The sequence below is a fragment of the Loigolactobacillus jiayinensis genome (assembly GCF_003946445.1).
Classification (GTDB): domain Bacteria; phylum Bacillota; class Bacilli; order Lactobacillales; family Lactobacillaceae; genus Loigolactobacillus; species Loigolactobacillus jiayinensis.
On the sequence record NZ_RHOF01000022.1, the window covers coordinates 1 to 57,671 of the forward strand.

51 protein-coding genes (1 of these 51 running past the window's edge) are annotated in these 57,671 nt (G+C 42.1%); 5 read left to right on the plus strand and 46 right to left on the minus strand.

Annotated elements, in window-relative coordinates; genetic code table 11:
* Positions 1-130 precede the first annotated feature (130 nt).
* Entirely contained in the window at positions 131-1,846 is a 1,716-nt protein-coding gene (locus tag EKM80_RS06655) for a C40 family peptidase (protein ID WP_125552336.1), read from the minus strand.
* 413 nt (positions 1,847-2,259) lie between these two features.
* On the opposite strand from EKM80_RS06655, the gene EKM80_RS06660 reads away from it, so the two are divergent.
* Entirely contained in the window at positions 2,260-2,931 is a 672-nt protein-coding gene (locus EKM80_RS06660; RefSeq protein ID WP_125552337.1) for a metal-dependent transcriptional regulator, read from the plus strand.
* Between the two features lie 102 nt (positions 2,932-3,033).
* Here EKM80_RS06660 and EKM80_RS06665 read toward each other — a convergent pair whose 3' ends face one another.
* The 13 genes from EKM80_RS06665 to racE all read right to left on the minus strand — a co-directional run bounded on the left by EKM80_RS06665 (position 3,034) and on the right by racE (position 13,275).
* Entirely contained in the window at positions 3,034-3,519 is a 486-nt protein-coding gene (locus EKM80_RS06665; protein ID WP_125552338.1) for an S-ribosylhomocysteine lyase, read from the minus strand.
* Positions 3,520-3,599: 80 nt separating this feature from the next.
* Positions 3,600-4,169 (minus strand): LOG family protein, encoded by a 570-nt coding sequence (locus tag EKM80_RS06670; RefSeq protein WP_225418829.1) that lies wholly within the window; start codon positions 4,167-4,169, stop codon positions 3,600-3,602.
* A 10-nt stretch (positions 4,170-4,179) separates the two neighbouring features.
* Entirely contained in the window at positions 4,180-4,752 is a 573-nt protein-coding gene (locus EKM80_RS06675) for a non-canonical purine NTP pyrophosphatase (RefSeq protein ID WP_125552340.1), read from the minus strand.
* On the minus strand, positions 4,745-6,046 hold the full coding sequence (locus tag EKM80_RS06680; RefSeq protein ID WP_125552341.1) for a bifunctional folylpolyglutamate synthase/dihydrofolate synthase: 1,302 nt from the start codon (positions 6,044-6,046) through the stop codon (positions 4,745-4,747). The genes EKM80_RS06675 and EKM80_RS06680 overlap by 8 nt, the downstream gene beginning before the upstream one ends.
* Positions 6,046-6,606, minus strand: a complete 561-nt coding sequence (folE, locus tag EKM80_RS06685; RefSeq protein ID WP_125552342.1) for a GTP cyclohydrolase I FolE — start codon at positions 6,604-6,606, stop codon at positions 6,046-6,048. The genes EKM80_RS06680 and folE overlap by 1 nt, the downstream gene beginning before the upstream one ends.
* Positions 6,603-7,088 carry a 2-amino-4-hydroxy-6-hydroxymethyldihydropteridine diphosphokinase gene (folK, locus tag EKM80_RS06690; RefSeq protein WP_125552343.1) on the minus strand — a complete coding sequence of 162 codons (486 nt, stop codon included), beginning with the start codon at positions 7,086-7,088 and terminating at the stop codon, positions 6,603-6,605. Before folK ends, folE begins: the two co-directional genes overlap by 4 nt.
* Entirely contained in the window at positions 7,088-7,447 is a 360-nt protein-coding gene (gene folB, locus EKM80_RS06695) for a dihydroneopterin aldolase (protein WP_125552344.1), read from the minus strand. The genes folK and folB overlap by 1 nt, the downstream gene beginning before the upstream one ends.
* Before the next feature lie 14 nt (positions 7,448-7,461).
* Entirely contained in the window at positions 7,462-8,568 is a 1,107-nt protein-coding gene (gene folP / locus EKM80_RS06700) for a dihydropteroate synthase (protein WP_125552345.1), read from the minus strand.
* A gap of 125 nt (positions 8,569-8,693) precedes the next feature.
* The gene (locus EKM80_RS06705; RefSeq protein WP_125552346.1) at positions 8,694-9,833 is read right to left on the minus strand and encodes an N-acetyldiaminopimelate deacetylase; all 1,140 of its coding nucleotides are present in this window, start codon (positions 9,831-9,833) and stop codon (positions 8,694-8,696) included.
* A gap of 14 nt (positions 9,834-9,847) precedes the next feature.
* The gene (gene dapD / locus EKM80_RS06710; RefSeq protein ID WP_125552347.1) at positions 9,848-10,558 is read right to left on the minus strand and encodes a 2,3,4,5-tetrahydropyridine-2,6-dicarboxylate N-acetyltransferase; all 711 of its coding nucleotides are present in this window, start codon (positions 10,556-10,558) and stop codon (positions 9,848-9,850) included.
* A gap of 25 nt (positions 10,559-10,583) precedes the next feature.
* A complete protein-coding gene (gene cbpB, locus EKM80_RS06715) occupies positions 10,584-11,048 on the minus strand; it encodes a cyclic-di-AMP-binding protein CbpB (protein WP_125552384.1) in 465 nt (154 codons plus the stop codon).
* A gap of 39 nt (positions 11,049-11,087) precedes the next feature.
* Positions 11,088-12,446, minus strand: coding sequence for a ribonuclease PH (gene rph / locus EKM80_RS06720; protein WP_125552348.1), 1,359 nt, complete (start codon positions 12,444-12,446; stop codon positions 11,088-11,090).
* On the minus strand, positions 12,433-13,275 hold the full coding sequence (gene racE / locus EKM80_RS06725; RefSeq protein WP_125552349.1) for a glutamate racemase: 843 nt from the start codon (positions 13,273-13,275) through the stop codon (positions 12,433-12,435). The genes rph and racE overlap by 14 nt, the downstream gene beginning before the upstream one ends.
* Positions 13,276-13,526: 251 nt before the next feature.
* Between racE and EKM80_RS06730 the strand changes: the two genes are divergently transcribed.
* A complete protein-coding gene (locus EKM80_RS06730; protein ID WP_125552350.1) occupies positions 13,527-14,129 on the plus strand; it encodes a YslB family protein in 603 nt (200 codons plus the stop codon).
* A gap of 34 nt (positions 14,130-14,163) precedes the next feature.
* Here EKM80_RS06730 and EKM80_RS15015 read toward each other — a convergent pair whose 3' ends face one another.
* The 29 genes from EKM80_RS15015 to groES form a co-directional block, all read right to left on the minus strand.
* On the minus strand, positions 14,164-15,537 hold the full coding sequence (locus EKM80_RS15015; protein WP_225418830.1) for a polysaccharide deacetylase family protein: 1,374 nt from the start codon (positions 15,535-15,537) through the stop codon (positions 14,164-14,166).
* Between the two features lie 140 nt (positions 15,538-15,677).
* Positions 15,678-15,992: a thioredoxin gene (gene trxA / locus EKM80_RS06740; RefSeq protein ID WP_125552351.1), complete on the minus strand. Its 315-nt coding sequence runs from the start codon at positions 15,990-15,992 to the stop codon at positions 15,678-15,680.
* An 83-nt stretch (positions 15,993-16,075) separates the two neighbouring features.
* The gene (locus EKM80_RS06745) at positions 16,076-18,433 is read right to left on the minus strand and encodes an endonuclease MutS2 (RefSeq protein ID WP_125552352.1); all 2,358 of its coding nucleotides are present in this window, start codon (positions 18,431-18,433) and stop codon (positions 16,076-16,078) included.
* An 88-nt stretch (positions 18,434-18,521) separates the two neighbouring features.
* On the minus strand, positions 18,522-19,055 hold the full coding sequence (locus EKM80_RS06750) for a CvpA family protein (protein ID WP_125552353.1): 534 nt from the start codon (positions 19,053-19,055) through the stop codon (positions 18,522-18,524).
* A gap of 27 nt (positions 19,056-19,082) precedes the next feature.
* Entirely contained in the window at positions 19,083-19,358 is a 276-nt protein-coding gene (locus EKM80_RS06755) for a cell division protein ZapA (protein WP_125552354.1), read from the minus strand.
* Between the two features lie 274 nt (positions 19,359-19,632).
* Positions 19,633-19,941 (minus strand): DUF1292 domain-containing protein, encoded by a 309-nt coding sequence (locus EKM80_RS06760; RefSeq protein WP_125552355.1) that lies wholly within the window; start codon positions 19,939-19,941, stop codon positions 19,633-19,635.
* Between the two features lie 105 nt (positions 19,942-20,046).
* Positions 20,047-20,475, minus strand: a complete 429-nt coding sequence (gene ruvX, locus EKM80_RS06765) for a Holliday junction resolvase RuvX (RefSeq protein WP_125552356.1) — start codon at positions 20,473-20,475, stop codon at positions 20,047-20,049.
* Between the two features lie 2 nt (positions 20,476-20,477).
* On the minus strand, positions 20,478-20,735 hold the full coding sequence (locus EKM80_RS06770; protein WP_125552357.1) for an IreB family regulatory phosphoprotein: 258 nt from the start codon (positions 20,733-20,735) through the stop codon (positions 20,478-20,480).
* A gap of 117 nt (positions 20,736-20,852) precedes the next feature.
* The gene (gene alaS / locus EKM80_RS06775) at positions 20,853-23,495 is read right to left on the minus strand and encodes an alanine--tRNA ligase (RefSeq protein WP_125552358.1); all 2,643 of its coding nucleotides are present in this window, start codon (positions 23,493-23,495) and stop codon (positions 20,853-20,855) included.
* Between the two features lie 375 nt (positions 23,496-23,870).
* Positions 23,871-24,866: a hypothetical protein gene (locus EKM80_RS06780; protein ID WP_125552359.1), complete on the minus strand. Its 996-nt coding sequence runs from the start codon at positions 24,864-24,866 to the stop codon at positions 23,871-23,873.
* Positions 24,867-24,892: 26 nt separating this feature from the next.
* Positions 24,893-26,242 carry a DEAD/DEAH box helicase gene (locus EKM80_RS06785; RefSeq protein ID WP_125552360.1) on the minus strand — a complete coding sequence of 450 codons (1,350 nt, stop codon included), beginning with the start codon at positions 26,240-26,242 and terminating at the stop codon, positions 24,893-24,895.
* An 11-nt stretch (positions 26,243-26,253) separates the two neighbouring features.
* Positions 26,254-27,207 carry a DHH family phosphoesterase gene (locus EKM80_RS06790; protein WP_125552361.1) on the minus strand — a complete coding sequence of 318 codons (954 nt, stop codon included), beginning with the start codon at positions 27,205-27,207 and terminating at the stop codon, positions 26,254-26,256.
* Between the two features lie 2 nt (positions 27,208-27,209).
* Positions 27,210-28,523 carry a DRTGG domain-containing protein gene (locus EKM80_RS06795; RefSeq protein WP_125552362.1) on the minus strand — a complete coding sequence of 438 codons (1,314 nt, stop codon included), beginning with the start codon at positions 28,521-28,523 and terminating at the stop codon, positions 27,210-27,212.
* Positions 28,524-28,611: 88 nt separating this feature from the next.
* Complete coding sequence (dinB, locus tag EKM80_RS06800; RefSeq protein ID WP_125552386.1) at positions 28,612-29,748, minus strand: DNA polymerase IV; 1,137 nt, start codon at positions 29,746-29,748, stop codon at positions 28,612-28,614.
* 207 nt (positions 29,749-29,955) lie between these two features.
* Positions 29,956-31,458, minus strand: coding sequence for a glucose-6-phosphate dehydrogenase (gene zwf / locus EKM80_RS06805; protein WP_125552363.1), 1,503 nt, complete (start codon positions 31,456-31,458; stop codon positions 29,956-29,958).
* 194 nt (positions 31,459-31,652) lie between these two features.
* Positions 31,653-34,274, minus strand: a complete 2,622-nt coding sequence (gene adhE, locus EKM80_RS06810; RefSeq protein WP_125552387.1) for a bifunctional acetaldehyde-CoA/alcohol dehydrogenase — start codon at positions 34,272-34,274, stop codon at positions 31,653-31,655.
* Positions 34,275-34,681: 407 nt separating this feature from the next.
* Entirely contained in the window at positions 34,682-35,119 is a 438-nt protein-coding gene (yajC, locus tag EKM80_RS06815; RefSeq protein WP_125552364.1) for a preprotein translocase subunit YajC, read from the minus strand.
* 75 nt (positions 35,120-35,194) lie between these two features.
* A complete protein-coding gene (gene tgt / locus EKM80_RS06820; RefSeq protein WP_125552365.1) occupies positions 35,195-36,337 on the minus strand; it encodes a tRNA guanosine(34) transglycosylase Tgt in 1,143 nt (380 codons plus the stop codon).
* A 404-nt stretch (positions 36,338-36,741) separates the two neighbouring features.
* Positions 36,742-37,776 carry a tRNA preQ1(34) S-adenosylmethionine ribosyltransferase-isomerase QueA gene (gene queA / locus EKM80_RS06825; RefSeq protein WP_125552366.1) on the minus strand — a complete coding sequence of 345 codons (1,035 nt, stop codon included), beginning with the start codon at positions 37,774-37,776 and terminating at the stop codon, positions 36,742-36,744.
* 28 nt (positions 37,777-37,804) lie between these two features.
* Positions 37,805-38,818 carry a Holliday junction branch migration DNA helicase RuvB gene (gene ruvB / locus EKM80_RS06830; RefSeq protein ID WP_125552367.1) on the minus strand — a complete coding sequence of 338 codons (1,014 nt, stop codon included), beginning with the start codon at positions 38,816-38,818 and terminating at the stop codon, positions 37,805-37,807.
* A gap of 18 nt (positions 38,819-38,836) precedes the next feature.
* A complete protein-coding gene (gene ruvA, locus EKM80_RS06835; protein WP_125552368.1) occupies positions 38,837-39,448 on the minus strand; it encodes a Holliday junction branch migration protein RuvA in 612 nt (203 codons plus the stop codon).
* Positions 39,449-39,638: 190 nt separating this feature from the next.
* Positions 39,639-40,208, minus strand: a complete 570-nt coding sequence (locus EKM80_RS06840) for a Maf family protein (RefSeq protein ID WP_125552369.1) — start codon at positions 40,206-40,208, stop codon at positions 39,639-39,641.
* Positions 40,205-42,148 carry a DNA mismatch repair endonuclease MutL gene (mutL, locus tag EKM80_RS06845; protein ID WP_125552370.1) on the minus strand — a complete coding sequence of 648 codons (1,944 nt, stop codon included), beginning with the start codon at positions 42,146-42,148 and terminating at the stop codon, positions 40,205-40,207. The genes EKM80_RS06840 and mutL overlap by 4 nt, the downstream gene beginning before the upstream one ends.
* A gap of 11 nt (positions 42,149-42,159) precedes the next feature.
* Positions 42,160-44,799, minus strand: coding sequence for a DNA mismatch repair protein MutS (mutS, locus tag EKM80_RS06850; RefSeq protein ID WP_125552371.1), 2,640 nt, complete (start codon positions 44,797-44,799; stop codon positions 42,160-42,162).
* A 58-nt stretch (positions 44,800-44,857) separates the two neighbouring features.
* A complete protein-coding gene (locus tag EKM80_RS06855; RefSeq protein WP_125552372.1) occupies positions 44,858-45,232 on the minus strand; it encodes a YlbF family regulator in 375 nt (124 codons plus the stop codon).
* 9 nt (positions 45,233-45,241) lie between these two features.
* A complete protein-coding gene (locus tag EKM80_RS06860) occupies positions 45,242-46,045 on the minus strand; it encodes a TIGR00282 family metallophosphoesterase (RefSeq protein WP_125552373.1) in 804 nt (267 codons plus the stop codon).
* Between the two features lie 98 nt (positions 46,046-46,143).
* Entirely contained in the window at positions 46,144-47,970 is a 1,827-nt protein-coding gene (locus EKM80_RS06865) for an APC family permease (RefSeq protein WP_125552374.1), read from the minus strand.
* Between the two features lie 316 nt (positions 47,971-48,286).
* Entirely contained in the window at positions 48,287-49,930 is a 1,644-nt protein-coding gene (gene groL / locus EKM80_RS06870) for a chaperonin GroEL (RefSeq protein WP_125552375.1), read from the minus strand.
* A gap of 178 nt (positions 49,931-50,108) precedes the next feature.
* Positions 50,109-50,393, minus strand: a complete 285-nt coding sequence (gene groES / locus EKM80_RS06875) for a co-chaperone GroES (protein WP_125552376.1) — start codon at positions 50,391-50,393, stop codon at positions 50,109-50,111.
* A gap of 188 nt (positions 50,394-50,581) precedes the next feature.
* Here groES and EKM80_RS06880 point away from each other — a divergent pair, with 188 nt between their 5' ends.
* Complete coding sequence (locus tag EKM80_RS06880) at positions 50,582-51,217, plus strand: CPBP family intramembrane glutamic endopeptidase (protein ID WP_125552377.1); 636 nt, start codon at positions 50,582-50,584, stop codon at positions 51,215-51,217.
* A gap of 220 nt (positions 51,218-51,437) precedes the next feature.
* Here the strand turns inward: EKM80_RS06880 and EKM80_RS06885 are convergent, their stop codons facing one another.
* From EKM80_RS06885 to EKM80_RS06895, 3 genes are all read right to left on the minus strand, one after another.
* Positions 51,438-52,778: a glucose-6-phosphate isomerase gene (locus EKM80_RS06885; RefSeq protein ID WP_125552378.1), complete on the minus strand. Its 1,341-nt coding sequence runs from the start codon at positions 52,776-52,778 to the stop codon at positions 51,438-51,440.
* Between the two features lie 190 nt (positions 52,779-52,968).
* Positions 52,969-53,829: a GRP family sugar transporter gene (locus EKM80_RS06890; RefSeq protein WP_125552379.1), complete on the minus strand. Its 861-nt coding sequence runs from the start codon at positions 53,827-53,829 to the stop codon at positions 52,969-52,971.
* Positions 53,830-54,211: 382 nt separating this feature from the next.
* Positions 54,212-54,877, minus strand: coding sequence for a VanZ family protein (locus EKM80_RS06895; protein ID WP_125552380.1), 666 nt, complete (start codon positions 54,875-54,877; stop codon positions 54,212-54,214).
* 313 nt (positions 54,878-55,190) lie between these two features.
* On the opposite strand from EKM80_RS06895, the gene EKM80_RS06900 reads away from it, so the two are divergent.
* Entirely contained in the window at positions 55,191-57,377 is a 2,187-nt protein-coding gene (locus EKM80_RS06900) for an LTA synthase family protein (RefSeq protein WP_125552381.1), read from the plus strand.
* Between the two features lie 194 nt (positions 57,378-57,571).
* Positions 57,572-57,671, plus strand: partial view of an FtsX-like permease family protein gene (locus EKM80_RS06905; RefSeq protein WP_125552382.1) — the 5' end (the start) only. It continues 686 nt past the right edge of the window; 100 of the gene's 786 nt are visible here — the first part of the coding sequence; its start codon is at positions 57,572-57,574; its stop codon lies beyond the right edge, outside the window.

A 57,671-nucleotide genomic window follows, 5' to 3' on the forward strand; every position in this document is an offset into this window, starting at 1 on the left:
GCTTAATTTCCAATTCTGCCTAAAATTAGCTATCAACAGGATTTGACAAAGAGCCTCCAAAATTAGCTATCAACAGGATTTGACAAAGAGCCTTTAAAAATTCGCGTAAGACTTTTTAATTTACGTTAGCTTAATAATTAATGTGTACTGCAAATGAAGGCATGAAGTAGCTTGAAACTGAAGCAATCTTCACGTTTTCACCTGGTTGTGGTGCGTTAACATACTGATTACCACCGATATATAATGCAACATGATACGTTGCACCGGCGCTACCCCAGAATAATAAATCACCAGCTTGTGCTTGGCTAACAGAGATCTTAGTGCCAGCACTCTCCTGAGCAGTAGTCACACGACCAATTGAAACACCAGCTTTAGCCAATGCCCATTGTGTTAGGCCAGAGCAATCAAACCCTGAGCCTTCAGACTCGCCACCCCAAACATAAGGAACACCAATTTGTGATTCAGCCGCAGAGATAGCTGCTTGAGCACCTGTACCATAGCTGGTACTAGTGCTGGCTGAACTACTAGCGGATGAACTTGTGTTAGTTGTTTGTGATGCTTGAGACGAAGTTGATGTACTTTGTGAAGTTGACTGATTTGTACTCGTCTGTTGAACAGTTGCTTGTGATGCTGCAGCAGCTGAAGCGGCATTAGCGCTAGCTGTTGCTGCTGCTGACTGTGCTGCTGCTTGGCTAGCCGCATTGGCACTGGCTGTTGCTGCAGCTTGAGCCGAAGCTTGACTAGCAGCATTAGCACTAGCCGTTGCTGTTGATTGCGCTGCTGCACTGGCAGCATTAGCACTAGCTGTTGCTATTGATTGTGCTGCTGCACTAGCGGCGTTAGCACTAGCTGTCGCCGTTGATTGTGCTGCTGATTGGGTATTAGCCTGAGAAGTTGCTTGACTAGCAGCTTGTGCGGATGCAGCATTAGCACTGGCTGTTGCCGCTGACTTAGCCGCTGCTTGACTAGCCGCATTGGCACTAGCTGTCGCTGCTGATTGAACAGCAGTTTGTTGTGCTGCCTTAACAACAGCTAACGAAGCAGCATTAGCAGAAGCAGTAGCTTGGCTAGCCGCATTAGCGCTGGCAGTTGCTACTGATTGGGCAGTAGCCGTTGATGCAGCTGCGGCAGATTCTGCCGCGGCATTGGCACTGGCAGTTGCTACTGATTGGGCTTCACTAGCAGCATCAGCACTGGTTGTATCGCTAGCTACTGCAGTAGTACTTGCTGCGGCAGTGCTTGCTGTAGTACTGGTAGCAACAGCTGAAGTAGCCGTTAAACTTGTACTTGCAGCTGGTTTAACACCAGTTAATTTAGGATTGTTAAATTCTACATAGGCACTTGGTACCCATGCGTTATCACCGATCTGATACCAAGTAATACCGCCAACTTGGACTTTATCGGTTGCATTAATTGTTTGACCGTAAACCATATAGTTACCAGTTGCTTGGCCACTAGTTGGTGACGTCCAAATTGTGATTGCACCGTCACTATAGTTACCGGTAACTGTATCACTAGTTTTTGCTGCTACTTTTTCAGTTGTTGTTGCTTGGAAATATTTAGCCGGTACCCATTCATTAGTACCGATTTGGTACCATTTTTCACCAAAAATTTGCTTGGTAGCTTGTACTTTAATGGATTGACCCTTAGTTAAATAGCGAGTTGGTTTCTGACCTGTCGTTGGATTGTCCCAGACGGTAGTCGCACCGCTTTGATAAGAAACTTCAACGGTTTGCGCTGCCTGTGCTTGTTGAGCTCCTGCAAGTGTTGCTCCAGCTAAACCGACAACACCGGCAGCCAGGTATGTAGATAAATGACTTTTAGACTTTGATTTTGCTTTTGACATATAACAGCCTCCTTGTTATGCCTAGATTAGGATAGTGCGCTTGGTCACTATATGATCTAAACTGGGAACAACGTGAGTCCCCGAACTTTCGACCTTTAGTATACCGTACTTTAATAAAAATTTACAGTGTTTATCAACTAACAGCAAATTTGTAACCGAACTGTGATGAAAATACGTTGAAACATCACGTGACTAGATTAATTACGACAATTTGATGACAAAACAGCGTTTGCACACGCCATGGTTTTCATTTTAACCGATGACTAGCCATGCCGTCAAAAAATTACCCTCGAGCAGTATAAATCGAATTCAGCCTCTGCGTATACTTTTACTGTCGTCAACATGAAAAGTGCGCTATAATAGTGAAAGTAATTGCTACGGCAAAACTTTCTACAGGAGCGTGATCACGTCAAATGACGCCGATTAAGGAAGATTATCTGAAAATCATTTTTGAATTGGGCGGCGCAAAAAAAGAAGTCTCAAATAAGCAGATTTCATTAGCACTCGGTATTGCTGCTGGCTCCGTCACTGAAATGGTCAGCAAATTAAAAAAAGAAAACTTAGTTACACATAAACCATACCATGATATTGCATTAACAAAGAGCGGTTTAGATCAAGCAATTTTATTGATTCGTAAACATCGCCTCTGGGAAACTTTTTTAGCAAATGATTTGGCGTTTGCATTACCAGATATTCACCCAGAAGCCGAAGTATTAGAACATGTGACTAGCCCTAAGCTACTCGCCCAATTAGATAAATTTCTCGGCTACCCAAAGCATTGCCCCCATGGTGGTGTTATTCCTGATGCTGACGGTCACTTTCAAGAAGAAAGCTATACTGTCCTAGCCCAGATTCCTAATGGACAAACAGTCACGATCGAACGCTTTATTGACGATCATGATCTCTTGATTTATTTAGCTGATATCAAGTTAGGTTTAGAAACACGTGTTACTGTTCTGAAACATGAACCATTCGATGGGCCAATCAGTGTCACCACTGCTGCTGGGCAAGAATTTAATATTAGCTTTAAAGCCGCACATAATATTTTTGTCACTGATGAAAATGGTGCGTCATTAGAGCATTAAGCAGCTAAGTGAGTTAAAAGTACGCACCGTTACCTAACGCACAAAAAATAAAACGAGACAACGACATAATTTTATTTATGTCGTTGTCTCGTTTTTTTAATTCTACAATGATTGTGTCACAACATGGCGTTCAAATGGATCTGAACTAATGCCTTCTTCAAGAATCTTTTTGCACCATTCCTTAGCAGAGAACAATGAATGGTCACGGTAGTTACCACAGCTAGTGATATCAGTACCTTGTACATCATCCCAAGTTGCAGGTCCAGCGATGAATTCCAATGAGCCCTTTAAGGCAGCAGCAACATCTTCTGGTTTGTGGCGACCCCAGAGAATCAAATGGAAACCAGTCCGGCAACCAAATGGTGAACAATCGATCACGCCATCAAGACGATCACGGAGTAAGCCAGCCAGCATATGTTCGATCGTATGTAACCCAGCTGTTGGAATTGCGTTTTCGTTAGGTTGAACTAAACGGAGATCGTAATTTTGAATTTCGTCACCTTTTGTACCAGATTCCGTTGTGATTAAACGGACGTAAGGTGCTTTAACTTTAGTATGATCTAAAGTAAAACTTTCAACTTTTGCCATGTTTAATTCCTCCAATTAATCATTTGAGCTTGTGTGCTCTTCTTTTCATTGTACCGCTAGACTAGCAATTTGGAAAATCTTTAATTCAAATATTTATTGGCTATTTGATAATGAAAGTTAGCAAACCCTTGGTATATTTCTGCAATTGTCGTTGCGTTGATCAATAGATCACGGTTAGCGATTGGCGCAAAGCCGCTGTCAATCATTTGTTGTAAGGTCGCAACTAAGGGGTCAAAAAAGCCGTCAATATTGAAAATTGCAATTGGCTTATGGTGTAGTCCTAATTGACTCCACGATAAAGCTTGCCACAATTCCTCAAATGTACCAAAGCCACCGGGTAATACGATAAAGGCATCGGCAAGTTCGATTAATTTTGTCTTGCGCTCACTCATATCAGCAACTTGAATTAATTGGGTTAAATGTGGATTAGCTTGCCCGCGGTCGACAAAAATCTGCGGAATGACGCCAATTACCTCACCACCAGCTGCAGTCATACTGTGACTAACATCGTGCATTAACCCAATATCACTGCCACCGTAGATTAAAGCTTGCTGATGCTGCGCCATATACTGACCTAATGCCAGAGCTTGTTGCTGGAATTTTGGATCCAGTCCTGTGTTGGAACCACAAAAAATCGTTATATTCTTCAAAATGATCCTCCTAAAGCTGGCGAACTAATTCGGCTACAGCACGGCCGCGATGACTGTATTGGCTACGAACAGTTGCTGATAATTGAGCTAGAGTTTTACCTAACTGAGGTAAATAAACTAACCGATCAAAACCACCACTTAAGGTGCCTTGCTCCTGCAAAGCCACTTGTGCGGTCAACTGACCATGGGCCTGAATCAACTGTGATCCTAGCCGCAAAACTAAATAACTATGCAACGTGATTTGGCGATTACTTATGCCTTGGAGTCGCGACAACAAATATTTATTGGCTGGTAATAACTGCTGCGCCAAGGTGCGTGCCGTATGTACTCCAAATTCATCAGGAAAAGCAGCCAGCTCAATTCCTGAATCATCACCTAGCACTGGCAAACTCGTGAATTCAGCTACCTGTAGCGCCTTGTTCGTTGCGTTTTGCCCATAGTCATTTCCCTCTGCTGAAAAAGTAATTGGTGTGACCTTGCTTGTATAGCGCTCAAGTGCTAACCCACTTTGAGCAAATAAGGCTCGTAATTCAGCTAGCTTGCCAGCATTTTGACTCGCTAATAGAATTGGCTGTTCAAGCATTTGGCAACAACTCCTTTACTAAATAAAAGGATCCCGTCACCACAATTAGTCCATCGGCCGTTGTCTGCTGCTGCGCCATTTTCAAGGCCTGCTGTGGCACAGCACAAATCGTTAGCGCTAGCTGTGGTGCAATTGCCTGACAAGCAGTTGCTAATTCAGTTGCAGGTAATTCACGCGTTGGATTATTCGGTGTCGTGACGATAACTTGTGTTGCTAGCGGTAATAAAAGCTGCAACATGCGCTGATAATTTTTATCGCGCAACATCCCAATCACCAAGGTCACCGGCCGCACTGGCGTCAAGCGTTGCAAAGTGTCCACTAGTGCTTGACTCCCATCCGGATTGTGCGCGCCATCCAATAAAACAGTTGGTTGCTGCCCAATCACTTGCAAGCGTCCTGGCAATTTGACTTGCGTCAAAGCTTTTCGCACCACTGTTTCCGGTAAGTCGATTTGCTTTTGCAGTACATGGATCGCCGTCAAAACAGTGACTAAATTAGCTACTTGAAATTCGCCAGCTAAGCTTAACCGTAAATGAGGCCAGTTAAACCATTCGCTTGCTACACTGACCAGTATGCCCGTTAAATCAAATTGCTCAATTTGCGTCGTCAGCTGCTGTACTTGCCAAAACGGCGCTTGATTCGTTTTAGCCGCCTGTTGCAACACTTTCTCAGCCGCTGGCGCTTGTTGTGGATAACTGATCACTGGTACACCTTGACGCATGATTTTACTTTTAGTCTGTGCAATCGCCGTCAATGTGTTCCCTAACAAAGCCATATGGTCATAGGCGATTTTGGTAAAAATCACCAGTGCTGGTTGATCTAAAGCGTTGGTCGCATCAAATTCACCGCCTAAACCAGTTTCTACCACCGCCCACTTCACTTGACGTTGTTGAAATTGTAACAGCGCTAAAATAAAATACCATTCAAATTCCGATAAAGCCGCTGGGGTTAAATCTAAATCAGCCAATGCCTGTTTACCACGTGCAAACGCTGCTAAAAATTCAGTAGCGGTCATTATCTGACCATCAACAGTGATTTGTTCATATGGGCTGCGCAGATATGGACTCATAAACGCCCCACTACGGTAACCTGCAGTCGTCAAAATTGTCCGCAACATTTGCGTAGTTGACCCTTTACCATTGGTACCAGCAATATGGATAACTTTAAACGTCTGCTCTGGATGGCCCAGTTGTGCTAAGACTTGACGCAATAGTCCCACACGATCACCGACTTCATACAACATGCCTTGCGTCATCTCGGCCTGAGCCGCCTGCACTTGTTGTTGAATTGTCATTAGCACAGCCGCCGCTCGAATTCAGCAATGCGCACTGGATCATTTAAGTCGCCAGTAAAGCGGGTAGTCACCGTTTGACTACCTGTTTTTTGGATACCGCGCATTTCCATACACATGTGCCGGGCTTCTAATTCAACGGCGATCCCCTTTGGCTGTAAAATTCGTTGTAATTCGTCAACTAACTGTGACGTCAAACGTTCCTGCACATTAGGTTTATGGGCAACGTAATCAACTAAACGGGCAATTTTGCTTAAGCCAATAATTTGACCGCCAGCCGGTAAGTAGGCGATATGTGCCGTCCCAAAAAAAGGCAATAAATGATGTTCACACATTGAATAAAATGGGATATCCTTAACAACCACCATTTCTGCATGACTATCAGTTTGAAATAATTTATAGTTGGTGAATTCTGGCTCGCGTAGTGTACTAAAAATTTCGTCGTACATCCGTGCAACTCGTTCTGGTGTTTCCAATAAGCCGGCCCGTTCTGGGTCTTCGCCGACGGCCACTAAAATTTGTTTAACGGCAGCCATAATTTGTTGTTTCTGTTCATCATTCATACGTGCTCATCCCTAATCTTGGTCACCCGCTGAGCGGCAGGTAACGCCTGTATTAATTTTTCAACCTGTTGCTGTTTCAGCCCGACTGTGATTTCCTTTAACGGCACTAAAACAAAAGCGCGCTGCGTCATTTCCGGATGGGGAATCGTTAAGTCAGCCGTCTTGATCGTCGCGTCATCGTACCACAGAATATCTAAATCAATGGTCCGCGGTCCCCAGTGAATTAACCGCCGCCGCTTTTGTTGTTGCTCAATTTGTTGGATTCGCTGCAATAATTCAGCCGCACTAAGGCTAGTCCGCAAATAGACGGCGCAATTATAAAAATCATCTTGCACCACACCACCGACTGGAGCAGTTTCATAAATACTGGATACCCGTACGACTTCAATCGCGGGGTCCGCTTGTAGCGCGGTAATTGCTTGGTGGAGCTGTGCTTGACGATCTCCAATATTAGAACCAATACTTAAGTAAACCTGATGCATTAGCGATTCACCTGCACTTCAATTTCAACATTATCAAAAATACCAGCGATCGGCACGCTGTACTTACGAATTCGTAACTGAACTGCCGCAATGAGCTGATATTTTTTCAACAAGGCTTGACTAATATGATTCGCTAGGCTTTCAATCAGTTGATATTGTTGTGTTTGGGCGATTTCAGTTATCGTCGTGTAAACATCAGCATAACTAACTGTCGCTGCTAATTGATCTTTAGTGCCTAGATCCTCAATTGGTACCGTTAATGCAACATCGATTTCAAGTCGCTGTCCTAGCCGATTCTCCTCGGGTAAAACACCGTTATAAGTGTAAACTTGTATATTATTGATTTTAATTAATCCCATACTTGTCCTCCAAATTAACGATTAAAACTGCGTTTGATTTTATCCATGATTCCTAATGTATATTTAGTTTCAGCAATATCATGCGCCCGCATAAAGTTAACATCAAGCGCTGCCGAATTGGCAAAAATCGCCATGGTTGGTACCAGGCGCTCTTCTACCGGCAAATCAAGTAATGTTCCAATGAAACCCTTGCGTGACGGTGCAATCAACGTTGTAACGCCTAAATCATTAAAATAATCCAATTGCCGTAACAAACTATACTCTTGTTCATAATTTTTACCATATACCGTTCCTAAGCCAACATCGATCATTATTTGTTGGCGTTCAATACCATAATGACCAGCAAAATCAATTGCCGTCGCAAAGTAATCATGAATATCCTGCGCTAGATCGGTATAGTGATCACCATTTTGTGTGTGCATGATCACTAAGCCCGCATCAGCTGCCGCGATGGCTTCCAGTAAGCGTGGCTCCGCTTGTACCGGATGCACATCATTAATAATATCCGCCCCTGCTGCCAACACTGCCTGCACCACTTCGTATTTATACGTATCCACTGCGATCGGTACGTCCACCATTGGTCGAATTGCCTCTAACACTGGTAACACGCGAGCAATTTCTGCTGCTGGAGTTAATTCTTGATAGCCTTTACGGGTTGATTGCCCGCCTAATTCCAGCACGTCCGCACCTTGGGCCACCATTTCTTGAGCGCGCTTGATTGCTACTGCAGGCGTAAAATAGCGACCACCATCGTAAAATGAATCATCCGTAATATTTAAGATACCATACACCCGGGTTTTGGCTTGCGTGTCCAGTGTATACTGCCGCGCGTGAAATAAATGCTGCTGCCGCAATCCTGCTGCGGCATCACGTAGTGCAGTGATATAAGCTTCAGTGCCTGCCTTTAAGTCAGCTGGCAGCCAAGTCGCCAGTTCTAATAAAATATACTTATCGATTATTAATGCTCGTGTAGAAATATAAGTCACCTGTAATTGCTGATTAAGCTGCTGCACTGCTGGATCAGTCGGTAAATCAGTATCAGCGACCAACAGTAGTAAAGTTGGCTTAAACAGCTGTGCTGGTAGCGTTGTTGTCGCTAATGATTGTTGTCGCAAATGCACACACGTTGCCCCCAATTATTTATTCAATTAGCCCAATCTTACCCAGAAATAGCGCCAGCGTCAAACGATTATTCTAGAGCTGCTGGTAACAAAAAGGAGCGGCTACATCCGCCACTCCTTAAAGTCTATATTGCTGCATCACGTTGTTTAAAATAAGTTGTCATCGCGTAAATTCCTTTATCAATGGCACCTACATGTGGTGCTAAATGTTCTGAATGTAATTGATAAGGTTGATCGACACCTAACCAGAACATGGTACCGTGGATCTTAGAAATTAAAAAGCCAAAATCTTCACCAGTCATAGCTGGTTCAGTTTCCACGTACTCAATGGCTGGGTCAGCCTGCATTGTTTTAATAAATGCTGCGGTGGTGGTTGGATCATTTTCAACGGGATAATAACCGCCTTGATGTAGATCTAGGTCAACTTGGCAATCATAGCTTAACGCGATACCTTCCGCGATAGTCCGTACCCGTTGTTGAATATGCTGGTTCATCACTTGCGTCAAGGCGCGGATCGTACCATCGATCTGCGCACTACCACTAATCACATTACCAATAGTACCCGCGTGAAATTGGCCTAACGTTACAACACCACTTTGGATCGGATCCACGTTGCGGCTCACAATAGTTTGGATTTGATTAACAAATTGCGCACCCGCCACTACCATATCGTTGGCTAAATGTGGGTAAGCAGCATGACCGCTTTTACCACTAAAATGGGCGTGGATCTCACAAGTTCCAGCAAAAAGGGTTCCTTGGCGGCAGCCAATTGCTCCTGTTGGCAATTGTGGATTAACGTGTAAGCCATAAATTTCATCCGGCATCCAATCATCCAGTGCACCCATTTCATAAAGTCGTTTACCCCCACTAGCGTTTTCTTCAGCAGGTTGGAACAAGAATAACATGTTATTCTTAGGCTGTTCCGTAGCAAAATATGATAATAAGCCCAGCGCCACACTCATATGAATATCGTGACCGCAAGCGTGCATCATGCCAGCATGCTTTGAGACAAATGGTAACCCTGTTTGTTCCTGTACCGGCAAGGCATCAATATCCGTCCGCCAACCCAATGTCTTATGGGGTGCACTGCCGCTAACCAAAACTAGCGTTGCGGTGGCGACCTTTTTAACCGTTAGCCAAGTTTGCGGAAATGTCGCAATTACTTTAAGCAAATAAGCCTGGGTTTCGAACTCCTTTAAACCAATTTCGGGAATTTGATGTAAATCTTGATAAATTTTAGTTAATTCGGCTGTTGTTAATGTCATTTAATTGCCTCGGCCTATAATTGACGGAGTGCGTCAAGAATTTCCGTTTTACTACGGGTTTTATCATCAATATCTTTGATTTTCCGCGCTGGTACACCGGCAACAACTGTATTCGGTGCCACGTCTTTAGTGACGATTGCGCCGGCAGCGACGACCGCCCCTTTACCAATGCGGATGCCTTCCAAAACAACTGCGTTCGCACCAATCAAGACATCATCCTCAACCACAACAGGTTGCGCTGAAGGTGGTTCAACTACCCCTGCCAGCACTGCGCCGGCACCAATATGGGCGTTTTTGCCAACAGTTGCGCGACCACCTAAAACAGCCCCCATATCGATCATTGAACCTTCGCCAACTACGGCGCCGATATTGATTACTGCACCCATCATGACAACAGCATTATCATGAATTTCAACTTGATCACGAATAAAAGCTCCTGGTTCGATCCGCGCATTAAATTGTTTTAAATCAACCATTGGTACAGCTGAGTTACGTGCTTCGTTTTCAATATGGTACTCACTGATGGCTTTTTGATTAGCTGCCAAAAATGGTTCAACGTCAGCCCAGTCACCAAATAATACGCCACTATGGGCTTCAAAAAAGTTTTGGATCGAGCTAGGAATATTTAGTTGCTCTAAATTCCCCTTCACATAAACTTTAACTGGGGTTTTCTTCTTTGCTTCACTAATGAACCGGATGATTTCTTTTGCATCCAAATCACGCACACACCTCTCCATAAATTATCATTTTTCACTCTCGCTTAGTGGATAGGCCCTGATCAAAATTATGCGCCAAGTAATTGACGCTTTTCATAATCTCCCGCCGAGTCACAATGCCCGTAAAATCGCCTTCGCGACTGACCACTGGCAGAAACGGATTATCTACTAATAAATGTAATATTAACTCAATGTCATAGGGGTTTTCAACTGTTGGTCCATTTTTTTCGCAAACATCACCCACACATAGCTCGTTTAAACGACTTAAATCAAAGTCATCTTGACCTAACATAGTATCAGTAATCATTGGTAAAGAAATCAAACCAACAAACTTAGAATCGTTGTCCAACACCGGAATTTTAGCGTAGCGAATCTTGGTCAACACTAAAAAGGCATGATTTAAGTTGTTATCGACCTGCACGTTAGCCACTTTTTCTGCAGGAATTAAAAAATGTGCCTTATTTTGTAATAAAATGTCTAAAATCGGTTGACTGATCAATCCAGCACCTACTTTCAAAGAAATATATTTCCAGAATTTTTATTTTTCCGCTAGCCAGTCGCGCCAAACTTTTTCTAAATTACGGATGGCATGACCACGATGACTGATTTTATTTTTTTCAGCCTCAGTTAATTCCGCTAAACTCTTATCTAACTCTGGTACAAAAAATAACGGATCGTAACCGAACCCGTTATTGCCACGGGGAATACCTAAGATAGAGCCGTTAACGTCGCCGTCAACGACCAAATCCTTTTCTGGTTGGTTCGGCTTGGCAAAAACTAAGGTTGTATGGAATGTGGCGTTGCGCTTTTCTTGTGGGACACCAGTTAATTCAAATAATAATTTAGCGTTATTGGCAGCATCGTTGTGATCGCCGGCGTAACGGGCCGAATACACACCTGGCCGACCGTGTAGTGCCGCTACCTGTAGGCCGGAATCATCAGCTAATACTGGTAGATCCAGCATACGGGCAATTGTATCAGCTTTAAGCCGCGCATTGGCTTCAAAGGTATCCCCTGTTTCTTCGACTTCTGGCAAGTCAGGGAAATCCTTTAATGTTTTGACCTGAATATGATCTGCGGCAAACATTGCCTTGAACTCGCTGGCTTTACCATCATTGCGGGTGGCGATCACCACCGTATTTTGTGCGATATCACTAGTATCGTAAGGATGCTGCAATTTATCAAATTGATACCGTTGCGCAGTAATTAATTGCTCAATACCTTTAGTGCCTAAATATAATAATTCATTTAGTTCACTGCCAGAAAAAGTGGCCTCTTCACCGGTACCTTGTAACTCGATAAATTCGCCCTGGCCCGTCATCACAATATTCATATCGACTTGTGCCTGCTGATCCTCACTAGCCTCTAGATCTAACACGGGCCCAATTTCTGGTAAAATACCAACACTAATTGCCGCTAGATCATCCTTTAATGGATTTTCTGGTAGTACTTTATCAGTGACCAACTTAGCTAATGCCAATTTTAAGGCAAAAAATGCGCCAGTAATGCTGGCCGTACGCGTACCGCCATCAGCTTGAATCACATCACAATCAGCAACTAATGAGCGTGGCCCTAATTTTTCTAAATCAACTACTGCCCGCAATGAACGACCAATTAAGCGTTGAATTTCAATTGTCCGTCCAGTTTGATGGCCCTTGGTTGCCTCACGCCGAGTTCGTTCTTTAGTCGCGCGCGGTAACATGCTATATTCGGCACTGATCCAGCCCTTTTCGGTACCACGTAAAAATGGTGGTTGACTGTCTTCAACACTAACGTTGCAAATAACTTTTGTATTACCTAAAGTCATTAAAACGGAACCTTCTGGATTTTTCAAGTAATTCGCGGTGATTTCAAATGGCCGCAGCTCATTTGAATTGCGATTATTATTTCTTTGCATGCTCAACCTCGCTATATTCAATTAATTTCGTCAAATCAACATGACGCACATCTAGATCAGCAAATTGGAGCCAATCACCGGCAATCTGCTGGAACATCTCTGGATTACCAGTGGTATAGAATTCATGTTGTGGCCGCCGAGCCGGTGCTGCTAAGTGATCAAAATCTAACAACGCCGAAACTTGATTAACCGTTTCTGCGCCGGAATCGATCAACGTTACTTGATCACCAATCCGATTTTGAATCAAGTGACGAATCAGCGGATAATGGGTACACCCTAAAATCAACGTATCGATCTGCTGATTGTCAAAAGGTGCCAATGACTCAGCCACAACCTTTTTAGCTACCGCTGATTTATATTCGTTACTTTCAACTAGCGGTACAAACTTAGGACAAGCCACACCTTTAACAGTGATTTGTGGTGCTTGTCGCTGAATAGTTTGGGGATAAGCCTGACTTTTGATTGTGCCGATAGTCCCAATCACCCCAATTTTTTTATTTTTAGTCGCTTTGATTGCCGCTTGGCTACCGGCAACAATGACGCCGATCACCGGAATATCAACACCTGCTTGAATTTCTGGCAACGCAGCGGCTGTAGCTGTATTACAAGCAATGACGATCATTTTAACGTTTTTACTGAGTAAAAAATTAGTCATTTGCCACGTGAATTCTTTAACTTGACTAGCTGGCCGTGGCCCATAAGGATTGCGTGCTGTATCGCCAATGAAAATCACTTTTTCATTTGGTAATTGACGTAGCGCTTGCTTAACCACGGTCAGGCCACCCACGCCTGAATCCATATAACCAATACCTTGTCGAACATCCACCATTATTTATTCCTCTTTCTATTTGTGCAGCAATTATGTGGTACCCTTGATCAAACGTTCAATCAGATTGCACCAGGGGAACTGATTTCCCGATAACTAATGATCAGTCTTACCTATGATTTTCGCCTTTTTTTGAATTAAGTTCAAGTCAATCGACACCGTTATCGAATTTTTAACTATTTATTTAGCTAATGCTCCTTAGTTTCATTATTTTTGCTATAATGAAAAGGAAGAAAAATGAGGTGATTAGGCTTATGCCAGAAAATCATTATGAAAATTTATTGCGGGCAGTGTCTACGCCGGATGCACTTGGTTATGAATTATTGCGCGACATTTTATTACCAGACTTGCTTGGTCAAGAGGCCCCTGGTATTTTATACTGGGCGGGTAAAGACTTGGCGCGGCGGTTACCACTAAGTCAGTTAGAAGATCTACCGACTTTTTTTACGCAATTTAATTTTGGCGACTTGATTCTAAGTCAACAAACGAAAAATCGTTATATTTATCAACTTGCTGGTCAGCAAATTGAGCGCCGGCAAAAAGCGTTTAGCAACGCTGATTTCCAACTCGAAACGGGCTTTATTGCCCAACAGATCCAGCAATTGACCCAAACTATTGCCGAAGGTCAGTTAGAATTTGATCGTGACAAAATCACAATTATTATCCAAACCGATCATACTGATGTGCCTCCAGTAACGACTGTTGACAATCCGGTTCAGCTGCATCAATTCGGCAGTACAGCACCGACTAATAAAAGTCAGGCCACTGATGATACTCGGGCCAGTGCAACACCAGTAGCTGATTTAATGCCTAAACGCACACAACGTCATAAACGCGGTTGGTTTAACCGCAACTAAAAAGTCATGTCCATAACCGGGCATGACTTTTTGACTACTTAACCATCCGTTGGTTATCTGTCCCAAAATACTGCCATTGACTTAATAACGGCTTGCCTAACAAATCAGCCAAGCTAACAAATTGGTAGCCCTGTTGCCGCAGATAATTGATAATATTTGGTAGTGCCGTTACCGTAGCTGGTTGAATATCATGTAATAAGATAATTGAACCATTGGCCGTCTGCTGCTGGATCTGCTGTAAAATAACCGTTGCATCCCGACTACGCCAATCTTCACTATCCACATTCCATTGAATAATTGGGCGCGCTGCAATTGTGGCGCTCAACACATCAATACTGCCGTATGGTGGGCGCATCAGGGTTGGCCAGCTACCAGTAGCCGCATAGATAGCAGCGTCGGTGGCGGTCACCTCTTGTGTCATTTGTGGTGCCGTCAACGTTGATAACTGGGCATGATCGTAAGTGTGATTACCCACCAGATGTCCCGCCACGACAACTTGGTTAGCTAATTGAGGGTACATAGTCACGTTATTACCGACCATGAAAAAAGTAGCTGAGATTTGATTATACGCCAGAATTTTTAAAATTTGCGGCGTCGTATTTGGGTTAGGGCCATCATCAAACGTTAACGCAACTTGCTTAGACGCTAATGTGCGCGCTGGGGTCAGACCCCAAGCACTTGGTAAAAAATACCGGATATTAGCTAAACTTGTCGGCACCGCAATTATCTGCTGCTTAGCATCACGTGTATAGAAAATTAAGTGTTGTTGCTTCAATGCTAGCCAAGAACTTAACGGCTGCTGCATAAAATTTTGCCGGATTTGTGCTAATTGCAGCGGTTGCGGCTGGATGATTCGTAAATAATCATTAAAAATTTGATTTTTTAAGGCCGTTAGTATAACTGGATTTTCTGCCAATTGCTGCAGCGTTATGACTTGGTCTTGTGCCTGATTCAATACTAGCTGGCGGCGTTCTAGTGGTAGTTCAGCTGTAACTTTTGTTCCTTGATCATTTGTGGCTGCCACGGCTAATTTTAGTGCCGTCAAATGACCGATCTGCTGGCGACTGGTTGGATAGATCACAACATTTTTGGCTGATCCGTGCAATTGAAGCTGCTGCGCAAAAGTTGACCAATAATCTGTTGGTATTAAATGACTGGCAATCAATTGGTCAGGAACATAAAAGCGATAATTGATTTGTCCAATTTTGATCTCTTTTTCACCACGAACATACCGTTTAAACACTGACTGTGGTTGTGCGTGCTTAATCTGAATCTTTTTTGACTGGCTGTGTAACGCAGTGGTAGGTTGCGCAATTAAAGTTTCTGGTTTAGTTTGCACCCAAATTACGCCACCAATAACGCTAACGATTAAACCTGTTACTACAAATCCCCCAATATAGCGGTGCATCGTCAACACCCTCTTTTTAGCCATAATATAACAGTATCAATTAATATAATCAATTATGTTTAATTGTGAAATAGATGACAAACAAAAAAACCACAACAACCGTAATTGTTGTGGTTCATTCTAGCCAAATCTAACGCGATTTAGGCTGTATATTGTTTCAACACTTGTTCTAATTGATCTTTCGTGTGGTAACCCACAAGTGTTTCGACAACTTCACCATCTTTTTTCAATAATAAAGTTGGGATACTCATGATACCAAAGTTTTGGGCTGTTGCTGGGTTAGCATCAACATCCATTTTAGTGAATTTAACTTCACCATCATAGTCGTCCGCTAATTGCTCAACAACTGGTGATTGCATGCGACAAGGGCCGCACCAAGTTGCCCAAAAATCAGTTAAAACAACACCTTTATCAGTTTCCTGGCTAAAGTCTTTATCAGTAATTGCTTGTACCATAAATTACTACCCCCTCTGAGATAATTTAATTCTAGCAGAAAAGTTAACCAACAACAAATGATTCGCTTACTATTAATTAGAAACTATTTAAAGGTCACTACCGTTGCCCCGTCGCCACCGGCATTAGCTGGCGCAAATTCGTATTTTTTCACTTGGCGATTCGTTTTTAAATAATTGGTAATACCGTGGCGTAGGGCACCTGTCCCTTTACCATGGACAATAGTCACTTGCCCGTATCCGGCCAATAATGCAGCGTCAATATAGCGATCAACATCAGCTAATGCATCTTCATAGCGTTCCCCACGCAGATCTAGCGTTGAGCTAACATGATTACCGGCATGCACCGTTGCCATGTGTCGTTGTGGTTTCTCTTCCGCAACCCCTTTGATCTTCTCTAGATCATCGGTGGCAACTTTCATTTTTAAGATGCCTAATTGAACTTCCCAATGCTTTTTGTCTAATTGATTCAGCAAAATACCGTGCTGACCATAAGTTGTCACGATCACATCGTCGCCAGTTTTTAGTGCTTGCCGGCGTTTTTCATGACGCAATACCTTGTTCTTGGACAATGCTTTTTCTTGCTTTAACCCAGCCAAACCAGTTTTAGCAGCGATAAGTTCATGCTCTTTAACTGTTTGTTGTTGGTGCTTTTGCATTTCACGTAAATCGTGAATAATGCGGTCACTTTCTTTTTGTGCATGGGCCACAATTTCATTGGCTTTATCTTTGGCCTTATCCAACTGTTGTTCACGTGCCGTGACAAACTCAGTACTAGCACTCGCCAAATCCGCATGTAGCTTATCGGCTTCCGCCAATAAGTTTTTAGCAGTCAAGCGCTCGTTTTCAGCTGCTTTACGCTGGGCTTCTAAGTCACTGATCATATTATTCAAATCTTGACTATCGGCAGTGATCAACTGTTTTGCTTGTGCAACAATATTGTCAGCTAGACCTAAGCGCGCTGCAATTTCAAACGCATTTGATCGTCCTGGAATACCGATCAATAAGCGATAAGTTGGCTGCAGTGTTTGCACATCAAATTCCATACTAGCGTTGATTGTGCCTGGTCGATTATAACCATACGCCTTAAGTTCAGGATAATGGGTCGTTGCCAAAACATAACTGTTGGTGGCACCTAACTGATCTAAAATTGCAATCGCCAGTGCAGCCCCTTCTTGCGGATCAGTTCCAGCGCCTAACTCATCAATCAGTACCAAACTATGATCATCCACCTGTGCTAAAATTTTAACAATATTAGCCATGTGTCCAGAAAAAGTACTTAAATTTTGTTCAATCGATTGTTCATCCCCAATATCGGCAAAAATATTATCAAATACACCAACTTGGCTCTCTTCAGCAGCGGGAATAAATAAGCCGGCCTGTGCCATCAGCTGCAAAATTCCCATCGTCTTTAACGTGATCGTTTTACCACCAGTATTCGGTCCAGTAATGATCATCGCCCGATAGTCGCGACCTAAAATAATATCATTGGCAACAATTTTTTTAGGATCGATCAATGGATGGCGCGCTTGACGTAAATTAACCTCATTCGTTAAATTCAGAATTGGCTCGGTCGCTTTGATGGCTTTGGCATAACGTGCCTTGGCATTGATGAAATCCAATTGACCTAAAATAGTTGAATTCTGCGTAATTTCATCTTGATAAGGTGCAATTGCTTCAGACAATTCAGCTAAAATTCGCTGAACTTCTTGTTGCTCTTCTAATTGTCGTTGCCGCAAGCGATTATTTAATTCCATAACGCTTTGTGGCTCAATGAATAAGGTTAACCCACTAGCACTTTGATCATGAACGACACCGCCAAAATGGCTACGATATTCTTGCTTAACTGGAATAACGTAGCGATCATTGCGGATAGTGATGATCGGATCACTTAAATATTTAGCACTGTTACCACGCGTAAAACCGGTCATTTTTTGGCGGATATCACCCTCTAATTGATGAATACCATTACGAATACCGCGTAACTTAGTTGATGCGTCATCGGTAACGTGACCGTCTTCTTCCAACGATAAGCGGAGCCGCTTTGTTAATTCAGGTAACGTGACTAATTGTGCTTGGATGGCATCAACTTGCCGTAAAGTGATCTCCTCTTCAGCAAATTCTACAAAGAAATGATCAACCGCGTTAGCTGCTCGTAGCACCCGACCAATTTCAGCCAACTCGACACCATTTAACGTCCCACCAATCGCCAACCGTTGCATATGACCGCTAACACTAGCCAGTTGTGGAATTGGAATTGGTCCCTTTAGCCGTAAAATATCGGCGCCATCTTTAGTTTCATCCAATTGTTGTTGAATCTGTTCACTATCGCTTAACGGCACCAACGCCGCCACTTGTGACTGTCCCATAGCTGAAACAATATATTGTTGTAATGCTTGTTTAATTTTGGCAAACTCTAAAATCACTAAAATTTTTGAATTCATATGAACCTCCTCTGTCAACACAAAAACCCTTAACAGCGTAAAAAGAAGATAGCCATAAACTCACTATCTTCTCCATCAATAACTTAACTTAAATTGCCTTTAACCACCAGTGAAGTGCAGGGATCGGCGTAAAACGAACCATTCCCTGTGCCAAGATTGAATGACTCAGTAACGACTGAATCCCCGCAGCGGGAATTAAGGCCAAGACAGTCAGCAATAAAAAGATACCTACATAGACGGTTACCGCGGATAATACGCCACCACCGACAACACTTAAGCGGTGGCTCAACGGATAAAACGTCAGATCATGCAATAAAATTGCCACAAAATGCGTTAACAGCCAACCAACCAACAAGATTAACATAAACGCAATCGCAGCGTAAAAGGCATTATCTAATTCTAAACCAGTTTTATGACTAAAGAAAGCAAATTGACTGGTTTCAGTTGCTGATTGATAAGGAATCAACAACGTTAATTTAGGTGCCATATGTAAGTAGCTAAGCCGTGCGACAATAAAGGCCAGCAAACACCCCAGCGTATAGACTGCTTGCATCGCCAAGCCACGCCGCGTACCAACATAGTAGGCATAGGCTAGAAAGATTATAATAATAAGTGATAACATTAGTTTCCTCTTTGCTTAGATGCGAACTTATTTTTGATCCGCTAACTGTTGTTTTAATTGTTCATTTTCTTTTTCTAAATGTTCGATTTTTTCTTGTAGCTTCAATTGATCGGATACCGTATTAATTGCTAACAAAACTGCAGTTTGCTCATCGTCCAGCGTTGTTGCCACTGACTTGATCTGCGCCAACTGATTATTCACCAACTGAGTGACCGCTTGAATATGTGCATCCGAAGCATTACCGATAATCACGTATTGTTTATTATCGATCACAACTTTGAAGCGTCGTTTCTGCTCTGCCATCAAACGCCCCTCCTTTTTAAAATAATATCTGTTCCTAAAAGTGATTCGTCGCATTTTATTTTAGCATGAAAAAACGTAAATAAACAGCGCTTTAAGAAAATGTTAACGCAGCGATCAGCAATTTAATTCTTTTTCTCCCTTTTATGCCAAATTATTTCTGTAAAATAGGCTGGCAAATTAGCCGTTTAATCCCTAAATTTCAATAGACACGATGAGCCTTTTAGTGATTAAAAAAACGATGCAAATTTTTCATTTGCACCGCTCTTGCGTCACTTTATTCTTGGTCATCGTCAGCTAGGAAGGTATTCAAAACTTCTTCAACCATGTCCCATTCTTCGTCTGATTCGATTGGGAATAGATCACCTTCAGCAGGATCACCTTTATCATTAGTTTTATATGAAAAGGCCTGAATATCGACATCTTCATCTTCTGGCGTACCAGCTGGATATAATAATACATATGACTTACCGTAATCGTCAGAATCAAAGGTAAATAGAATTTCGTATAATTCTTCATTACCATTTTCATCGACTAATGTAATTTGTCGTTCGTCCTCATTTTGAGGTAATTCTTTGTCAGCCATGTTAATCTCCTTAAGGTTAATGTCGTATTTGGGAATTAATACTAAGTTAGTTTTTGCAATTAATTTAGTGAAAACGTCTACCAAAAGGCATATTGTATTGCGTAACTACACCTTATTCGACTCGCGATCCAAAAAATTCTGTAAAATCATTACCGCAGCCAATTTATCGATCACTTTTTTACGCTTTTTACGCGATGTATTGGCCTGACTGATCAGCATCCGCTCTGCTTCAACTGTGGTTAGCCGTTCATCGATAAAATGTACCGGTAAATCAAACGTCGCTGTTAATAGACGTCCATAAGCTTGTGAGGCTTCTGCGCGTGGACCAATGGAATTATCCATATTTTTCGGTAAGCCGACTACAAAGTCAGTAACAGAATACGTTGTAACTAATTCTTTGACCCGGTCAATACCGAATTCTTCTTGGTTCTCATCGATCCGGATAATTTCGACCCCTTGCGCCGTCCAGCCCAATAAATCACTGACGGCGACGCCAACGGTTTTGGAACCAACATCTAAGCCTAAATAGCGCATTTTTAGCGCTCCTTTTTCAAGTAATTACGGACTAACTCTTCAATAATTTCATCGCGTTCATGCTTGCGAATCAGGTTCCGCGCGTCATTATAACGCGGGATGTACGCTGGGTCACCAGATAATAGGTAACCGACGATCTGATTAATTGGATTGTACCCTTTTTCTTCTAATGCTTGATAGACCGTTTCTAAGGTCTGCTGCACATTTTTTGGCTGCTCATGCCCAAAATCAAAGCTGACCGTTTTATCTAATGAACTCACCGCAAACACCTTACCCTTCTCACAAATCTCTATGCTAATACTTATTTATCGTTTCTATCAAGAAAATCTATCTTGACTCACCCTACATTCTACTAGAAAAGCCGGTTAGATACAATTTTATTTTCCTGCTAAAAAGGTTTGCGCTGCCTGTAACGCATCAGTCATACCCGCCGGATTTTTACCACCAGCTTGCGCCATATCAGGACGACCACCGCCACCGCCGCCAACTTTTGGCGCAATGGCTTTAATCAAATCGCCTGCTTTGATCCCCTTAGCAATCCCGTCCTTAGTAACTGCCGTAATTAAATTAACTTTTTCACCAACAATTGTGCCTAACACTAAAACGTCAGAAACAGCTTTTTGTTTCCAATCATCTGCTAATTGGCGCAGCTGATTCATATCGGCCACATTGACTTGTTCTGCAACTAAGGTGACATCATTGATCGTTTGCACATTTTGGAAAATATTAGCCGCTTGTTGTTGTGCTGCCTTGGCTTGTAAACTTTCAATCTGCTTTTCAGCTTGTTTCAATTGATCTTGTAACTGCTCAACTTTACTGACAACATTTTGGAGTTGTGGTGCCTTAACTAAGTTAGCCGTATCCTGTAACCAAGCTTCACGTTGTGCCATAAACTCAAATGCCGCCTTACCAGTAACGGCTTCAACCCGGCGAACACCGGCACCAATACCAGTTTCACCAGTAAATTTGAACAAACCGAGTTCGGCCGTATTATTGGCATGCGTGCCACCATCAAATTCGCGAGAATAGTCGCCGATTGAAACGACACGGACTTCTTTACCATATTTTTCAGTAAAAATGGCAATAGCACCCATTTTTTTAGCCGATTCAATATCGGTAACGACCCAACTAATGGGTAGTGCTGCCCAGATTTTTTCATTGATAATCGTTTCAATTTGCTGCAATTCGGCCGCCGTTGTTTGGCCAGCATGGGTGAAGTCAAAACGCAAGTAGTCAGGCTCAACTAAGGAACCAGCTTGATGGACATGTTCACCTAATACGTCACGTAACGCTTGATCCAACAAGTGGGTAGCCGTGTGGTTGCGCGAAACCGCACGCCGGAAATCAGGGTCAACCTTTAATTGATACGTTTGGCCTTTAGTCAAAGGTGCTAACACTTTGACGGTATGCAAGTTTTGGCCATTTGGTGCGTGTTGTACGTCAGTTACTGTTGCCACTTTTACACCGGCAGCATCAAAAATATCACCACGGTCAGCAACTTGGCCGCCCATTTCGGCATAGAATGGTGTCTCATCAAAAATCACTTGGGCTTCACCAGTTGTGACTTGGTCAACGACTTTATCGTCAGCAACCACTAGCGCCAACTTAGCGTTTTCTTTATTTAGATGATCCCAACCAATAAATTTGCTAGGCACTTTAACATCTAACAATAACCCACTTTGGACACCCATACCATTATCTTGACTTCTAGCAGCGCGGGCACGGTCTTTTTGCTGTTTCATTTCCGCATTAAAACCGGCTTCATCAACTTCAAGCCCTTCATCGGCCGCGTATTCCTTGGTCAAATCAAATGGGAAACCAAATGTATCAAATAACATGAAAACAGTCTTACCAGAAAGGGTTTGTTCATGCGCTTGCTTAGCAGTTTTGATCTGTTTATCCAACAATTTCAACCCATCAGTCAGCGTATTGTTGAAACGATCTTCTTCTGACTTGATAATTTTAGCGATATAATCCTTTTGCGCCAGCACTTCTGGATAGTAGCTTGCCATGATCTCGCCAACGACTGGCACTAATTTGTACAAGAAAGCTTGGTTAATACCCAACTTTTTACCATGCACTGTTGCACGCCGAATCAAGCGACGTAATACGTACCCACGGCCTTCATTGGATGGCAATGCGCCATCACCGATAGCAAAAGTGACCGCCCGTGCATGGTCGGCAATAACTTTAAAGGAAACGTCAACTGTTTTATCAGTGCCATAACGCTTACCGTCACTCATTTGTTCAGTTGCTTCAATGATCGGCATGAAAAGATCCGTTTCAAAGTTAGTTTTAGTTTCTTGAACCACGGAAACCAACCGTTCTAGTCCCATACCTGTATCAATATTTTTATGTGGTAGCGGTGCGTATGTGCCATCTGGCTTATGATTGAATTCGGAAAAGACAATATTCCAGACTTCCAAATAACGTTCATTTTCACCACCAGGATAATTTTCTGGATCATCTTCAGCGACATTGTTAAACTTCTGCCCACGATCATAGAAAATTTCTGAATCAGGACCGCTGGGACCTTCGCCGATATCCCAGAAATTATCCTCATCTTCTAAAAGATGGTCGGACTTAACCCCAGTTTGCAACCAAAGTTCTTTAGCGACCTTGTCTTCAGGATAAACGGTGATGAATAGTTTTTCTGGATCAAAAGCCATCCACTTAGGGCTAGTCATAAATTCCCAAGCCCACGGAATTGCTTCTTTTTTAAAGTAATCACCAACCGAAAAATTGCCTAGCATTTCAAATAGCGTTTGATGCCGTGCTGTCTTACCAACGTTTTCAATATCGTTAGTCCGAATACTTTTCTGCGAGCTGGTTAAGCGAGGATTTTCTGGAACGACGCGGCCTTCAAAATACTTTTTCATTGTGGCAACACCAGAATTGATCCACAACAAACTTGGATCATCGACTGGCACTAATGATGCGGATGGTTCAATTGAATGGCCTTTGCTCTTGAAGAAGTCAAGATACATTTGCCGAATTTGACTACTGGATAATTTTTTCATGGTAACCTCTTTCTGGATAAATAATGTAAAAGACCATATAAAAACACCGTTGCGATTCAAGGACGCCTCACAGCGCGGTACCACCTTGATTGCAACGATGTCATCGTTCCCTCTCAAACTCGATAACGCCGAGTCAGCGATTACGACAGGGAGCATCGTTGATCATCGTGTCATTATGCTTGCAGTCAAGGCATAACTTCCTGGGGACACCAACGATCAGGACATATCCGGTCTAGATTGATTTTCTGAAATTATTATAATCATCTATCGGCTAACTGTCAACCAACAGAACAGGCACTTGCGCCTTGGTGAACACATTTAAACCATGTGTGCGCATGACGATTAGTTCATTGCTAAAATTTAGTGCTGTACTTTTTAGTCAAATGTCACCCGAATCACTTTGCGGTAGGTATACTGTTGTGGCGGCAAAGCTTGTTCTAACGTCACTGCGGTAGCCAACTGATAGTAAGCTGACTGTGGTAGCTGCTGCTCGATCAACAAACCACCATCACTGGCGGCTGGACCTAACTTTAAGACGCCAAGATCATCAGTCAATTCATAGGCCTGATGCGCTTGACTAATTTCCAAGTTAAATCCATTTTTAACTGGTGCCGGTGCAGTAATTTGGTTACCCCACGGGAATAAAGTCGTTTGACCATTATTGGCCAGATATTCCCATTCAGCTGGTGTAGTTAAATCAAAACCGCGCTTTTCCACCTGTTGCTTTAATTGACCATAAGTAGTTGGTACTAACTCACAGACCTGATAGTTAATACCGTCGCTGAGCAACCGTAAGCTTAAGTGTTCCGTTAATTGTGCCGCCACCGCATTGGTCACAAACGGATTTAAGGCCTCCGCTTTGGGTTGCAATGCTGTCATTAATTCACGTCGATACTTGTGAAAAAGACTTTGATCACCAGTAAAGCGGCCAGTCACACTTTGATACAACCCACGAACTTGCTGATCAGCGGGTAACGCTCGTTCAGCAACCAGCAGCGGTGCCAAAGTTGCTTCACGCGGCGTACTAGTGAAACGTTCCACGTATTGTTGTACCGCTGCTAAATCAGCTAATTTGCTAGGGTTTTGCTTAGCGACCGCCTGAAAAGCTGCCCAGTCCAGTGACGCCCCTTCATTTGTCCAACCTACAGTGATCAATTCCTGGCCAGGGATAAAAATGAAACGCTCACCTTGAATCCAAGTCGCTAAAGTAGTCAAGCGCTCACCGCCAATGCTGAAACTAACAAAATCAGTTTGGCCGATCTGCAACAGTGGATTGACGTAATACAATAAAATTTGGTTAAACAGTTCGCGCTGCTGTTCACGTTCCAGTTGGCGCCAATTAGCTAACATTAAACTTTCTTGCATATTCATTATTGTGGCCCTCCACCTAGCAAATTTTAACGATTAGCATCGCGATTTTTACGTTTTTGTTCGCGCAAACCTTCGCGCATCTTAACCCGTCGCTTATACCATTCATCCTTATCAATTGCCGCCTTGATCCGTTTCTTGTAACCTGGTTTATGTTGCTTCTTTTGTTTCTTCACTAAGCCGACCATAGTTGGATCCAAAGCCTGTTTAGTTTTCTCACGTTTAGCCCGGCGATTACGATCATAGCCATCCACTAATTGACCATTTTTCAATTGTTTAGGTTCAAAAGTGATCCCTAACTTTTCTAGTTCAGTAATTTGTTTTTCCTGCCCTGGTTCATATAACGTGATTGCAATCCCTGACAACCCATTACGACCAGTACGGCCAACACGATGAATAAAGAATTCTTGATCAGCCGGCAGTTCAGTATTGATAACATGCGAAATGCCGGCAATGTCGATCCCACGTGACGCTAAATCAGTGGCAACCACGTACTGAAAATCAAGATTCTGAATCTGACGCATGGTCTTTTTCCGATCACGTGGTGATAAACTACCTGAGATTTTAGCTACTTTTAGCCCTTGTTTCATCAAATAGTCAGCAATTTCGTCAACTCGTCGCTTAGTATTGGCAAATATCAAGGCCAGATACGGATTACTATCTTTAACCAATTGGTAAATTAATTGATTTTTATCTTTACCCTGCGTCGACACCAAGTAGTTACTAATCGTAGGACTGATGATTGTGTCCGTTGGAATTTCTTCGATAACTGGCGCATTCATATATTTACGCAAGAATGGTTCTAACTTTTGTGGAATTGTCGCTGAGAAAACCATCATCTGTAAGTCAGCTGGAAAAGTTGCCGCAATTTTGTCGACTTCATTTAAGAAGCCCATATCTAGCGTCATATCTGCTTCATCGACTACAAACGTTGTAGCCGTGTAGCTTTTTAGTGCTTTGCTATTGATCAAATCTAGAATTCGACCTGGTGTTCCGATAATGATTTGTGGTTGATGATGATGCAACTTATCAATTTGGCGTTGTTTATCCGTGCCCCCAACGTAATGTTGTACGTTGATCGGTTCTGGGCTAAACTTAGCAATTTGCTCCGCTGCCTGATAAATTTGTTCCGCTAATTCACGACTTGGCGCCGTAATTACAGCTTGTACTTCATGATTTTTTTCTTGTAATTGGTTAAAAATTGGAATCAAAAAAGCGTGGGTTTTACCACTACCCGTTTGAGATTGGCCAACCACACTTTTGCCAGCTTGAATCACTGGAATTAACTTGGTTTGCACTGGAGTCGGTTGAATAAAGCGAATATCCGCCAATGCTTGCAGAATATACGGCTTCAATTTGAAGTCTTTAAATGTACTCATAACTACCTCTTCTATTTATTATTTTGCACGAGTTGATCAAGTTCTGTAATAATGGCCTTGATTTCAGCCTCACTGTAGGCCCGCGCACCACTAGCTAATGGATGTCCACCACCATCGTGAGCCTTAGCTAATTCATTGACAATTGGCGCTTTTGAACGCAGATGTACCCGATAATTATTTGGTGCCTGTTCAACAAAAATTGCCCAGGCCTGAGCAGCCGCAAGTTTACCAGGTAATGAAACTACCGCATGTGCTTGCGCAACGCTAATTTGCAATGCGGTTAAAGTTTCTGCTGATAAAACAACATAAGCCGCGCCACTAGGCAAAATTGTCATGTGGGCCAAGACGTACCCTGATAGGCGGGCTTGTTCTGGCGTCAACGTATCTAGATTTTGGTTGACCAAGGTCTGATCAAAATCTTGCTTAATTAGGTCCGCTGCAACGTTAAGTGTGTGTGCACTGGTGCTGTTATACATAAAACGACCAGTATCACCAACGATTCCAGCGTATAGTAACCGTGCTGCTGCCGCAGAAAGATGCAGTTCTTTACTCGACGCTTGCAAGTCAAATATTAATTCGGCGGTACTAGAAGCATCAGGCTCAACTAACTGTATATCGCCATATGCGTCATCATTGGGATGGTGATCAATTTTGATCAATGCCTGCCCTTGATTAAAGCGCTGATCATCGATTCGTGGCGTATTAGCCGTATCGGTAACAATCACTAGCGCTGACTTATAAGTCGCATCAGTGACTTGATCCATCGTTGCTAACCAGTCTAACCCTTCAGTGTTCATACCAACCGTATAAACTTTTTTAGCCGGAAAACTAGCCCGAATAATTTCAGCTAAACCGACCTGTGAACCCAATGCGTCTGGATCTGCCTTTTCATGACGGTGAATAATGATTGTATCATACGCCTTGATCTGAGCAATGATTTGTTGTTGTAATTCTGATTTTTGCATATTTATTTTCCTCGATGTCCTTCTAAAAGTTGGCAAACAACAATGGCTTTGGCAACAAGTCCACCGGCTTGCTGCACGTTAACGTCTAGCTTAGCCGAATGACGCCCACTTTCCATAATTACAGGTGTGATTGTCAGTTCAGTATCTAATTGAATCAAACGTAAATAATGAAGATCCACCTGATCAATGGTTGATGGCCGATTCATTTTGGTGACTAATAGTCGCTGACAAGCATTGACGACCAATTCACTTAAAACACCAAATGAAATCGTACCGAGCTGATTGATCATTTGCGGACTGACGACCAATTGATAGACGCCACCAATGGTTTCCTTCAAATTACTAACAACTTGATCGTAAAATGTATCGTTTAACTGGACTGGTTCACGATGACTGTCTAAGGTCGCCATAACGTCCTGGCGACTGATGATACCTAATAAGTGTAAACGGCTATCTACGACTGGAATCAATTCATACCCATCGTACACCATCATATGGCTAACACTAGCCAAGCTGGTGGTTTCATTGACAGTAGCGGGTGTCGCCGTCATCACCTTATCTAAGGTTGTCTGACCACTGTAATCAAAAATATCTTTACTTGTAACCACCCCAACTAACTGTTGCCGTTGTGTGATCACTGGAAAGCGCGAATGATCGGTATTACGATTCAATCGTTTATAATCCGCCACGGTTTGCCGACTATATAGATACTTGGTTTGTGCTAACGGAATATAAATATCAGCAACGGTGGCAATCTTGTGTTTAATAGCTTGGTCAGCTAACGCCCGATTGATCAAACTAGCTACCGTATAGGTGTCAAACGGCGTCATCAAAACCGGTAATGCCTTTTGATTCGCTAATTCGATAATTTCCGGACTAGCACCTAAGCCACCAGTAATTAACACGGCAGCACCATTTTCCAGCGCTAAACGTTGGATTTCCTCACGATTACCAACGATCAAAAGTGAATCCTTAGTGATGTAAGGTACCATCCGATCCCCTGTCATTGCGCCAATTAAAAAACGGTGTAGTACCTTGTTTAATCCAGCTTCACCACCTAAAATAACGCCATTGATAATCTGGATCAACGCATGGTAATTCAACGTTTCTAATTGTGCTGGCGGCATTGGATCAACGCGCACAGTCCCAACACGCTCAATTGTTGACACATATCCACGCGTTTCTGCCGTTTTAATTGCCTGATAGGCAGTCCCTTCGCTAATACCTAAATCGTGTGCTAATCCACGCACCGAGATTCGCTCACCAATTTTTAGCGCTTTAATATGTTGTACGCCTTGCTCCCGCTTTGATGCCATCCGTTACCCTCCGTTAAACCACATGTTTCCGCTTATAATCGAACTCAAGTATACCGGTTTTTACACTAAATTACAAAGTTACCGTGGGTTACTCTTTTTGCTGTAAACGTTCAAATAACGGTAAACTAATTTCTTCAAACGTCAATGGATCCAAGGTTGTCACTGTGATCCCCAACAAGCGTACACCTTTAGCCAAACTACCACTTTCATCCCATAACTGCTGGGCGTAAAAAGCAATCGTCGACTCCGTTGCAACATAGTCATTTAATGTCAGCCGCTTAGTCGTTGTTTCAAAATCACGATTACGCCATTTTAGTACAATTGTTTTTCCGTGCTTCTGCGTTTTAGCCAAGTTTTTTGCTACGCCACGGGCCAAACCGCGCAATTCAGTTTCAACTTGAGTTTCACTGGTCAAAGGCTGACCAAAAGTTTCTTCACGACCCACTGATTTACGTTGCCGCTGGTATTCCACTGGTCGTAGGTCAACACCGTGTACATGGTGGTAAAGTTGATCACCCATCTTACCAAAACGTTGGATCAAGTCAAACTCCGTCAATTGTTGCAGATCGGCACCAGTATAGATATCCAGCTCATGTAACTTAGGAACTGTCTTTTTACCGACGCCGTGGAACTTTTCAATTGGTAGATCCTGTAAAAAAGTTAATGCCTGTTCTGGCATGATCACCGTAGTTCCAGCTGGTTTGCGATAATTAGAAGCCATTTTTGCTAAAAATTTATTATAAGACACGCCAGTCGAACTAGTGAGTTGCGTGACTTGTTTAATTTCTGTTTGAATCTTGCGTGCCAATAACACTGCACTAGCTAAATCAGCCTTATTAGCCGTCACATCCAAATAAGCTTCATCTAAGGCTACGTATTCAATGATATCTGTATATTGTTTAAAAACCGTATGCACTTGTTCAGAGACGCTACGGTATAGTGTAAAATCTGGCTGTTTAAAAATTGCTTTAGGGCATAATTCTAACGCTTTTTGTGCCGCCATAGCTGAGTGCACGCCAAATTGCCGTGCGGTATAATTGGCCGTTGTCACCACACCTTTACCGCCATTATCGCTAGGGTTTCTAGCAATAATCAAGGGTTTACCTACAAATTCAGGATGTTCCCGTTCCTCGATCGATGCATAAAAAGCATCCATGTCAACATGAATGATTTTCCGTGATAGATCATTAGTTAAGGGAATCTGTAAAATACCAGTTGTTGCCATCATACCGCCCTCCTTTGTGGCTTTACGCTACTGAATATTGTACCGCAATACAGTAAATTTTAACTAATTGAACACTGATTGAAGTTTCTAATCTACCTGAACGACGCAAAAAGCCCATCCAAGAATTAATTTTTCAGTTAATTCTGGATGAGTTTTATTTAAGCCAATTTAAGTTTCATTGTAACCCGCAACCCGTTCAAGCGCTCCCTATTCTTCTGGTGTTGCTTGTGCTGGGCCAAAAATCCAATGACGACCATCACGCGCCAATAATTCATCAGCAGCCTTAGGACCCATTGAACCACTGAGATAGTTTGGAAAATCAGTTGGTTTGGTTTCTGCCCAAACTTTTTCGATGACATCCGCGAATTTCCAAGTTTGCGATAATTCATCCCAATGCGTGAAGTTCGTTGAATCGCCATTTAAAGCATCTAGCAACAAACGTTCATAAGCCTCTGGACTATTGCCAGCTGCTGCTGCGCTATGCCGGAAATCAAGATCAACTGGGCGTGTAGCAAAGCCTTGACCTAAGCGTTTAGCATTAACGCGCAAGCCAAAACCTTCCGTTGGCTCAACATAAATCGTCAGTACATTATCGCCTAGCTTATCACCATCACTAACGGTATTGAAAATATTCATTGGTAATTGCTTGAATACAACATCGACCCGCGTCGCTTTTTTCGCCAAACGTTTACCAGTGCGCACATAAAAAGGTACACCGGCCCAACGATAGTTTTCAAATTCCATTTTACCAGCAACAAACGTTTCAACATTAGAATCAGGTGCCACCTGTTCTGCTTCACGATAGCCCTCTAAATAAGTGCCATCAACCGTAGATGCGCCATATTGACCACGAACAAAATTGCGCCGTGCTTCTTCTGGTGTATCAATGTGCAAACTGCGCAACACCTTGATTTTTTCATGGCGGATATCAGTAGCTGAAAATGAAACTGGTGGTTCCATTGCTAACAACGTCGCAATTTGTGAAATATGGTTCTGCACCATATCGCGCATTGCCCCTGCTGTTTCATAATAACCAGCGCGCTCTTCAACCCCTAATGCTTCACTTAAGGTAATTTGGATGTTATCGATGTACCGATTATTCCACAACGATTCAATAATATTATTACCAAAACGAATTGCTGAAATATTTTGTACCATTTCTTTACCTAAGTAATGGTCAATCCGATAAATCTGATTTTCAGCAAACGATGCCCGAATTTGTTCGTTCAAATCTTCAGCACTTCGGTAATCATGCCCAAATGGTTTTTCAATAATCAAACGATTAAAACCATTTTCAGTTAGAATATGTTCCGACTTTAAGTGCTTCGCAATCGTGCCAAAGAAATTGGGTGACATTGCCATATAATAAAGTCGATTATTTTGTAGATCATACTTCTGGTCCAATTTTTGAGCTAAGTTTTCCAGCACAACATAGTGTTCGGCGTTAGTGACATCATGTGATTGATAATAAAAATGACTCGCAAAAGCAGCTACTTGTTCATCAGTTGCCTGTAAATCACTTAAAGAATCGGTCACGATTTGATGATAATGTTCATCAGTCCAAGGCCGCCGTGCAGTGCCAATTACCGCAAAATGTTGGTCTAAATAGCCCTTCTGATAAAGCCGGAATAACGACGGATATAATTTTCGCCGGGCTAAATCGCCGGAGCCACCAAAAATGATAAATAAAGCTACTTTCTCGTTTTGCATGCCTGACACCACTTCCGTTATTTTTTATACTAGCGTATCGCAAAAAACAATTTTTTCACATTCAATTATTAAAACTAAATAATATTATTTTAAAATACTTCCTAATTGTACCCATTCATTTCGCCAACAGCAAGCCAAGTAGCTGAAAAATTTTTACACAAAAAAAGTAGCCGATAATCGGCTACTTTTCATGGTTAATCAGTTTCAACACCTTTACCGTCATATTCACGGATCAAAATCTCTTTCAATTCGCTGATCAATGGTTCCTTAGGGTTAGCTGGGGTACATTGATCTTCAAAAGCTAATTCAGCTAACTTATCAACAGTATGATCAAAGTGTGATTTTTCAACTTTGTTAGCTTTCAAGCTCAAAGTAACATCAACTGAATGTGCTAAATCGATGAAAGCTTGAACTAAGGCTTCCTTCAATTCTTCGTCCGTATTTCCTTTTAAGCCAAGGAAACGCGCAATGTCCGCATAATCTTGTAAAGCCGTGAAGTGTGAATACTTAGGCCACATTGCAATTTTGGTTGGAACGGTCGCATTGTAGCGAACAACTTGGGGATAAGTGATAGCAATGGCCAGTCCGTGTGGTAAGTTAAACTCACCACCGAGTTTGTGGGCAATCGAGTGATTGATTCCTAGGTAAGCACTGGCAAAAGCCATCCCGGCCATAGTTGCAGCATCGTGCATTTTTTGCCGAGCTTCCTTGTTGCCGTCATAAGAAGCTTTCAAATTATTGAAGGCTAGCTTCAAGGATTGTAGGGCCCAACCACGCGTGTAGTCAGATGACATTACGGAAACATAAGCCTCAGTTGCATGGGTGATAGCGTCTAAGCCAGTCCAAGCGGTCGTACGCTTTGGTACCGTTTCAACAAATTGTGAATCAACAATAGCAATATCTGGTTGCATTGCGTAGTCAGTGATTGGATATTTGACGTGTGTCTTAGAATCGGTAATAACGGCGTATGGTGTCACCTCAGAACCAGTCCCAGAAGTTGTTGGAATCCCAATATACTTCGCTTTATTCGGTACAGGTACCCGGTAAGTCCGTTTGCGGATATCCAAGAATTTCTGTTTAGCACCGAAGAAAGAAGTTTCTGGATGTTCATACATCAACCACATGAACTTCCCAGCATCCATCGCAGAGCCACCACCTAAAGCGATGATTGTATCTGGCTTGAAGGCATCCATTCGTGCAACCCCTTTGTAAACTGTATCAGTTGATGGGTTAGGTTCAACATCCGAGAAAATATCGATTTCAACTTGATTAGGACGTTTGCGTAAAACATCCAACACGCGATCAGAATAGCCAAATTCAACCATCCCAGGATCACAGACTAGGAAAACCCGCTTAATGCCTTCCATGTGCTCCAAGTAACGCACTGAATTGCGTTCGAAGTAAACTTTTGGGGGTAGCTTGACCCACTGCATATTATTACGGCGTTTAGCGACCGTTTTAATATTGATCATATCCATATCAGAAACATTATGCGAAATGGAGTTTTTGCCGTATGAGCCAGTCCCTAAAGTTAGGGATGGGGCCATATTGTTGTAAATATTACCAATCCCACCTAAAGCAGATGGTGAGTTGACCAAGATCCGGCAAGCTAACATGTCCATGCCAAACTTTTTAACTAAGTCTTCATCACGTGTGTGAATTGATGCGGTATGGCCTAAGCCACCAAACTCAAGCAAGGCTTTAGCTCGTGCAAATGCATCTTCATGATTTTGCGCTTTATACAAAGACAAGACTGGCGATAACTTTTCACGTGATAGTGGGTATTTGGGCCCAACACCATCAATTTCAGCAATCAATACCTTGGTATCTTTTGCCACCTCAATACCAGCTAGTTTAGCAATATCGTAAGCTGACTTGCCGGCGATCGGTCCTTTAACGCCGCCACGTTTAGCATCAAACATTGCGTCCCCTAAAGCCTTCAATTCAGTTGGTTTAACAAAGTAACAATTCCAATACTTCAGTTCAGCCTTAACTTCAGCGTAAATTTCTTGATCCACGATTGCACTGTTTTCGGAGGCACAAACCATCCCGTTATCAAATGTCTTTGATAATACGATATCGTTAACTGCTTGCTTAATGTCCGCCGTTTTTTCAATGTAGGCTGGCCCATTACCAGGACCAACACCCAAGGCAGGATTACCACTGGAATAAGCGGCTTTGACCATGCCTGGTCCACCAGTAGCTAAGATAGTCGCTATATCAGGATGATGCATTAAAGCACCAGTCGCTTCAATACTTGGGTCAGCGATCCATTGAATACAATCGGCAGGGGCACCAGCACTAATTGCCGCATCCAACAGAATTTGCGCTGTACGAACACAGGATTTTTGTGCTTGGGGATGGAAACCAAAGATAATCGTATTGCGACCTTTTAATGAAATCAATGATTTGAAGACAACCGTTGAAGTTGGGTTTGTTACTGGCGTTACCCCAGCAATAACACCTAAAGGTTCAGCAATTTTAATAATTTGTTCTTCATCATCGTCATCAATGATGCCGACGGTTTTATCGTGGCGAATACTATTCCAAACATATTCACTCGCGTAAATATTTTTTATTGCTTTATCCTCGACGATCCCACGATGAGTTTCATCGACAGCCATTTTGGCTAATTCCATATGGTGATCTAGGGCAGCAAGCGCCATTGCTTCACCAATCGCATCTACCTTTTCTTGTGTAAAAGTAGACATAGTTGCTAGTGCCTTTTGCGATTTTTTAACTAAACCATCAATAACTTGTTCAACGGAAATACCTTTATCTTCGACTTTGTTCTCGCTTTTTGTTTGTTTTAGCATCATGTATTACTCCATTTCTCAGGTTTAATTTAGTTGTTATTTATTTCACAAGGTAATAGTACTACGAAACAAAAAATTTGTAAAGTGTTTTTATTATTTTAAAAAAAGTCTCCGTTAAGCGCTTTCACAAACGCCGATTATGGCCTTTCCTGAAAACAACACATATTTTGCATGAAAACTTTTTGTGAATTTAATAACAATGGACGATGTAACTTGAAAAATCAAACAACAAGACCAGCGCTTTGAACTAATTACCTCCTTATTTTAATGATTTTAAAAAATGAGTAGTCTTAATAAACGACGTACAACCAGCATACCATGAAAGCGGCGTCATTGGCAGTTGAATACTCAGTAAAATTATGTAAAAAAAAACGCCGAACTTAATTGTCCGTACGCTTAGTCAAACTTTATTTTTCAGTCTTATCGTCAGCTGGCTTCTCGTCAGTAGCAGTCTTATCGCTATCAGCGATATGGTTAGCATCTTCAGCTGATTCAACGCCAGTATCAGTATTGGCATCACTGTCATTACTAGTTGGTGCTACTGGTGTTGTACTTTTCTTATCCACCCGGCCAATTGCGCGCAGGTCAAAAGTAAGATAAACCCCTTCGATATCGAGTTCAACCGTTTGGGCTTGCTTGTCGATACTGTTGATCACACCGTGTAAACCACCAATAGTAACAATGGCATCACCCTTATCCATGCCACCCATCATTTCTTTTTTCTTCTCTTGGGCTTTACGTTGTGGGCGAATCATCATAAAATACATCAAAGCAAACAAAACAACAATCATTAAAATCGAAGTTAGACCACTACCACCTGCAGCGGCTAATACAAAATCACTCATCAAATAGACACCTCAATCATTAATATAAACTACCCTACAAGCGTACCAGACTTATTATAAGACTTCCAGCAAAAACTAAAAATTACGCGCATTTTTTTGATTAAAACCATAACTTTCAAAGAAAGCTTCACGAAATTCTAATAAGTTATCGTCCATAATCGCCTGACGGACTTGTTGCATCAAATGTAGTAAGAAATACAAATTATGATAACTGGTCAAATGAATACCGAAGATCTCATCGGCTTTGATCAAATGGCGAATATAAGCGCGACTATAATTACGGCAAGCATAGCAGTCACAATTATCGTCTAACGGACCAAAATCATGGGCGTATTTAGCGTTTTTAACCACTAAGCGACCATGGCTGGTCATTACTGTCCCATTACGCGCAATTCGGGTCGGTAAAACACAATCAAACATATCAATACCGCGAATCGCACCATCGATCAGCGCATCTGCTGAACCAACACCCATTAGATACCGTGGCTTATTCTCCGGCAGCAACGGTGTGGTGAAATCCAGCACGTGGTTCATTTCTGCCTTGGATTCACCTACGGATAAGCCACCGATCGAATAGCCAGGAAAATCAAGACTAACCAAATCACGGGCACTTTGTTCACGTAGATCCTTGAACCCAGCCCCCTGCACAATACCAAATAAGCCTTGTGTTGCTGGATTACGGTGAGCCTTGAGTCCACGTTCTGCCCAGCGGCTAGTACGCGCAACTGATTTTTTTACGTAGTCATAACTTTCAAAAAATGGTGGACATTCGTCTAAGCTCATCATAATATCAGGGCCAAGATCATTTTCGATTTGCATCGCTTTTTCCGGAGATAAAAACATCTTTGCGCCATTTAAATGGTTTTTAAAATGGACGCCTTCTTCAGTAATATCACGCATTTTGGCTAATGAAAAAACTTGGAAGCCCCCAGAATCAGTTAAAACGCCCTTATCCCAGTTCATAAATTTGTGCAAACCGCCAGCTTCCTTAACGATTTCCTCGCCGGGCCGTAACCACATATGATAGGTGTTGGCTAGGATAATATTGGCACCCATCTTATCCAATTCCTCTGGTGCCATTGTTTTAACTGAAGCGTTAGTGCCAACTGGCATAAACATTGGCGTAGGGAAAGTCCCGTGTGGCGTGATGATTTCACCTAAGCGCGCGCCAGTATGCTTCTCTTTTTTGATCAAGTGATATTTAATTGCAGGTTCCATAAAAAGCTCCTTATTCACGTTTATTTACTGATCCATTTTTTAAAGACAACTGTCATATTTTAACATGCTCGGCTAAAAGCGCAAGTGAACTGTCCGACCTCTTAGTACACTATTTTTTGTAAGCGCTTAGCAGATGTGGTAAAATGCAAGTGTGGTGTGAAACTTACGTAAGTTTCAACGTTATCGCTTTATAAAATCTATATCCTACTTTCGAATAAATGATTATTTAGTATTTCTCCATTAGCTTGTGATGCTTTCGCGTGTTTGAAGTTCGCTAGATTTAATTTTCCAATTGCGTAACGGTTTTTGTATCACCCCGCGTAATTTAATTACGTTAAACAAAATCTTATGTGAGTTCGCACCACATAAAAAAGCGCTGAGCTTAATTGTTCAGCGCCTTTTTATTATTTAATAAACATTGCATCGCCGAAGCTAAAGAAACGATAGCGTTCGTCAATTGCGTGTTGATAGGCATTCAAAATATTATCGCGTCCGGTAAAAGCAGCAACTAACATCACTAAAGTTGATTTTGGTAAATGGAAATTAGTAATGAAAGCATTGACCACACGCCATTGATAACCAGGTTTAATGAAAATATCAGTCCAGCCACTGTCTGGCTTAATTTCACCGTCAAATTTTGTACCAATAGTTTCCAACGTACGAATCGAGGTGGTCCCAGTTGCAATAATACGACCGCCATTTTTACGTACTTCGTTTAACTCATCAGCTGCTTCTGGTGTTAAACGATAGAATTCACTGTGCATTTTGTGATCATCAATATCATCTTCATCCACTGGCCGGAAGGTTCCTAGCCCAACGTGTAAGGTTAAATAAACCAATTTAACCCCTTTAGCTTCAGCCTTAGCCAATAATTCTTTTGTCCAATGTAGACCGGCAGTTGGTGCTGCCGCTGAACCATTTTCTTTGGCGTAAACGGTTTGATACATTTCTGGATCGTCTAATTTGGCTTTGATATAAGGTGGTAATGGGGTTTCGCCTAATTGTTCCAAAATCTCCATAAAAATACCGTCATAATGGAATTCGATCATCCGACCGCCATGTTCCAATTCTTCAGTAACTGTGGCCGTTAACTGACCATCACCAAAAACAACTTCAGTCCCCACTTTAGCGCGCCGAGCTGGCTTCATCAAAGTTTCCCATTTATCGCCTTCTGTATTGTTTAACAGTAAAACTTCTTCGTGGCCACCAGTATCAGGCTTAACACCATATAAGCGTGCTGGCATAACTCGCGTATCGTTCATCACAACAGCATCCCCAGCATGTAATTCATCCAAAATGTCATAAAAGTGCTTATCCTGCAAAGCACCGGTTTCGTGGTCAAGCACTAACATCCGTGAAGCATCACGTTCTTTAAGCGGTGTTTGCGCAATTAATTCATGTGGTAAATTATAATCAAAATCAGATAACGATAATCCCATTATTTGTCAGGTTCCCTTCACAATTAAACTAGTTTACTTTTTTATTAAATGGTATCCCTAAATGCGCATACGCTTGCGGCGTTACAACACGCCCTCGCGGTGTACGTTTGAGAAAACCAATTTGTAATAGATACGGTTCGTACATTTCTTCAATGGTATCAGTTTCTTCACCGACATTAGCGGCAATTGTGCTTAGCCCGACTGGACCACCATCGTAAAAGTCGATCATAGCGCGCAATAGCTTTTGATCGACATAATCCAATCCGCGCCCATCGACCTGCAATAAGCCCAATGCCTTTTCGACGATTGGTAAATCAATTGCAGATTGTTCTGCAACTTGTGCAAAATCACGAATTCGCTTCAACAACCGATTGGCCACCCGCGGTGTACCACGCGAACGACGCGCAATTTCATGCGCACCCTCAGTCACAATCGTTGTATCAAAAATAGTTGCCGAGCGTTCGACGATTTCAGTTAAATCCTGTTCGGTATAATACGCCATATGTGCAACGATCCCGAAACGATCACGTAATGGTGCTGACAATAAGCCAGCACGCGTGGTGGCGCCAATCAAAGTAAATGGCGGTAACGGAAAATGAACTGGATGTGCAGTTGGTCCCTGGCCAATTACAATATCGACAAAAAAATCCTCCATGGCAGAATACAGCATTTCTTCCACGATTTTAGGTAGACGATGAATTTCATCAATAAATAAAACATCCCCAGGCTGCAACTCATTTAAAATTGCCACTAAATCACCCGGACGTTCAATTGCCGGCCCACTGGTGGTGCGAATGTTCACTTTTAACTCATTAGCAATCACCATAGCTAAGGTCGTTTTACCTAAACCAGGTGGCCCATAAAGTAGCACGTGATCCAAGGATTCTTCTCGCTTTTGCGCCGCTGTGATATAAACTTGTAATTCGTTTTTTACCTTATCTTGGCCAATGTATTGACGTAAGTATTGCGGTCGTAACGACTTTTCGACGCCTTCCTCACCGGCATCGGTAGTTTCAGGCGAAATCACACGATCATCTGCCATAAACACTCACCTCCAGTTTTAACGTTTCATCAATAGACGTAATGCTTCACTTAAATACGCATCCGTGCTATCAGCTGTAAATTCTTTTAAAGCTGGTCGAATTCGTTTGATTTCAGTTTCTTTATAGCCCAGCGCTTGTAGCGCCGCTAAACTTTCGCTAAGGTAATCATTGGGCTCATCAGCTGGTAAATCAATTTGTTGCTGCCCAACTAAAGCATCCGCCGACGCTAAATCACCTAGCTTACCCTTGAGGTCCAAAGTAATTTGTTGCGCCGTTTTCTTACCGACACCGGGAAACTTGGTCAAATAACCAATATCATCACCTTGAATTGCATTGATCAAACCGGCATGATCATTGTTGGCCAAAATTGCCAACGCTGATTTTGGACCAATACCAGAGACTTTGATCAACTTTTCAAATAATTGCTTTTCAGCCAGACTGGTAAAGCCAAACAAGGTCATATCATTTTCACGAATAGCCTGAAAAACATATACCCGCTGTAGCTCAGTTTCCGAGACCTGCAAACGAAACGGATTAGCTAACTGCAATTTATAGCCTACACCAGCCACTTCTAGCACAATATAAAACGGACTCACGTAGGTCACATGACCAACTAAGTATTCATACATTCAATTCACGACTCCAAATCTTTCAAATGAGTACATCTGTTCGTATTGTACCATATCTACCAGTAACTAGCGGCGGCAAAATTGCCCCAACTGTAAATCAACTCAACAAGAATAGATTATACCACTTCAAAAACTAGCCGCGCACCAAAAATAAGCTTGAACCAAAAAGATGCTCAAACTTATTTAATCACTAATTCAAATACAGATCATCACCAGCTAATAGCTGACTAACCACAGCAATTGGTAAGCCCATCACGTTGTAATAATCGCCGTTAATAGACTTGATCAATAGGCCGCCATAACCTTGAATTCCGTAGGCACCAGCTTTATCTTTGTATTCACCAGTAGCAAGGTAACGTTCAATTTGATATGGTGTTAGCGGCAAAAAAGATACGTCGGTGCGTACTACTTGTTGCTGTGCCGGCTGTTGTGGCCGCTTTAACCAAACAGCGGTATAAACTTGGTGTGTTTGTCCCTGCAACAACTGTAACGTTGTCCGCGCTATCGCTAATGATTTGGGTTTGCCAAAAATTTGTTCCTGAAAACTGACCACTGTATCTGCACTCAAAATTATGTCAGTCGGCCGTTGCGCCGCCACTGTATTCCCTTTACGCGCCGCTAATGTTAGTACATGCTGGGCTGGAGCTAGCGGCTCATTAATATGTTCAGAAACTTGTGCTGGGATACTGATAAAATCAGTGGTGATCCGCTGCAATAATTCTTGGCGCCGCGGCGAACTGGAAGCTAAAATTAAACTCATGCCATCCCTCCTCGCAAGCTAGTGTGGCTTTCCTGAATTCGACGAAACATCTTTTCCAGGTCTTTCCCGCTAAAGTGCACTAACACTGGCCGACCATGAGGACAATTGAACGGATTTTCACACTCCGGTAAACGTTGTAATAATGCCTTAGCCTGTTGCTCATCTAAATGATGATTAGCTTTGATTGCACGTTTACAACTCATCATAATCGCTGTTTGCTCACGAAATTTGGCGATACTAATTTTCTGATCATTTAAAATATAATCGATCATTTCGCGAATCGTGTCCTCTTCTTGCCCAGCTTTAAACCAAGTTGGGTGACTGCGAACAACAAAACTATTTTGACCAAATGACTCAAGTTGCAAGCCTAATTGCTGCAATAGATCCGCTTTATCACGCAAACGAAGTGCGTCACTAGCCGGATAATCTAATACCAGTGGCACCAGTAAATTCTGCTGATTTGCGCTAACTTTACCGATTTCTTGACGATAATATTCATAGTTGACCCGCTCTTGCGCCGCATGCTGATCGATGATATAAAATCCATCAGCACCTTGCGCTAGTAAATAAGTACCGTGCATTTGACCGATATAATCTAAATGCGGGAAACGTTCAACTGGTGGTTCTGTTACCGATTTTAGCGGTGTTACTGCAGCTGTTGCCGGTGTTCCCAGCGGTGGCCCCACTTGTTCGTTTTGATATTTAGCATCCCACGCTACTAACTTAGCTTGATCAGCAAAGTTGGTGACTACTTCTGGTGTCGCAACTGCTGGCGCACTAGCTAATTGTTCGGCAATTTGCGCCGTGGTATCGCTAATCGCTGCCGTACTAGTTTCCGGTGCGGCTGAATAAGTTTGCGGCCATTTAGAACTAGCTGCATTTAACGCCATTTGTAACTGATCCGCCTTGGCAGTTTTACGTGACTGCAGATTTTCGTTAGCATCGGGAATTAAATTTTCACCGGCGATCCGCGCGTAAATCGTTTTACGAATCAATTCGCCTAATTCTTCTTCCTTACCTAAGCGCACTTCTTGCTTGGCCGGGTGCACATTAACGTCAACCAACAGCGGATCCATATCAATATTTAGAACGATTACTGGAAAACGACCAACCATTAATTTTGAGCCGTAGCCAGCAATGATTGCTTTATTCAACTGAAAATTTTTGATGTAGCGGCCATTGATCATCACAGTGATGTAGCGCCGCGACGAGCGCGTTAACTCCGGTAAAGAAATAAACCCTTGCAGACGATAATCGAGGTCTTCTGCGCTGATCGCCAGCATTTTTTTAGCATTGGTCACACCATAGATTCCAGCAATTGTTTGTTGCAATTGACTGTTACCTGCTGTGCGCACCAATATATTACCATCATGACTAAGTGAAAAAGCAACTTCAGGATGACTTAGTGCTAACCGGTTGACGATATCACCGATATTAGCTAATTCAGTATTTGGTGACTTGATGTACTTCAAGCGTGCTGGGGTATTGAAAAACAGATCACTGACCGTCACGGTTGTTCCTTGACGTACTGCACTGGACTTTTCTTCGATCAGTTCGCCGCCACGAAAATGCACTCGCCGACCAACCGCGCCGCCAGTCGATGTTTCTAGCACCATATCCGCGACTGAGGCAATACTCGGTAAAGCTTCACCACGAAAACCTAGTGTCCGCACTTTAAATAGATCAGCGCGACTATGAATTTTACTAGTAGCGTGTCGTTTAAAGGCATTTAACACATCTTCATTTGCGATGCCATCGCCGTTATCAGTAATTTGAATTTTTTTCAAGCCAGCTTCAACCACAATAATATCAATTTGTGTACTATGTGCATCTAACGCATTTTCAACTAGTTCTTTGACCACTGAAGCAGGCCGCTCGATCACCTCACCAGCGGCAATCTGATTAGCCAACACTTCCGCTAGTTCATGAATTTTCGCCATGGCTTAACCCCCTACAACTTCTTCTGCCACTTATACAAGGTGTTCATGACATCCATTGGCGTCATGCTCATTAAGTTTAACTCTTTCAACTCATCTAAGACTTTTAATTCAGCCTTAGAAATATTACTTTCTTGATAATCAAATAATGCTAATTGCTCATCACTTTCGTCAGCAACTGGTACCGGTGGTGTCGCCTCAATTGCTGACGCTTCGGCCACTTGGCTCACTGGCGCTGCCACACTAGTTGGTGAATCAACAGTTGCTGCCTTACTTTGCGTTTCCAAGTCGGCCAAGATCGTCGTTGCCCGGGCCAATAAGCTGTCTGGTAACCCAGCTAGTTTAGCAACATGAATCCCATAAGACTTATCGGCGGCGCCGGCCATCATTTTATGCAAGAAGACTAATGTGCCATTTTCTTCCACTGCCCCGACATGGACATTGCGTAAATGCGGTAAGTCAGTATCTAGAGCAGTTAATTCATGATAATGCGTTGAAAATAGTGTTTTAGCGTGGACGTGATCATGTAAATGCTCAATAATAGCTTGCGCCAAAGCCATCCCGTCGTAAGTTGCGGTGCCCCGGCCAATCTCATCAAATAAAATCAAACTATTCTCAGTGGCGTGGGCTAAGGCCGCATTAGACTCCATCATTTCCACCATAAACGTACTCTGGCCAGAAATTAAATCATCAGCGGCCCCAATTCGAGTAAAAATTTGATCAAAAATCGGTAAAGTCGCTTTTGTCGCTGGGATAAAACAGCCAATTTGCGCCATGATCACAGTTAGCGCCAACTGCCGCATATAAGTGCTTTTCCCCGACATATTCGGTCCAGTGATCAACAGAATTGTGTTATCAGCATCCATTGTCACATCATTAGGAATGTATTTCTGTTCGCCAAGTACTTTTTCAACTACCGGATGACGCCCAGCAACGATTTTTAGATCATGTGCTTTAGTCAAAGTTGGCCGCACATAATGATAAGTCTCACTGACCACAGCAAAGCTTTGCAACACATCTAACGCCGCCACACCTTTAGCCAAGCTTTGTAAACGATGAATTTGCTGCTTGACCTGTTCACGAACCGCAGTAAATAAATCATATTCCAACGCCGTCGATTTTTCTTGTGCTTCCAGAATTAAAGTTTCTTTTTCCTTCAATTCTGGCGTACTGAAGCGTTCAGCGTTGGTTAGCGTTTGTTTGCGCTCATAACGGTCCTCTGGTAGCGCCGCTAAGTTAGCCTTAGTCACTTCAATGTAATAGCCAAAAACGCGGTTAAAGCCAATTTTAAGCGTATGGATACCAGTAGCCGCGCGCTCCTTGGCCTGCAATTCAGCGATCCATTGTTTGCCGTTTTTCATGGCATCCCGGTAATCGTCTAATTGTTGATTGTAATGCGCTTTGATCACATTACCATCCTTGATCGATAAAGGAGGTTCATCGTTGATTGCACGGTCGATCAGATCCGCCACATCACTAACTGGGTCTAAATGATCAATAACATCGTCAAAAGTTCCATCATTAATATCAGTCAAAATTGCTTTTAACTTAGGAATCTGCAATAAGGATGTTTTCAACTGGATCAGATCACGACCATTAACATTGCCAAACGCCACTCGCCCAGCAAGCCGTTCCAAATCATAAACCTTAGTCAACTCATCTTGTAAGCTAGAGCGTTCGAAAAAGTGATCCATTAAACTAGCAACTTTGTCCTGGCGTTGCTTGATCGCCGTCCCATTGATCAACGGCCGATCTAACCATTGCTTCAATAAGCGGCCACCCATGGCTGTTTTAGTAGCATCCAATAGCCATAACAAGGTCCCACTGCGCTGCCCAGTACGAATCGAAGTGGTCAACTCCAAATTATTTTTGGCGTAATGATCCATCTTTAAAAATTGGGATGGTTCGTACTCTTCCGCTACTTGTAAATGCGCTAAACTACGCTTCTGCGTCACCGTCAAATACATTAATAGCTGTTCAACTACCTTGACCTCAGTTAAATCAGTTAGCCCTTGCGTCACAAAAGATAATTCTGCCCGCGGATCAACTTGATCCTGATACGAAATCAAAACACCTAATTTAGTTAAGTTTGTTAAAATTTGTGGTGTCACATCATGATTAGCGACTAGCTCCTTGGTGCGCAAGCTCATGACTTCATTGATCACCGCATCAGCACCAGCTAAACGACTGACTTTCAATTCACCGGTTGATAAATCGGTGTAGGCAAAGCCATATTCGTCTTTTTTAACTTCGATCAAAGCAGTCAGATAGTTATTACTTTTAGCAGTGGCCGCTTTTTGCTCCATGATCGTCCCTGGCGTAACCAGCTGGATCACTTCACGCTTAACCATCCCCACCGCGGTCCGTGGATCTTCAACCTGCTCACAAATGGCAACTTTATAACCTTTATCGACTAAAATATCAATGTAGTTTTGCGCCGCATGATGGGGCACGCCACACATGGGAATCGGTTCCGTGGCACTTTTATTGCGTGCAGTTAAGGTTAGCTCAAGAATCTGTGCCCCCTTGATTGCATCGTCATAAAATAACTCGTAAAAATCACCGATCCGGTAAAATAAAAACGCATCAGGATAGTCTTTCTTGATTGCGTTATATTGAGCCATCATCGGTGTTTCTTTAGTTTTCTGTGGCACGATTCACTTCTTCCTTTCTACTTCCAATGCATAATTAAGTTTGTTTTATTGAGTATTATTACGACTGTTTTTGCTCAATTAATTGGTCCACTTGGCGTTGTAATTCGTCAGTAACCATCTCTAACGTGGCGTTAGCATCAAATAAAGCACTCCGGTACGCTACGGTTAATGGATTTTGTTCCAAGGCCGCCTTTAATTGATCAGCCTGCTTAGCTGCTTGAATTGCTGCTTTAGGCTTTTCATAATGATCATCATTGACAATTGCCTTTTGCGCAGTTTCCAAGTCCTGTTGTAGCTGATTCAGTGCTGTATTATGCTTCACTTGGTGCTCAATTGTTTGATAACGGTGCACAGTTTCATCATTTTTTAGCAACTGGCACAATTGCGTCAATGCCGCCTGCGTTTGTTCATCTAAGTGTGACTTACTTGCCATTTTCTCACCTCAAGCATCAAATGGATGATCAGCATTGATCAGAATCGGTTCAATTTTTTTGGCTTGGCCAGTGGTTTCATCAATATCAATACAGCAACCACCAAGTACACCGCGGCCATCTTCCTTAACTTCATAACGGGTTGGTAATTGCGTTAAAAAGCGCTCGATACTTTTCGCTGGTTTAACGCCTAAAATTGCATCGTATGCGCCGGTCATCCCAGCATCAGTTAAATAAGCTGTCCCTTGTGGCAAGATCCGCGCATCGCTAGTTTGTACATGCGTGTGCGTGCCGACAACTGCCGACACTTGACCATCTAAATACCAAGCAATAGCTTCCTTTTCCGCCGTTGTTTCAGCATGAAAATCCATGAAAATAAGATCCGTTTGTTGATGAATTTCGGCCAATAGTTCATCGGCCTTATAAAATGGATTATCCAACGATTGCGTCATTAACGCATTACCTTGCATATTGATCACCGCTAATTTTAACTGGTTAACTTGCACATAAACATAACCCAGTCCTGGCGTTGTTGCCTCCGGAAAATTCGCTGGTCGAACTAATTTTTTCGCTGAATCAACAAAATCAAAAATATCCCGATTATCCCAAACATGGTTGCCCATCGTGATGACGTCGGCCCCTGCCTGTAAAAATTCCTTGTAGATTTTACCGGTGATGCCGCGACCACCAGCAGCATTTTCACCATTAACGATCGTAACTTGTGGCCGATAGTGACCCTTCAATTGTGGTAAATAAGTGGCGATCATATCACGCCCACGTGAACCCATAACGTCCCCAACAAATAAAATCCGCATGTGACTCCTCTTTTCCAAAAAGTTAGCTATATTGTACCATTTTTCAGTGTTTGAACCCAAAAAGGTTGTTGTGACATTCGGCCACACCAACCCTTACTTTACTTCTTTAGGTGATAACTATATGTTGCTAAGATAATATTCTCACGTGTTGCTAAAGCTGCCCGCAAGCGGAAGCTAGTTTGGTTATGCAAAATATTTTGCCACGGTTTCTTCGGTACAAATTGTGGCACCAAAATTGTCGTTGTGTAATTACGTTCCTTAGCGTTTTTGGCAATAATATCCGCAAACCGCAAAACTGGTCGCGCAATTGAACGATAGGAAGAATGAATATCAACAAAGCGAATATCCGGAAAATCAGCTTTGAACTCTGATTCCGTTTCATGTTCCTTATTAGGATTTTCATCCATGGATACGTGCATCGCGATGACATAGTCACCAATTGAACGAGCATAATTCAAGGCGCCAGCGGTCACTTGGGTGACATTACTAACCAAGACAATCACTGTACTACCATCGTAATCATGAAAATTAACCTGCTCAATTAAGCGTAATTGCGCCGCCACTTTCTTGTAATGATCGTGAATTTTGTAAAAAACAAAGACCATGATTGGCATAATAATAAAGTAAGGCCAAACACCATTTAAATGATACATCAACAAGAAAATGAAAATTGCAAACGAAATCAAGGCGCCGGTAAAGTTAGCAATACTGCGGCCAATCCAGCCTTTTGAACGCTCATGCCACCATTTAAGAATCATCCCACTTTGTGACAAGGTAAACGGTACGAACACCCCAGTAGCGTATAACGGAATTAAACGCTCGGTACTACCATTGAAGATGAAAATCAAAACAATCGATCCTAGGGCCAAAGTAAGAATCCCATTGGAATAACCTAAACGATCGCCCCGATCCATGTACATGTGGGGCATAAATTTATCTTTCGCCAAATTATAGGCTAAGATTGGAAACGCCGAGAAACCAGTATTCGCAGCTAAAGCTAAAATCAAAGCCGTGGAGAATTGTAGAATATAGTAAACAGTCCCCTTACCAAAGATATGCTGGCTAAGTTGTGCTAAGATCGTTATTTTCGCCTGTGGTAACACGCCAAAATACCAACTTAAAAAAGTAATCCCAGCAAAGAAGAAACCTAAGAGTAAGCCGACAATTGCCAATGTTTCAGCAGCATTTTTAGCTTTAGGCTTTTTGAAAAATGGCACGGCATTACTGATTGCTTCAACCCCCGTTAATGAAGAAGATCCGGAAGAAAATGCCCGTAAAATCAAGCCAACCGTAACACCAGGTACTGCTGCGCCAGCTAGTGAAGTCGCATGAAATCCGCGGGCACCAGTGGCGATTTCTACAAAACCTGTAATGATCATAATTGAAAGCATAATTACAAAGAGATAAACTGGTACCATCAAAAATGAAGCAGAATCACGTAAACCACGTAAATTCATGGCGGTGATCAAAACAACAATCAAGATCGCAATACCCACCTGATGACCATATAACGCGGGAATCGCTGAAGTTATGGCTGCTGTACCTGATGATACGGAAACCGCAACAGTCAGCATATAATCGACCAGTAAGGAGCCCCCTGCGATTAGACCAGGATACATGCCTAGATTTTCACTGGAAACAATGTAGGCGCCACCCCCGTGTGGATAAGCATGAATAATTTGCCGATAAGATAGAATCAATGATAACAACAAGATTAAAACAAAAGCAGCAATCGGCAATGAAAACCACATTGCCGCAGCTGATAATGCGACTAACGCTGTTATAATTTGTTCTGGTCCGTAAGCAACTGATGACAAAGCATCTGATGATAATAATGCCAACGCCTTTAATTTACCGAGCTGCTGGCCGCCTTCATCAGAAGATTTCAATGGTTTTCCAATGAAGAAACGCTTTAAATGCTGCATGATCAATACTCCTTCTTGTGAGCAAGTGCCTAGGTTACTGTACCCAAAATATGAGCATCTACCTAACAACACTTTTACTAGTTCAGCGGCAAAAGATCAACCAGATCAACCTGCCCCGCACGCTAGTATATCCTCACAACTCCAAATCATTTTATTCTTAATTTTATTACGACAGAAGTCATTCTACGCCATTTATGCAGATGATTCTACCCAAATCTAAAATATGTTAAAAAAATCAGCTTAATTTTTGCAGCAATAAAAATATGTACAAAAAAACGTCCAATTTAATGAACGTTTTTTTGCGAATTTAGTTAGCTTACATCATACCGCCCATACCAGGAGCCATGCCACCAGCACCAGCAGCGCCGGCACCAGCATCACTACCTTGTGGTTCTGGCTTGTCAGCAACAACTGCTTCAGTTGTTAATAACAAGGAAGAAACAGATGCAGCATTTTGTAATGCAGAACGAGTCACTTTAGTTGGGTCGATGATCCCAGCATCAATCATGTTTTCCCACTTACCATTTGCCGCATTGTATCCAATTTCTGGGTCCAATGACTTTAAGTGTTCAACAATAACTGAGCCTTCAACACCAGCATTTTCAGCGATTTGACGAACAGGTTCTTCCAAAGCACGTAAGACGATGTTAACCCCTGTTTGTGCGTCGCCTTCAGCTTTAACTTGCGCAACAGCTTTGATCACGTTAACTAAGGCAGTACCACCACCAGCAACGTAACCTTCTTCAACGGCTGCACGAGTTGCGTTCAACGCATCTTCAATCCGATATTTTTGTTCTTTTAATTCAGTTTCAGTCGCAGCACCAACACGAACAACTGCAACCCCGCCAGCCAATTTAGCTAAACGTTCTTGTAATTTTTCACGATCAAAATCAGAAGTTGTGTCAGCGATTTGTGCTTTGATTTCAGCAACACGTTGTGCGATGGTATCTTTGTTACCAGCACCTTCAACTAATGTTGTGTTGTCCTTAGTGATCGTAACTTTACCAGCTTGGCCTAATTGTGCAATATCAGTATCTTTTAATTCTAGACCTAGGTCAGAAGTAATGACAGTTGCACCAGTCAAAGTAGCAATATCTTCTAATTGTGCCTTACGACGATCACCAAAGCCAGGTGCCTTAACAGCAACGACATTGAAGGTACCACGAATCTTGTTCAAAACAAGTGTTGGTAATGCTTCACCATCAACATCGTCAGCAATGATCAACAAAGCCTTACCTTGTTCAACGATTTTTTGTAGTAATGGTAAGATTTCTTGAATATTTGAAATCTTCTTGTCCGTTACTAAAATATAAGGGTTGTCAAGATCTGCTTCCATCTTATCGTTGTCAGTAACCATATATTGTGATAAGTAGCCACGATCAAATTGCATCCCTTCAACAACGTCTAAGGAAGTATCGATCCCTTTTGATTCTTCAATTGTGATAACGCCGTCGTTACCGACTTTTTCCATAGCGTCAGCAATCAAATTACCAACTTCGCGATTAGATGAAGAAACAGCTGCGATCTGCGCAATATCATTTTTGCCGTCAACTTTATGAGAAATCTTGTGTAATTCGTCAACAGCAGCTTTAGTCGCTTTTTCGATCCCGTCACGGATACCAACTGGGTTAGCACCGGCAGTGACGTTCTTCATACCTTCACGTACGATAGCTTGGGTCAAAACAGTGGCAGTAGTTGTACCATCACCAGCGTTATCGTTAGTCTTTGAAGCAACTTCAGAAACTAATTTAGCACCCATGTTTTCGAAATGATCTTCTAATTCGATGTCTTTAGCAATCGTAACACCATCGTTAGTGATTGTAGGTGAACCGTAAGATTTTTCCAAAACAACGTTCCGGCCTTTAGGGCCTAAAGTTGTTTTAACTGTATTTGCCAATTTATCAACACCACGTAACATAGCGGAACGAGCGTCTTCAGAGAATTTTAATTCTTTAGCCATTTTATTATTTCACCTCATAATTGATTTTTAGAGAGAGTGTTAAAAAAGATGTTCAAATCACAGCACATACCTTAGCCGAACAACAACCGACTTCTAGAAGTCTATTTGCCAAACGTCGTTATGTGAAATAATCTATCTTTTTTAACATATTTACGCTAATCTAGTTTAGAAGCCTAAATTAGTCGACGATAGCAATTAGATCCTTTTCATGCAAAACTAGATAATCACTGCCGTCATAGCTAACGTTCGTACCAGCATATTTATCAAACATCACTGTATCATCAACTTTAACAGTTAATGGTTGAACGTCACCATGCTGATTTGCGGCACCTGGGCCAGCGGCAACAACTTTACCAGTTGTTGGCTTCTCTTTGGCGTTTGACGCTAAGACAATACCGCCAACAGTCTTTTCTTCTTCATCTGCAACTGCAACAATGACACGATCGCCTAATGGTTTTAACACGTGTAATCCCTCCGTTTTACCTTTAATCAATTTTTAGCACTCTTAGCATCTAAGTGCTAATTACATTATTCATAATACCATGTTCGTGTTGTAATGCAAGTTTTATGTCTAAAAAATACCTGTTGCTTTTCTTTTAACGCAAAAAACGTTAACCTTAATACCAAGATACTTCCATAAAGGAGCACGCTATGTCACTCAGAAAAAATGTTGTTGCTACACTAATAACGTACTTAATTGTTTATTTACTGCCAACCGTGATCAATCTAGTATTACACCTCGGCAGTCATATTTATTGGGTGCAAACCATCGATTATATTATTGGTGCGCTGATCCTAACCTATTTTTATTGGCGAACCAAAGACCGGCCAACATTAGAACAAAAATCAGTTAAGGGTAGCCGAGTTATTTTATGGGGCTTGTTGGGCGTTATTGCTGCTTTAGCGGCGCAATACTTAGCGAACATGATCGACCTCGCTTTATTCCATTCAATTCCTAATTCAACTAACACTGCAACGATTCTAACCGTGATCAAAAGCTATCCAGTTTATATTTTGGCTACGATTATTGCTGCACCGATTATGGAAGAATTAGTTTTTCGCCGGACTATCTTTGGTTCATTGGCACCATTTACCGGTAACGTGGGGGCTGCTCTGATTGCCAGCGTCATGTTTGCCATGGCCCACAACGACGGCCACCTATTGGTTTACACTGCTATTGGATTAGTTTTCTGCTATTTGTATCAAAAAACTGGCCGGATCCAAACTTCAATCATCAGCCATATGTTGATGAATGCGTTGGTGATTGGCATTAGTTTATGGCACTAAGCTTAAAATGGACTTAATTGAAATAACCCTGTGACTGACAAATTTTGTCGTTCACAGGGTTATTTTGTTGCACTGAATAATTAGAAGCGGAAATGATTAGTACTATCCGAGCACAAATAGTAAAACTAAAAAAACTGCCGCAATCGCAGATTCAAGCTTGTCTAGGTTCACAAGCAATTTACGATTACAGCAGCTTTTTATCGATTATACAAACCCCATATTACAAGCGTTCGTTTAATTCTTTACCAAGTTCTTCAAAGCCAGGTTTGCCTAACAGCGCAAACATGTTCTTCTTGTACGCTTCAACACCTGGTTGATTGAATGGATTGATACCATTCATGTAACCAGATACAGCAACGGCACGTTCGAAGAAGTAGATCAAATAACCTAAAGTGAAGGCATTTTGTTCAGGAATATGGACACTCATTACAGGAACGCCACCATCGTTATGGGCTAAAACAACCCCTTGGTAAGCTTTAGTATTAACGAAGTCGATGGATTTGCCTTGTAGATAAGCTAAGCCATCTAAGTCACCGTCTTCAACAGGAACAGTCAAGTCATGAGTTGGTTTGTCAACCTTGACAACTGTTTCCATTAAGTTACGCCGACCTTCTTGAATATATTGGCCCAATGAATGTAAGTCAGTGGTGAAGTTAGCTGAAGATGGGTAGATACCCTTTTGATCCTTACCTTCAGATTCACCCATCAATTGCTTCCACCATTCAGAGAAGTATTGCAAGGTTGGTTCGTAGTTTTCTAATAATTCAGTTGTGTAGCCTTTGCGATACAAAATGTTACGCAAAGCAGCATATTTGTAGGCGTCATTTTTAGTGACATCAGGATCAGAATATTGATCTTCAGCAGCAGCAGCACCTTGCATTAATTGATCAACATCACCGCCAGCAACAGCGATTGGCAATAAACCAACAGCAGTTAAGACTGTGAAACGACCACCAGTACCGTCAGGAATAACAAAGCTTTCGTAGCCTTCAGCGTCAGCTTCTTGCTTCAAAGCACCGTTTGCTTTATCAGTCGTAGCGTAAATGCGTTCTTTAGCGCCATCAGCACCGTATTTAGCAATTAATTTTTCTTTGAAAACCCGGAAAGCAATGGAAGGTTCTGTTGTTGTACCAGATTTAGAAATAACGTTGATTGAAAAATCGCGGTCGCCGATCAATTCTAATAAGTCATGCAAGTAAGTTGAGCTGATTGAGTTACCAGCGAAAAATACTTGTGGGGCTTTGCGGCCTGGGGCCATGTTGTAAAATGTGCCGCTTAAAAAATCAATGGCAGCGCGAGCACCTAAATATGAACCACCGATACCGATTGCAACGAAAACTTCTGAATCGTTTTGGATTTTCTTTGCTGCGGCCTTGATCCGAGCAAATTCTTCCTTATCGTAATCATGTGGTAAGTGTAACCAGTCGCGCATTTGTGATTCAACACCAGTACCATCAACTAATTGGTTATGTGCTGCAGTAACCATTGGTTGAATCTCATTGAGTTCGTTATCATGAACAAATTGACTAACGGCGGAATCATCGAATGTAATATGTGCCATTAAAAATAGCCTCCCTTAATATAGTAACTACCAGAAATAACTTTAGCCGCTTTGTGGCAAAATTGCAAGCAGGTTTACGCTATGAAAAGGCTTTTAAATTCAGAGCCCGTTTGAAAAATATTCAGTTGTCATTGGCATAAGATAGAAAAAACTGTTGATGCTATTGCATCAACAGTTTAATTAACTCAAATTAGGCTTTCATATAGCCTAGTAAAATTCCGCCGCCGATGACAAACAAACAGCCAACGACCACATAGACCATTTCTCGCTTGGTTTTCTTTTCACCTAACAAGAAAATACTGCCTAATGTGGAAATAATGATCCCTGTTTGTGACAAGGAGTATGAAACCGCCAAGCCGACCTTAGGAATGGAGAGGAACATGAAAATATTCCCAGCGCCCCATAATAGACCAGTAAAAATATTTTTTACGGTTGCGATGTTACGAACATCCTTACCAATTGCCAAAATCAACGCGCCGATCAACATACCAATTGCTTGCGGTAAAATAACCGCAATCGCATTAACTTGACCCCAATCGACAACGATCGTATAACCCATATAACCGATTGTTGAAATTAATAGAATCCGCATACCACGGCTTAACTCCGTGTTTTCTTTTTTAGCGATGTTGCTGGCTGGATCGTTACGTGAAGTTAGGGTCGCACCAACGATCAAAATAATCAATGCCAAAACACCAAGGCTAATTTCACGACCATTTTGCCATTCGTGGAACAACAGTGCACCAGCTAAGGTATTACCAACTAACTGCATCCCTGTTGACATTGGTACTGTTCGCGAAACACCCATCACTTGCATTGATTGGAATTGTTGTCCTTGACCAACACTCCATAACAAACCAGAAGCGATGCCGACAACGAATACCTTTACATTTATTACAGGATGATAAGCTACATAAGCGCCTATTGAAAATACCAATGCGCCAATTGTCATGCCGAGAGTTTGCTGATGCGCAGTGCCACCGAGCTTACCACTTACTAAACCGATACTGCCCCAACACAGCGCTGGGATCAGTGCAATTAAAATACTCACGAAGCATTCCTCAATTCTGTCTTGATTTACGAAATTTCATTTTACCGGTTGCAAACCAATGATGCAACCCTTTTTTACTTTTAAAAAGTAACTAATTTACTGGTATAGGATACTGACTTACCTTTTTAACAATTCAATGAAAGCTATGACTGTTCTTTCATTTGTGGGTATTGCAGGTTTTACAAAAGCCTTATAGTAAGCGATTTTAGATGAAAACAATCTATGAAAACATTTTTAAAGCATTGTTTCATTCAATCCTATGACTTAATAAATGTTGTTTCAGGCGTTCAGCTCAAATGAGAGCGCTAACTCATTAACAGGTCCAACCAGAAAAAATATTGGTCTGTCGTAGAAAAAAAGTCTCAGCAATCAATGCCAAGACTTACTTAACTTGTATTTTAAATTTTCGCCATAACCATTGCACGCCACACCAACCTAAATAAACCGTAAAACCAACCAAACATCCTAGAGCGTTAAATGTGACGTCATCGATATCAGCAATACCCGTCGATAAAAGAAATTGTAACGTTTCAATGATCAGCGAAACCCCGACACCTAATAAGTAGACTTGCAAAAATTGTACCGGCAACCAGCGTTGGTTATCCTGCAACCGTACCCCGTAGCTAAAGCCTAACGGTACAAACCATAAAATGTTACCAAATAAGTTATACATGAAATCAAACTTTGACGTCCCCTGCGCTAATTTTAACGTCTCAACAAATGGCGTCGTATTGATAGCTTCATGGGTCAATTGTAAGTGCGCCCAAAACTGGCTTGGCCAATAGATCCGCCGTAAAGCAGTCAATGAAAATAACAACAATAAGTAAATGACCAACACCCACAAATACAGTTCACGCCGCCAAAAAGCAGGCTGCCGGGTTAATCGGTGCCGCCGCCATAAATAAAACAACCGTAGCGCTAGAAAAATCAAAAAGTACAACAATGTCTTATCTAGACTATAAAAAATCAAACGAATCAACGGAAAATGGTTGATGTGGGCGGCATAATGCGCGGCCACTAGCCGATAAAGTGGCCCCAAAAAGATCATAAATACGCCCCTTCCCTCTTTACATCACTGCTTTATAGTTTAGCAAAATATAACGCATAAAACGATTCAAAACACTGTATTTGTAAAAACTTAAATTATCGTTGTACCCGCACCAAACATACCAGCTTTCACTGACCTTTTTCTTCTACCTGTGACCCTAGTTTGACAAGTGATTTCGTTTACGCGTACAATATCTGAGAACTGATTTAACGGTAACATAACGCAAAATGATGCGGTTAATATGACACAGAAAAATTTTAAATTATTTTTTAAGTGATCAGCAAATGACATAATTAAAGGAGTTTAATTCCTCGTGAAGCACTTATTTAAACGACTACACACTTTCGTTGATCAACGCAATGGTTTCTTCATCTTATTAGTTGTCCTTTTTTGGCTAAAGACGATGTTCGCCTACTACGTTGATTTTTCATTAGGAGTCAGTGGTATTTTTCAACACTTCATTTTATGGTTGAACCCATTGGCAACTACCTTATTGGTTTTAGGGTTAGCCTTATATATTCAACAACCAAAGTTGCGCTATTTTGGCATGATGATCTTGTCCGCAGCCAATACGGCACTGCTGTACTTCAACGTTATCTATTATCGCCAATTTACTGACTTCATGACCATCAATACGATTCTAGGTTACTCCAAAGTGTCCGAAGGGCTTAGCGGCAGTTCATTGGCCCTAGCACGACCTTATGACGTACTTTATTGGCTGGATTTGATTATCTTAGTGATTTTGTTATTAGCTCACTTGATCAAAATTGATCAACGCCCGATTCAGCGGCACCTGCCCTTTGCCATCACCTCAGTGGCCGTGTTACTGTTTTCCGTAAACCTAACCTTAGGTGAATCAAATCGGCCGCAATTATTGACGCGGACCTTTGATCGTAATTACATTGTGAAGTATTTAGGCTTGGACGCCTATACTGTGTACGATGCAGTAAAAACCGCCCAAAATAACCAAACACGCGCGTCAGCCAATGGCTCTGATTTAACGAATGTACTCGCCTTTATCAATCAGCATTACGCTGCACCTGATTCTAAAATGTATGGTATTGCTAAGGGCCGCAACGTGATCATCATTCATTTGGAAAGTTTCCAACAATTTTTGATCGACTATAAAGTTGATGGTCGCGAAGTCACGCCATTTTTAAACAGCTTGTATCATAGTGATCAAACTTATGCCTTTAGCAACTTTTTCCATCAAGTTGGTCAAGGTAAAACTAGCGATGCCGAAAACATGTTAGAAACCAGCGTTTACGGTTTGCCCCAAGGCTCCGTGTTCACGGCATTAGGTTCAGACAATACTTTCCAAGCCGCACCGGCAATTTTAGCGCAAAAAGCTGGCTATAGTTCGGCAGTATTTCACGGTAATGTGGGCTCTTTCTGGAATCGCGATAACGTCTATAAGAATATGGGTTATCAAAACTTCTTTGATGCCTCCTACTTTGATACAACCGGTGACCGTTCTGAACAATATGGGTTAAAGGATAAACTACTATTCCACGATTCTGTTAAATATTTGGAACAATTGCAGCAACCATTTTACGCTAAGTTTATTACCGTCACGAATCATTTTCCATTCCCGTTGGATAGTGAAGATACCGACTTCCCATTACCGACAACGGATGATAAGGCAGTGAACAATTACTTCGCCACCGCACATTATCTGGATCAAGCGCTGCAGGAATTTTTCACTTATTTAAAGAGTAGCGGCTTGTATGATAATTCGATGATCGTACTGTATGGTGACCATTATGGCTTATCTAATAGCGATAATTTAAGCCTTGCTGAGTTGTTAGGCAAATCATCAGATACCTGGAATGACTACGACAACGCACAACTACAGCGTGTTCCATTAATGATCCATATTCCCGGACAACACAGTGGCGGTATTCAAAAACAATATGGTGGTGAAATTGACGTGCTACCAACTATTGAGCATTTGTTAGGTATCGATAATAAAGGCTACGTGCAATTTGGCACTGATCTTTTTTCACCTGATCACGATCAAGTTGTCGCATTTCGTAATACTAATTTCGTGACCCCCACCCATACCGTGCTTGATGGCACGATCTACAATAAGAATGGCGAAGAAATAACCCACCCTAGCACTGCGTTACAAGCCACCGTCAAGCGCCAACAAGCTAAGGTACAAAATGAATTACAGCTATCCGATACGGTAAATAATAAAAACTTACTACGCTTCTATACACCAGCTGGCTTTACACCAGTTGACCCAGAAAACTATGACTATAAAAATGACTTTGCTAAATTGAAGTTAGCCCGCGAAAAACTAGGCAATTTATCCACTAGTCTGTATTCAAAAAATGATGATCAGACAACTAGTACTCACTATAAAACTGATGCCCCTGAGCTATCTGACAGTGACAGCAGCGATAATAGTAGTGATAATAGCAACGATAGTGAAGCAAATAGTAGCCAGGCCAGTAGTCAGTCAAATCAAGTCAGCACCGATAGCACCAGTAAATAAATTCACCAGTCATTAAGGTTAATTGATAAGTACATCAATGCTGCTAAAACAACATTGATGTACTTATTTTTATTTACAGCACTAGATTAGCCTAGGTCAGTCAGCTACGAACTGTTATTCGTGATTTTAGTCAAGTAACTTCACACTTTTTTCAAAATATTTTTCTATAATAGGGTTTGTAATGAGGTGAGTTTATGCGGGTGATTCAGCGGGTATTTGCGAGTTTGCGCTATCATTGGCGTTATGCTCTTTTATTTGGTACGCTGGCCGTTTTATTTTTAGTCAGTGGCCTAT

What these genes read in the sequence shown, in the direction of transcription:
- EKM80_RS06785 (WP_125552360.1), bottom strand. Translation starts at nt 26,242, where the DNA reads ATGAGTACATTTAAAGACTTCAAATTGAAGCCGTATATTCTGCAAGCA.
- EKM80_RS06780 (WP_125552359.1), bottom strand. Translation starts at nt 24,866, where the DNA reads ATGAATATGCAAGAAAGTTTAATGTTAGCTAATTGGCGCCAACTGGAA.
- EKM80_RS06660 (WP_125552337.1), top strand. Translation starts at nt 2,260, where the DNA reads ATGACGCCGATTAAGGAAGATTATCTGAAAATCATTTTTGAATTGGGC.
- EKM80_RS06665 (WP_125552338.1), bottom strand. Translation starts at nt 3,519, where the DNA reads ATGGCAAAAGTTGAAAGTTTTACTTTAGATCATACTAAAGTTAAAGCA.
- folB (WP_125552344.1), bottom strand. Translation starts at nt 7,447, where the DNA reads ATGGGATTAATTAAAATCAATAATATACAAGTTTACACTTATAACGGT.
- EKM80_RS06895 (WP_125552380.1), bottom strand. Translation starts at nt 54,877, where the DNA reads ATGATCTTTTTGGGGCCACTTTATCGGCTAGTGGCCGCGCATTATGCC.
- groL (WP_125552375.1), bottom strand. Translation starts at nt 49,930, where the DNA reads ATGGCTAAAGAATTAAAATTCTCTGAAGACGCTCGTTCCGCTATGTTA.
- EKM80_RS06855 (WP_125552372.1), bottom strand. Translation starts at nt 45,232, where the DNA reads ATGGCAAGTAAGTCACACTTAGATGAACAAACGCAGGCGGCATTGACG.
- trxA (WP_125552351.1), bottom strand. Translation starts at nt 15,992, where the DNA reads ATGGTACAAGCAATTACTGATAAAGACTTTAGCCAGGAAACTGATAAA.
- EKM80_RS06675 (WP_125552340.1), bottom strand. Translation starts at nt 4,752, where the DNA reads ATGCTTGAACAGCCAATTCTATTAGCGAGTCAAAATGCTGGCAAGCTA.
- EKM80_RS06730 (WP_125552350.1), top strand. Translation starts at nt 13,527, where the DNA reads ATGCCAGAAAATCATTATGAAAATTTATTGCGGGCAGTGTCTACGCCG.
- queA (WP_125552366.1), bottom strand. Translation starts at nt 37,776, where the DNA reads ATGGGATTATCGTTATCTGATTTTGATTATAATTTACCACATGAATTA.
- EKM80_RS06760 (WP_125552355.1), bottom strand. Translation starts at nt 19,941, where the DNA reads ATGGCTGACAAAGAATTACCTCAAAATGAGGACGAACGACAAATTACA.
- folE (WP_125552342.1), bottom strand. Translation starts at nt 6,606, where the DNA reads ATGAATGATGAACAGAAACAACAAATTATGGCTGCCGTTAAACAAATT.
- yajC (WP_125552364.1), bottom strand. Translation starts at nt 35,119, where the DNA reads ATGAGTGATTTTGTATTAGCCGCTGCAGGTGGTAGTGGTCTAACTTCG.
- zwf (WP_125552363.1), bottom strand. Translation starts at nt 31,458, where the DNA reads ATGCAAAACGAGAAAGTAGCTTTATTTATCATTTTTGGTGGCTCCGGC.
- EKM80_RS06755 (WP_125552354.1), bottom strand. Translation starts at nt 19,358, where the DNA reads ATGGCAGAGCAGAAACGACGCTTCAAAGTTGTGATCGATAATAAACAA.
- EKM80_RS06795 (WP_125552362.1), bottom strand. Translation starts at nt 28,523, where the DNA reads ATGGCATCAAAGCGGGAGCAAGGCGTACAACATATTAAAGCGCTAAAA.
- adhE (WP_125552387.1), bottom strand. Translation starts at nt 34,274, where the DNA reads ATGCTAAAACAAACAAAAAGCGAGAACAAAGTCGAAGATAAAGGTATT.
- EKM80_RS06655 (WP_125552336.1), bottom strand. Translation starts at nt 1,846, where the DNA reads ATGTCAAAAGCAAAATCAAAGTCTAAAAGTCATTTATCTACATACCTG.
- EKM80_RS06880 (WP_125552377.1), top strand. Translation starts at nt 50,582, where the DNA reads ATGTCACTCAGAAAAAATGTTGTTGCTACACTAATAACGTACTTAATT.
- folK (WP_125552343.1), bottom strand. Translation starts at nt 7,088, where the DNA reads ATGCATCAGGTTTACTTAAGTATTGGTTCTAATATTGGAGATCGTCAA.
- EKM80_RS06790 (WP_125552361.1), bottom strand. Translation starts at nt 27,207, where the DNA reads ATGCAAAAATCAGAATTACAACAACAAATCATTGCTCAGATCAAGGCG.
- tgt (WP_125552365.1), bottom strand. Translation starts at nt 36,337, where the DNA reads ATGGAACCTGCAATTAAATATCACTTGATCAAAAAAGAGAAGCATACT.
- racE (WP_125552349.1), bottom strand. Translation starts at nt 13,275, where the DNA reads ATGGTGGATGTTCGACAAGGTATTGGTTATATGGATTCAGGCGTGGGT.
- EKM80_RS15015 (WP_225418830.1), bottom strand. Translation starts at nt 15,537, where the DNA reads ATGCACCGCTATATTGGGGGATTTGTAGTAACAGGTTTAATCGTTAGC.
- dinB (WP_125552386.1), bottom strand. Translation starts at nt 29,748, where the DNA reads ATGGCAACAACTGGTATTTTACAGATTCCCTTAACTAATGATCTATCA.
- ruvX (WP_125552356.1), bottom strand. Translation starts at nt 20,475, where the DNA reads ATGCGCTATTTAGGCTTAGATGTTGGTTCCAAAACCGTTGGCGTCGCC.
- rph (WP_125552348.1), bottom strand. Translation starts at nt 12,446, where the DNA reads ATGCAAAGAAATAATAATCGCAATTCAAATGAGCTGCGGCCATTTGAA.
- EKM80_RS06745 (WP_125552352.1), bottom strand. Translation starts at nt 18,433, where the DNA reads ATGAATTCAAAAATTTTAGTGATTTTAGAGTTTGCCAAAATTAAACAA.
- EKM80_RS06840 (WP_125552369.1), bottom strand. Translation starts at nt 40,208, where the DNA reads ATGAGTTTAATTTTAGCTTCCAGTTCGCCGCGGCGCCAAGAATTATTG.
- mutL (WP_125552370.1), bottom strand. Translation starts at nt 42,148, where the DNA reads ATGGCGAAAATTCATGAACTAGCGGAAGTGTTGGCTAATCAGATTGCC.
- EKM80_RS06860 (WP_125552373.1), bottom strand. Translation starts at nt 46,045, where the DNA reads ATGCGGATTTTATTTGTTGGGGACGTTATGGGTTCACGTGGGCGTGAT.
- EKM80_RS06705 (WP_125552346.1), bottom strand. Translation starts at nt 9,833, where the DNA reads ATGACATTAACAACAGCCGAATTAACTAAAATTTATCAAGATTTACAT.
- ruvB (WP_125552367.1), bottom strand. Translation starts at nt 38,818, where the DNA reads ATGGCAGATGATCGTGTGATTTCGCCTGAAACTACCGATGCCGGTGAG.
- EKM80_RS06885 (WP_125552378.1), bottom strand. Translation starts at nt 52,778, where the DNA reads ATGGCACATATTACATTCGATGATTCCGCCGTTAGTCAATTTGTTCAT.
- ruvA (WP_125552368.1), bottom strand. Translation starts at nt 39,448, where the DNA reads ATGTATGAATACTTAGTTGGTCATGTGACCTACGTGAGTCCGTTTTAT.
- EKM80_RS06680 (WP_125552341.1), bottom strand. Translation starts at nt 6,046, where the DNA reads ATGACAATTCAACAACAAGTGCAGGCGGCTCAGGCCGAGATGACGCAA.
- EKM80_RS06865 (WP_125552374.1), bottom strand. Translation starts at nt 47,970, where the DNA reads ATGCAGCATTTAAAGCGTTTCTTCATTGGAAAACCATTGAAATCTTCT.
- EKM80_RS06750 (WP_125552353.1), bottom strand. Translation starts at nt 19,055, where the DNA reads ATGTTATCACTTATTATTATAATCTTTCTAGCCTATGCCTACTATGTT.
- alaS (WP_125552358.1), bottom strand. Translation starts at nt 23,495, where the DNA reads ATGAAAAAATTATCCAGTAGTCAAATTCGGCAAATGTATCTTGACTTC.